Raw genomic sequence first — 41,310 nt, forward strand, 5'->3', positions numbered from 1 at the left:
CGATCTGAGACTGATCTTGGGTGACATCGCGGTGAGACAACAGAGAACCAGCAGGTCACAGAAGATCGACATGTCATCGGCGGCGAGACCCTACATCTCAGGCTCACCTGGATCTGCAGCCCCCGACGCCCCTGACCGATCTGCCGAGCATGGGAGCGCCCCCGCGGCCGGTGCGCGGCAGAAGGGGAATGGTTGTTCCGCTGCGGCTGCGCGCCGGCGGTCAGGCAGGGGTGGGGCGCACTCCGGGTTCACGAACTGCCTTGTGTCGTGCGTCACATGACGTGGCGTGAGGTGTTGCACCGGTGTTTGCGCAAAGCTCCGTTGGGGCGGCACGCCTCGAGTCGGCATGGCAGGTCAGGAGGCGTGGCGTGCGGGGGTGGGTGGGGTGGCGGGGATCGGCGAAAATGACATAAGTCGGTTGCTGCGAACAAGAATGCGTAACCAGAGCGACGCGCTCGGTGAGATTTTCTAGGCTTGCTGTTGCACAAACGGGCGCCCCGGGACGTCATCGGAACGAAGGCGCACACCAGCGCCTTTCCGAGGCCGCCTGGGGGAATCTGGGCCTCGCCTTTCGCACAGGAGGGGCCCGAGGGCTCGTGACGATGGAGCTTGCGGCGGACGTACTCATGGCGGCGCTGGCACTGCGGGTGTTCGGCCGCGACGCCGTGATACTGGCGCGCCGCGCGGCCGTAGCCGGGGTGAAGGCAGGCATCAGCGAGATGCGCCGTACCAGCCGCAGCGAGGGAGCAGAGTGAGCCGCGGACTCCCACACCGGACACCGGGCGCCGCGCCGATGACAAATAAGTTGCCGGTGGACTTCAGCGCATTCCACCAGACGCACCGCCCGGCCTACATCCGCTGGGCCCATACCTACCTCAGCAACCGCGCCGACGCCGAGGAAGCCGTCGACGCCGCCTTCGAACTACTCCTGAAGGCATGGACCGTGGTGCTCTCCAGCGAGAACCCGGCCGGCTACGCCTGGCGAGTCCTGCGCAACAGCACCATCGACGTCGGCCGGGCCCGCGGGCGGCGCCCGGCGCTCCTGGACGCGGCCGCGTTCGAGGTCGTGGCGTTACGCGAGGCGGTGGACCCCATCGGACAGCTGGAGGAGACGCTCAATCTCTTCCAGGCCATCCGGCAGCTTCCCGAACGCCAGATGGACGTGATGGTCCTGCTGTACCTGCACGGCTACACCATCACCCAGGTCGCCGACGAAATGGGCATCACTCCCGCCGGCGTTCGATCCACCGCCCGCCACGCCAAACGCCGCCTGCGCCACACCCTCGGTCTCGACGTCACCGACAAGGAAGAGGGACGCGCTGATGACGTCGCCCATTGACGATCTGCTCTCCCGGGCGCGCCAGATCCACCAGCCCTACACCCAGGCCGACATCGACGCCGCCGAATCCCGTCTCGCCGCCCGGGCCGCTTCGGCCTTCCTCCATGAGCTGGAAGAAGGCGGCCCCCAAACCGCCCGCACGCCGCGGCAGACACCATCGGAACGCAAAGCCCCCAGCGAGGAGAGCACTGCGGCACAGGATCTGCAGACTCTGTGCGAGACCGTCGTCACGCACACCGGGGCACTGGCCGATTTGAAACTCTTCCTGGCCCGGGCCCTGCCCGAGCCGTCCGGCGCACGAGTGCTCGGCTGCATGCTGCAGCTGTCCGAACGCGAGGAATCCGCCCGCTTCTGGTGGCAGTACGCCGCCGGAGCCGGCGACACCGCCGCCACCTACTGCCTCTACCTCCACCACAGAGCACTGGGCGAGTACGGAGAAGCCGACTGGTGGCACACCCAGGCCGACATCGTCACCTCCCAGGACACCGGTGACGACCAAGTCGCCCTCGCCCCCACCACCTCCCTGCGGATCCTGCGCGCCCTGAAAATCGATACCCCGGGCGTGCCGGACTGCGTCAGCGCGGTGCTGGACTACGTACCGGTCGCTGTCACCTACGTCGACGACGACCTCGACCTGCCCCTGCCCGACCCCGACTTCACCGATCACATCCGCACGCTGACCGCCGCCGCACCGGCCGACCCCACGCGCGGGCCCCGGCCCGCGCCCCTGCCCAAGCGCAAGATCCCCCGCAGATCCACCTGCCGCACGCGAGCGGGCTGGCCGTGACACCTCCCGCACGCAGCGGCCCAACTGCCGAGTACGACGGAGGCGCAGCCGTGGCCATCTTCGTCCCGGAAACGGTCGAATCGGAACGCCACGCCGACGACGTGCCGGCGCCCCCGCAATCCGCGTCCAGATAGGCGTCCCGAAACTTCGGCAACGCCCGCCAACGACGAAGGCCCTGACCGCGCCGGGCGGGGTGGTCAGAGCCTTCATCCACACGGAACCATGGGGGGACCTGGTACGCACGTGTCCATCGGATAACGCCCTTCACGGCGAGAGGTCACGCCCGTCCTGTCCGCTGTCCGCTCAGGGGAGCGCCCGGACCTCAATCCCACGCGCGAGACCTCCGTACCGATCACCGATCCGGGTCTCGCTCTCGTCCGTCTGCCACCAGGAAAGTGATACTAGGTCGTAAAATACCCACAGAGGGCAAACCGTGGCGTAGATGCTGTGAATGGAAATCGGGCCAGGCCGGTGCCCTCTGGAGGCGTCAGGTCGGCGACGAAGATCACTAGCCCCTTCCCTGACCAGTTCACCGATCGACAGTGGGCCCGGTACATCAAGCAGGGCCGTGAAATGGTCGAGGAGGAGACCCGTATCCAGTTTCGGCTGGGGGATCTGACCTTGAAGATGGTCCCCGGCGTGCGCGGGGTCGGCGCGGCCGTCCCGTCGCTGTCCGTTCTCGCTGCCGAGCGTCAGGTTGCAGGGGCGGGCAAGCATGCAGCGTCGCTGCGGTTCGCGGAGAACGTTCCCTTCAGCACGGCGCACGCCGTCGATGCGATGGACTGGAGAAACGTGGACTGGCCGGTGGCTCACGCCGCGGCGATCGCCTGGCAGGCGGTCAAGGCGGGTGAGCCGCTCACGGTTTTGTCACTTGAGCCCGAGTTGTACGCGGGAACGGGCATCACCCCGCTGAATCCCACCTGATCGCGTCGCATCCAGACGCCGGCGCACGTCGCGGGAACGGCGGCCGTTTCCACTGGAGACGGCCGCCGCCTTCATTCTCAGCGCGCGTTGCGCAGGTACTCGCGCCGTGCGGTGACCAGCGTCCGCCATCGGCTGCGGGTGGGCTGCTCGCCGTCCAGCCACCGCGCCGCGGAGGCGCCGCTGAGAGAGCGGTCGGCCATGAAGTGGGCGATGTCGTCGTAGTACGTGTAGTCGCCGCCGCGAGTGAGGTTTTGCAGACGTGAGATCGCAGCGCTGAGCTTGTCGTAGTCGTTTTGGACGGCGTGGTGGAAGCACAGGGCCAGTTCCAGCGCGGCTTCCGCAGATGCCAGGCCGGCGTTGCTGATTTCGGCGCGGAGCAGGCGTACGGGCTCGAGGCTGCTGATTGCCCCGGCGTCTCGGACGAGGGCAGCGATCTTTGTGGTGAGGGTGGTGGCGCGGAGGTCGAGCCCGGTCAGCAGCTGTTCGGCAAGGTGGAGTTCGTCGTCGGCGGCGTCGGGGTCGGTGAAGGCGAGGACGAAGGCACGCTGGGCCTGGCTGGTGGCGCGTTCGCCGGCGACATTGTGCTGTTCGGCCTCATCGCGGGCGGCTTCGTATGCGACGGCCGCGCGTTCCATGTCGCCGTGGGGCCAGAGGATGTCGCCTTCGACGCGGTAGTGGCGGCCTTCCCAGCCGAGGGTCTGCACGACGTCGTACGCGGTGGGGAAGTCGCCGGCGAGGCGGGCGAGGTGGGCCAGGCCGCGCCGGGCAGCGGGGGCGAGGCGGCCGCCGCCGTCGGCGACGAGCTGCATTCCTTGCCGGGAGTCGTCGGAGCGACCGATGTCGCGCTGGGCCTTGGCGAGGTAGTAGACGGCCATCTCATGCAGGTCGGTGGGGAGCAGTCCGGCGCCGACGACGGTGGTGAGCCGGTCGGCGGTGACGGTGCGGTGCTCGTGCTGGCGGCGGGCGAGCGCGCTGAGCAGTTCGACCAGGGCGTCGGCCGCGGTCTCCGACCTCTCAGCGTCTGGCCGGGCGGGTGGGGCGATGGGCTCCCATACGGAGTCGCTGACGTAGCTCCATGCCGCGCTGGCGAGCCAGTCCAGGTCGAGCCGGAAGTCGCGGGCAAGGGCGAGGCCTTGGCGCAGACACCCGACCAGCAGCACCCGGTCCCGCCCGGAGCCGGCGGCCCACTGGGTGCCGAGCGCTTCGAGGGCCCGTTCGGCGGCCTGCTGCCAGTCGCGCGGGGACCAGCGGTCGTCGGCCTGGTCGTCAGCGCCTCGGACGGTGGAGCGGATGAGGCCGTGCAGGTGGTACGGCCACAGCCCGAAGGGCTGCTCTCGGACGAAAGGCCGCTCGATGAGCCGCATCGCCGGCGCCTCATGGGTCATGCCTGCAGCCCGAGTTGCCAGGGCGAGGTCGAAGGCGTCCAGCAGCGCGACGGAGCGCAGGACGTGACGCTCATCCGGTGTGAGGTCGGACAAGGTGCGGGCGATCAGGGCCGGGAAGTCGACCTCGAAGTCGGCCGGCTGCGGGTCGCGGCCCGTACGGCGGATTTCCAGGAACCGCATCACCGACAGGTCAAGGTAGAGCGGCAGGCCGTGGGACCGGTCGGTGATGACCCGGCGGATCTCGTCGCCGATGAGGGGCTGTCCGTCGCGTGCGAGCCGGCGGGCGAGGTAGTCGTCGCAGTCCTCGGGGGAGAAGTCGCCGATCAGCACCTGCCGCCTGCGGCCGCGGCCGGCGAGCGCGGATGTGGTGCGGGCAGCTGGCATGTCGTGCGCGACCAGGCCGGGCCAGGCGGCGGGCCCGGTGTAGTCGAGTTGGCCCTGGAGAGCGGAGTCGGCCCACTGCAGGCGGGAGCGGCCGGTGATGACAAAGAAGGCATTGGGCATGAGCCACACCACCCGCTGCAGCAGGCGCTCCATGTCCCGGTGGGTGCGGTCCCCGACGTCCTCGAAGGTGTCCAGCAGGATCACCGGCGTCACCTTCTTGTCCGCCGGGAGCTGCGCCAGTTCCCAGGCCAGCAGGTGCGGGTAGAAGGAGAGCGTCTCCAGATCAGGCTCAGCTTCCAGCAGGTCGGCGAGCCGCGCGCATCCGGCGAGCGCCCGGACGGTCTGCCGGCGCTCGCGCAGCGCCCGTACGAGGGAGCCGGTCACCGCACCGACCGCCGTGCCGACGCTGCCCGGTAGCAGCAGCGCCTGGGCGACGTCCGCGAGCGCGGACTGCATCTGCTGCGGCATCGCCTTGCCGAACCGGCCGGCCAGGCCTCCGCGGCGCAGGTACTCCTCCAAAGGTTCGCCCGGGTGCTGCTGCTCCCAGTAACGCCGTAGCGCCAGGTCGAAAGCGGGCAGCGGCCGGCCGAGCTCCGCGAGCGCGGCCCGGATCGTCAGCACGACCTGCTCGAAGTCGGTGCCGGCGGAGCGGGCCAGGTCGATTCGTACGGGCAGGATCCGCTCACCGGACCAGGTGGGCTCCCCCCACTGGGCAGGCCGGTGCTCAGCACCGGCCAGCGCGGCCTCCAGCTTGCGGGACAGCGTCGTCTTGCCGATGCCGCCGACCCCGTGGAACACCTGCAGGTTGTCACGCGGGGCCTCGAGGTCCTCGGCGTCGAAGGCGGGGTCCGCGGTGCGCCGCAGGTGCTCGGTGAGCGCGGCACCCACCAACTCCCACTGAAACTGGCGGTTCGTGAACGCCTCCGCCGTCGACAGGCCGCGGTCATTCGTACTGAACAACGCCCTGAGATCCCGACCTGCCACGCCCAACCCCCGAGAAACGATGATCACCTGGGCCCAACCTATGCCGGAGCGAGCCCCCTTGAGGGAAGCATCCCCTGGATGCTGTGACGTGCGCAGGAGCTCCGCCCGCCGATCGTGGCGCGTCGCGGCACTGTGCCACCGGAATCGGCCAACGAGACAATGGCCGTTTCACATCAAGATCAACACAAAGGTGGTACTGCCGTGTCCGACACCCCCAACCGCGACTTCTCCCAGCTGGAAGGCGGCGATGAACTGCAGGCGGCGGACATCGTCCGGGACGTGGTGACCTGGTACAACACCCAGCTCGCCACTGAGCGTCGCTCCCCGGTGCCCGACGAGGACCGGATCGAGGAGCTGAAGGTAGGCCGGCAGGCCGCGCTGGACGACCAGCAGCGGCTGGGGACCGCCGACCCGCAGGAGACGGCCCGGATCGCTGCCCTCTACGCCGCGCGGCTGAAGGAACTCAACGAGTCGTAGTCCGTGGCCCTCCTCAGTACGGGGAGCGGCCAGACGGGCGGGTGCGGCCGGTCGATCCGGGCCGGCTGCACCCGCGCGGGCATCAACGGCCGTGCCAGCGCGGCGATCTCGTCCAACTCGCGGCGGTGCTGGGGCAGCGCCAGGCGCAGCGCGTGATGGAGTCGGAGGAACTGGGCGGCCTCCTGGTCGGTGTAGGGCCGCTGCCGCTCCGCCGCCAGCGCCCACGACACCCGCGCGCCGCCGCCGGCCTCGTGGCGCAGCAGGGCCTCCCCATCCCGCCGGATTACCGTCACGGCCGTGATCGCCGGATGCGTCTGAGCGAGCTCCACGACGTTGGCCAGAGCGCGGAAGCACTGGTCGTGCCCCGCTCGCGAGGTGAACCGGCCGTTGCCCCCGATCTGCAGGGAACGGGCATACCGCAGCGCCGTCGCCAGCCGGCTGTCGGCCTCCCTCACGGCCAGGACCACCAGCTCGACCGGATAGCCGCCGGTCGCGAACGGCAGCGCACTGCCCAGGAACTCCTTCACGCTGCCCGGCGCTCCCTCGATGAGCACGTCACCGCGCCGGACCCGCACGTACGCCTCCGCCTCGGCGAACCAGGCCCGGTAGTCCGCCCGGATCGCCGCGCCCGCGTTGCGGGGATCGTCCCTCAGCAGCTGGAAGTAGTCCGGATGCGACGCCTTGAAGTCGTCGCCCACCAGGTGGACCGTCCCCGGCCGCATGGCCCGCCTGACCATCCTGGCCGCCAGCAGCTTCCCCGCCCCCGGCTGGCCCAGTACGTAGACGGCCCGCGGGTCGTCCCGGCGGATGATGCCGTTCAGATAGGACGGGGCGATCAGCTCGTCGAAGACCCAGCGATGTTCGTCGGCCGACAGCCGGTGATAGTCCACCCCCGGCGCCTGGCTGCGGGGCTGCGCTATCCGGCGGACCGGCTCGGCCAGGGCGGCAGCGCGCTCGGCATCCCGCTGGACGGCCAGGCGCCGGTCCTCACAGGCCAGTTCGCGGTGTAGGCGCTGGTCGGTCCGGGCCAGTTCCCGGCGGAAGACGGCCGTCTCCCGCGCGGACCACGGCCGCGACCGCTCGTACGCCACCGCCTTCTCGGCCGCCGGCCGCCGTCGCCACATTCCGTCCACGAGGTCGTTGTCGTACAGCACCGTGCCGTCGCGGCGTACGACGGTGATGCGGTCCGCCAACTGCTCGGCCTCGATGACCGCGAGCGTCGCAAGCATCTGCTTCGCGCACGTGTCGTGGTTCTCCCACGACACGTACCGACCGCCGCCGTCGATCGCCTCGCACAGGAAGCGGTCCAGGATTCCGAGCTGGCTCCACGCCTCCGCTGTCGCCACCGCCACCACCTCGACGCGGGAGCCGGCCTGCCGGTACGCACCAGCAGATGTACGGAACTCGGCGGGATCGGCCAGGGCCGACTCCACCACTGCGTCGAACCCGTGGATGCGGACGTACTCCTCGACGGCGGCCTGCCAGCGGCGCGTGTCTGGCCGGACCTTCACTCCCGCCGTGCGGACATCGACGGCCAGCAGTTCGGCGTAGTGCTGGTGCGCGGCCTTGTACAGGTCACTGCCGATCCGCACTGCGCCGCCGCGACGGTCCAGCACCGCCTGGACGAGGTCAGCGACTTGGGTCTTCCCTGCGCCCGGCTGGCCGCCGACGATCACGACGACCGGCCGGTCCTGGCGGGCAGCGTCTTTCGTCCACGCCGGAAGGATCACCCGGGTCAGAACGTCGCGGCTTTCGTCGTCGGACAGCATGACCGATACGACGTGACTGTCTCTCACCGGTTCTCCTGGGCGGCCACGAGCGTCTCCTTGCTGATCTGCAGGTCGTGCTCTTCGTGCATGTCTTCGTGTGCTGGCCAGCCGCCAGACCCGATGAAACAACTATAACATGCAAACATCACGATCGAACGGCATGGCTGCGGGAGTCTGCCGTGCTGCCAGTTGGCGTGCGACGGGGGCCGCTTGGCGATGCGCGGGCACGCAAAAGGCCGGCGCCCAATCCGCCGAAGCGGGTGGCAAGGGCACCGGCCAACCGAAAACACACACTCCGCGGGAGAACCCGAGAGGTGGTCTCGCTAGCGAGTGTATCGGCCCGACGTCACATTCGACACGCGCTTCCTTGCCGATAGTGATGCAAAGGGGTTATTGTTGTCTCGTTGGCGTGTCGTGGCAGCGCGCCGGCACCGAACACACCTCACGCAAGGAGAAGCTCATGCCCGTCTACCTCGCCCGGCGAGATGCCGACCACCACGTCCAGGAGCTCGAAGCCCCCGCCGTCACCGACGCCGCCGAGCGCGCCGCCGGCGACAGCGCGCACCTGGCCTGGCCGGCCAGCGCCGCGGCCGCGGCCGCCGAACTCGCCGAGCTCGCCCGCGACCTGGCCGACGCCGACGTCACCGTGCAGTGGCACCCCGACGGCCTCCTCCTGCCGAACCTCGCCTCAGGCCCCGGCGACACCGCCGGCATCCGCGTCCACACCACGCGCCGCGCCCCGCACGGCCTCTACGTCATCACCGCCGCCGCCCTGGTTCCGCTCACCCACGCCGCCGGCGCCCTCGCCTTCCTCCAGCCGTTCATCGACGCCGCCGCCCGCAGCTGCGACGGATGCGGCGCCGAGCCCGGCGAGCCGTGCCTGCCGAACTGCCTGCCGGACCCCTCGACCACCTGAATCGCCCGCTCCGGGCGGGGCGCTGACACCGGCGCCCCGCCCGCCCTCTGATGGAGATACGAACAAGATGATTCGCGCCGGACGCCTCAAGTACGCACAGACGATGGCCGACCTGGCTGCCGCGGTCGGCAAGCCGCTGGGCACCTTCCGCAACACCAAGCCGTATGAGCAGGAGGGGCACCCCGCCCCGATCAGCTCGCCCGACGCACGGGCCAAGCTGTGGGACAGCGAGCAGACGAAGGCCTTCTGGGCTGGCGAGCCCGTCCCCGAGCTGCCGGACGTCGATGACGACGAGGACCTGCTGGACCGCCATGAGGCCGCTGCCGAGCTGGGCGTTTCGCCGGCCAGTTGGAACAAGTACAAGAGCGACCCGAAGCTGACTGAGCACGTCGTCCTGGTCCCGAAGGAGAACGGCACCGAGCACTGGCCGCGCCGCGTCGTGCGCGAGTTCAAGGCCTCCCGCCCCGGCCGCGGCGCCGGCGGCGGCCGCCGCACCGGCAGCGGCGACATGATCCCGCGCGACGAGATCCTGCCCCGCATCGCCGAGCTGCTCGACGACAACCCGGCGATCACGCTCACCGAAGTCGCCGACACCCTGGGCATCGCGAAGTTCCCCACCGCCCAGGCCGGACTCGCGCAGGTCCGCGGCCGGCGCATCGCCGACCTGGTCGAGGCCACCCCCCAGCTGACCCCGCTCGAGGCCGCCGAGCGCCTCGGCTACCCCACCGTCACCCACCGCGGCGCCGCGACGATCGCCGAGGCCGAGCTGTGCACCCGCCGTGCACGCCCGTACCTGCAGCAGGTGGCCGACGCCCTGGCCGAGGCCGGCGTCGCCGAGCCGGTCCAGGTGGAGGTGCGCCAGCTCGCCGACGAGCACCTGGCGGCAGCCGTCCCGCTCACCGCGAGCCAGACGTCGCCGGCGCTGGTGTGGGACGAGCGGTACGGATGGCGCACCGCGACCAGCAGGCGCCACCCGAGCGGCAAGGAAACCGGCACCGCTCCGGAAGGCGAGGGCATCCGCTACCTCGGCAGCAGCATCCGGCCGGAGTCGGCCGAGCTGCTCGAGCAGCTCGCCGACGGCCGCAAGGGCTCCAAGCGCCCCAAGGCCTAACCCTGCTGAGAGGTTCAGCCGGCCCGCGGATAGCTCGCCGCAGGCCCCACCGTGCCGGAACCAAAGCGGGCGTTGAGCGCGTCGATGGCCTGCTCGGCGCGCAGCCGGTGCTCCCGGTCGGGGTCGAAGGAGAGCTGCTCGCAGGCCGCGGCCGCATCCACCAGCTGCTCGCAACGCAGGGCGACCGCCCGCACCCGGGCCCGCTGCAGCCCCAAGGCCCGGTACATCTCGTACGCCGCGTCGCGCAGATCGTCGGTGTGCGCGGACGGCCCGCCGGGCAGTTGGCGGCTGCGGTGGATCTGGGTGCGGTCGGCGAAGGTCACCGTCATGGTCACGGCCTTCGCCGCCTGCCGGCGCGTTCGCAGCCGCTCGCCGAGCTCGACCGCCAGCGACAGCAGCGCGGAGCGCACCAGTTCCGGGGCCAGGGTGTCGGTCGGGAAGCGCCGCTGGGCGGCGGCGCTGTGCGGCAGCTCGGCCGGCACCACCCTGCGGCGGTCAACTCCGCGGGCCCGCTCGCGCAGCAGCCGGCCCGTCTTCCCGCCCAGCACCCGCTGCACCGTCGACTCCGGCAGATTCGCCAGCAGCCCGATCGTGTGCACCCCGTACGTCGTCAGCGTCCGCTCCTGGGCGCGCCCGATGCCATGGAGCTCACCAACCGGCCGCGGGTGAAGGAACGCCGCCACCGCCTCCGAACTGGAGCCGACCGCATACACTCCGCCCCGCCCCGGCTCCCGGGACGCCATCGCCGCGACCGTCCAGTTCGGCCCCACCCCGATCGCCACGGGCAAGCCGTACAGCGCCAGGGCCCGCGCCCGGATCATCCGAGCCAGCTCTGCCGGATCGCGATCGAAGAACCGCACGCTGCCGGAGACGTCCGCCACGGCAGCGGATGGCGGCAGGGCCTGCACCATCGGCGTCACGTCCCCCACCAGGCCGAGCAGCAGCCGGTACAGACCGGGATCCACGTCCATCGGGCAGCGCAGATGGAGGATCGGCGAACCGGCCCCCACGGCCTGGTCGTGCTGCTCGTCCATGGCGACACCTCCCACCCTCACCGTACTCGAACAAGAATCGAACACACATCGTCCGGGGCGTCCCGGCCAGGGCTTGCCCACCTACACCCGAGGCTTGCCCAGCACCACGTCCCCAAGGCTTGCCCAGCACCCTGACCAGCAGCAACGCCATCGGGTATGGGACGCCTCCACTGGCCCGCCATCGTCGACCGCGCCCGGGCAATCGTGACCGCGTACGGGGAACTGGGCTGCACGCTGCGCCAGGTCCACTACCGGCTCGTCGCCGAAGGGCTCATCCCCAACACGGCGCCCACCTACCGGCGTCTGTCCTCCCAACTGGCCCAGGCCCGCCGCGACGGCCACTTCCCCGACCTGATCGACACCCTGCGCGAAGTCCACGTCCCTCCGGCCTGGTCCGACGCCCCCGCGTTCCTCGCCGACGTCCCCGGATGGTTCGCCCTGGACCGCACCGCCGGCCAGAGGACCGCGCTGTACCTCGCGGCCGAGAAGGACACGCTGCGCCGCATGTTTACCGACTGGCTGGCCGACCTCGGCATCCCCGTCCTGGTCGTACGCGGCTTCGGTTCCCAGTCGTACGTGGACATCGTGCGGGCCCGCACCGCCCGCGACCCGCGCCCCGCCGTGCTGCTCTACGTCGTTCTCCCGGGCGACCGCGAGTGTGGCGCGACGCTGCGTCTGATCGTGTGAGCTGAGGTTCTTCCTCGCATCTCTGGAGCTGTCGTGATCGTTGCGACACGTTGCAGATGGAGTGGAGAAACCCTTGCGAGCTTTTCGTGTACGGCTGCCTTCGGGGGCCGCGTACTGGACGGTGCTGGACGAGGACCTGGCGGTGGTGCCGGCGGCGGATGCGTTCTTGCGGTATGTGCGGTTCGGCCGGGACCAGGCGGAGTTGACGACGCGTACGTACGCCGGGCACGTCGCGCTGTACCTGCGCTGGTGTGCCCGGACCGGCCGTGACTGGCGGACCGCCGCGGTGGATCTCGGGCTGTTCACGGTGTGGCTGAAGTACGGGACTCCGGCGGCCACGGGGATCGAGCGGCCGGTCGCGGGCCGCGGGGTGGTGATGGCCGGGCCGGGGACGGAGCCGCACCGCCAGCCGGGCCGGATCGGGAACGTGCTGACCGGCGTACGGCAGTTCCTCCTGCACGGCATCACCGCGAAGAGCGTGCCCTCGGAGGTCCTGGTCCAGCTCTACGAGGTGGCCGAGGACTGGGACCTGCCGGAGGAGGCCCGCAGCGAGGGGATGAGCTACCGGCTCAAGGCCCGCCACCGGGTACAGGTGCCGCGCAAGCGCCGGGACCGGGCCACGGACGCCGAAGCGGTGGCACTGTTCATGGCCTGCCGCAACGCCCGCGACCGCTTCATCGTGCTGCTGCTCGCCCGAGCCGGACTGCGCCGCGGCACAGCGGCGGGCCTGCGGCGCGAGGACATGCACTTCATGCCGGACTCCACCGCGCTGGGCTGCCGGGTGGCCGGCTCCCATCTCCACGTGCTGCGGCGGGAGAACGTCAACGGGGCGTGGGCCAAGCGGCAGCCGAGCGCGGGGCCGGGGAAGGCCAAGCCGGTCGACTTTCTGGTGGTCCAGGCCCACGACCAGTACGTGATCGAGCGGATGGCGCTGCCACACGGCGTCGCGAGCGACTTCGTGCTGGTCAACCTGTTCGCCGAGCCGCTGGGCGCCCCGATGAGCCCGGACGGCGTCACCGAGCTGTTGGTGCGGCTGTCGAAGCGGGCTGGGCTGTCGCGGATCGTGACCCCGCACATGCTCCGGCATGCGATGGCCAGCAACGTCGCGGACGCCGGCGGCAACCTGGACGAGGTGGCCGCCCTGCTCGATCACGCACGGCTGTCCAGCGCCGAGCCGTATCTGCACCCGGACCCGGCCCGGCTGCGCCGGGCCGTGGATCGGGTGCCTTCGCCGCGCGAACTGGCGGGAGGAGGCCGATGACTACGGCAATGACTCTGCCGGCGGCGCCGCCGGCTTTGGGCGCCCGCGAGGAGGAGCGGGCCGCGTTCCTGTGGTCGCTGATCGAGCCAGGGTTCTTCACGGAGGTCGGCTGGGACGGCGAGCGACGTGTCCTGAGCGCGCCGGTCGACCATCCCCTGCTGGGCATGCGGGCCTGCCCGGTGCCGGAGTGCGACCTGCCGTCGAAGAGCCGTGGTCTGTGCCGGACCTGCCAGGACCAGCACCGCAAGTCCGGACTGCCGTTCGAGGAGTTCATCAAGCTCCCGCGCACCACTCCCCGCGTGGGTGCGGGCAGGTGCCGGGTTGGCGGATGCGAGAGGACCTGGATCAATTCCGGCAGACAGCCGCTGTGTCGCTCGCACTGGTACCAGCACCGGCAGTCCGGCGGCACGCTGACGGAGTTCCTCGCCGACCCCGCGGCCCTGGCGCTGCCACGCTTTGGCGACTGCGGTGTGCTCGCCTGCACCCGGCAGACCGTGACCGGGGTGGGGCACCGGCTCTGCCATCCGCACGGCAAGCAGCTCAACCGCCTTCGCAATGCGGATGCGGACGTCGACGAGCAGATGTGGCTGCGGACCGTGCCGTCGGGGTGCAGCGGCTCAGAGATCAGCTTTCGGGGCCTTGCTGATCTGGTCGTCGCGCAGCTGCTGTTCGGGTTGCAGCACCGCTGCCGGCGCGGTGCGAAGACCGACATCGGCGGGCTGCGCGCGCTCATCGACCGCACCATCCGCCCCTCGCTGGCGGGCCGCCTGGAGGACGTCCCCGGACCGGAGGCGAACGGCACGGCGAAGGTGCTGCTCAACCGCCTGACCGCCTACGCGCTGCGGGCGTTCAAGTCTCCGGAGGGCGAGTACGGCAAGGACACCTGGGACCTGTCGGTCTTCGGGCATCGCGGATCGGTGGAGTTCACCGAAATCCACCAGCCCTGGCTGAAGGAGACCGCCAAACGCTGGGCCCGCGACTACCTGACCCGTGTGCGCTCGCGCAGCACCTCCTCCCACGCCCGCCAGCACATGATCGGACTGGCCTTCTTGTCGCGGAGTCTTGAGGCCTGCCCGGACCAGGGCATGGACACGGGGGCGCTGGGCCGCGCGGACGTCGAGAACTACTTGAACCGGATGACGTTCCTTGAGGCCAACGGCCGCATCGCTGGCGGCACCCGCACCAGCTATGTCCGGGCTGCCCGTAATGTCCTGCGGCAGGGCCGGGTGATGGCCTGACCAGGTCCGACGGGCCGATGGCCGGGTTGCCGGACGACTTTGTGATCACCCGGCACGACGTCCCGAAACCGCCGGAGCCCTCAGAGGAGGGCCAAGATCTGCCACCGGAGGTGATGCGGCAGCTCTGCGCGCACTTGGATCTGTTCGAGGAGATGACGTGTCGGGAACTGCGCGTCGCGGTGGAGCTGATGATGGACACCGGCCGTCGTCCGGAGGAGATCTGCAAGCTGGAGTTCCACTGCATGAATCGGGACCGGCAAGGCAAACCTGTCCTGGTATACACCAACTGGAAGGAACAGCGGATCCGGCGTGAGCTGCCGGTCCACGAACCCACCGCCCAGCTGATCCGCGAGCAGCAAGAACGCGTGCGGCTCCTCTATCCGGGCCGGCCGCAGTCTCAGCTGGCGCTGCTGCCGTCATCGGTGATGAACCAGTTCGGGGCCAAGGGCATCGACTCCACCCACTTCAGCGGGGTGCACCGTGAATGGGTTACTGCCCTACCGGAGTTCCGGCTCGATGACGGCACGATCTTCGACAAGGAGAAGATCTTCCCCTACGCCTACCGGCACTCCTTTGCCCAGCGCCACTCGGATGCCGGCGTTCCTATCGAGGTCCTCTCGCCCTTGATGGATCATGACTCCTACCAGTCGACCCGCTGCTACTACCGGGTCAAGGAAGTAAGGCTGCGCGAGGCCGTCGACAAGGTCACCGCGATGCAGTTCGACCGCCACGGACAGCGCGTCTGGGGAGCGGTCACCACCTTGCTGGACGCCGAACGCGTCCGACTGGCGATCGGCTCGGTCCAAGTCCCCTTCGGCACCTGCTCCGAGCCGTCCAACGTCTCTGCCGGAGGCGGTGCCTGCCCCCTGAGGTTCCGCTGCATGGGCTGCGACCACTACTCCACCGACGTCTCCCACCTCCCCGAGCTCGCCGCCTACCTCGATGGTCTGCTGCGGCAGCGCGAACGGCTGCGGTCGATGACCGAGGCTGACGAATGGGCCCGCGCGGAGGCCACCCCGTCCGAGGAGGAGATCTCCCGCGTCCGGCGGCTGATCCGCCGCGTCACCGAGGAGGTCGACCAACTCACCGACACCGAACGCGCCGAGATCCATCAGGCCGCGGACATGGTCCGAAAGACCCGCCAGGGCTTCCTCGGCATGCCCCGCGTCCCCCAGCCCCTGCCCGACCTCCGACCGGAGCGACCCGCATGACCTCACCCGAACCGGCCGTCCAGGCCATGCTGGAAGGCCGCCGAGCCGACACCGGCCGGCGCCGGCAGCGCGTCCTCGCGGCCTTGGCCGAAGCCGCTAAGGACGGCTCGCAGACCAGCGTGGCGGCGATCGCCCGCCGCGCGGGCGTCGACCGCACCTTCCTCTACCGCCACCGCGACCTGCTCGGCCAGATCCACGCCCAGGCCGCCGAGCCGCCCACCGTCCCCGGCGGCCGGGGACCGGCCGTCAGTCGGGCCTCGCTCCAGGCCGACCTGGCAGCGGCCGACGCCCGCACGGCCCGCCTTGCCGTACACATCCGACGCCTCGAATCCCGGCTTAGCCAGGTCCTGGGCGAACAGGTCTGGCGCGAGTCCGGCATCGCAGGCCCCAACGACACCGAACAGCTCCAGGCCCGGATCACCACCCTCGAACAGCAGGTCATCGACCTGGAACTCAAGATCCAGGACCGGGACGACGATCTCGCCGCAGCACGCGCGGCCAACCGCGAACTTATGGCCCAGCTCAACCGCGCGGCTCCGGCGAATCCCCTCGCCTCGAATGAAGCCGCAGGTCACCGGCTGCTTGAGTGAAAGAATGCCGTGGTGGACAGCGGTGGCCGGGGCGGAACATGGAGTGAGACCCAGAATTTCAGTTCGTTGAGGTGAGACGTCGCACCTTGGCATCCTCCAGGACCGGCGCGGGCCGCTCGATAGGGTGACCTTGCCGAGGGACGCCTCGGCCCCCTGCACCCAACCGGTACGGCGCGGGTGGTCTGGGACGAGTAGGGGGTTGGGGTGGCGGACGTTTCGCCCGCGCAGGCGCTGGCCCGAGCGACGGCCGTCGGTGGGCGGATGGCCGACCTGGTACGAAGGGAGCCCCGAGGGGACGACCAGACGTGCAGCTGGGAGCTCGTCGTGACTCTCAACGGCAGCCCCGAGGACCGGGCGGCCGCCGGGTGGATCATCGCCGACGAGATCATGCGGGAACGCACCGGCGGGCGCCCGCGGAGCTATGGAAAGTGGCGCGAGGCCACCTTGAACGGGGTAAAGCTGACCGGGAAGGACCACGTCCTGGTGGAGCACTTTGCGAAGCCCGTCTTCGAAGCGGCAGCCGCGAAGAAGAAGCACAACCACGGGCTGGCTGGGTACGTGGGCGAGTGGCTCTGGTACCTCCTGACCCGCGACCTGCCCGAGGATCCAGCGCGCGCCGTGGAGATCCTCGGACCACCGAAGGCCGCCGTCAACGACGGAGGCGGCGACGGACTCATCGTCTACCGGGAAGACGGAACGGCCCGAGGCTTCTCCTTCCGTCTGTGGGAGATGAAGAAGTACACCGGGAAGGACAACCGGCCGGATGGGGCGATCTACAAGGGCTGGACGCAGCTCAGCACCAAGGGAGCGACCTACCTGGGAATGCTCTCCTGGGGCGACAAATTGCTTGCCGACGACACCCGGGAGTTCGTGGGCAGTCTGGCCGAGCAGTGGGTCGATGAGGAGGAGTCGGCCGGCGGCGGCGTCAGTGTCGCGCTGAACACCACGGCGATCCCGGCGAAGGCCTTCCATCTCGCGCACGAGCACTTCACCACCCACAAGCACCCCGGCGCGCTGCAGGGCCTGGTGGTGGCGATCGACGATTTTGAGGGCTTCGCCCATGAGGTGAGGAAGTACGTGTGGACCGCACTCTAGATCCGGCTGTTCTCGCGACCGCCCTCGGCGAACACCGCCCCGACGGGGTCTTGCCCTCGGTGCAGGAACTGCTTGCTGCCATCACCCAACTGGAGATCGCCGCCTTTGGCAGGGACCAGGAGATCCCGGACGACGTGCTGGCCACGGCATGGCTCCTGCACGGACTGGCCGCGGTCGAGCCCGAGACACCCGGGTTCGACCCGATGCGGACCCGGCAGGCCCTTGCGGTCAGCGCGCACGTGATGGACCTGGCCCTGGCCGACGAGCGACACTCGCCCACCGAGCGGCTGAGGATCGCCTTCGCCGCCCAGGCCGGGTACCGCCGGTGCGAGCAGGAGCCCAACGCCACAGCCGTCTATCGCCAGGTCAAGAACCTGGTGAACTTCACCTCCTCGCTCCCGGCGCACATCGACACCCTGGCTCTAGAGGCCGGCGTCGTGTTCCTGGCATTCGACCGGCCCGACCTGAACCGGGCACTGTCCGCTTGGCGCCGGCAGTTCGCGGAACTCCGTGAGCTGATGGACGGCGATCCGCTCGCAGGCACGATGTACGGACCTGCCGAAGCCGTCGTCGAAGCGGTCCACCTCCTGCGCCTGTTCCTCTCGTTCGGCGATCCGGACCGCCTGCAGGACGCACAGGATCTGCTGGGCAGCGTGCTCGACGGCCGGGCCGGCCGCAGCGACCCGCCCGCCCGGTGGGTCGCGGCTCACCTGCTCGGCCTGAGCGGCGAGATGGCCGCCAGCAGCCTGTACACGCTGCTCCCGGAAGGAACTCCGGATGCGGTTGCCCGGACCTTCGCGATGTCCGACCCGCCGGTGATGACTCTGTGGCGCCCGCAGCGCCAGTTGCTGAACCTGGGACGAGGCAACCCGGTCGACCCCGCCACCAGCCGGAGCCTGATCAGCGTGCCCACCAGCGCGGGCAAGACGCTGATGGCCCAGCTGGTGATCTGTTCCCACCTGGCGCAGAAACCCGGCCGCGTGGTCTATGTATCGCCGATGCGCAGTCTGGGCCGGGAGATGCGGGCCGCGCTGCGGGGCCGGCTGCGGCTGCTGGAACGCAAGCTGGTCGCCGAGCAGCCGGACTTCCCGCTCGCCGACGGCAGCGGCTCCCTCGTCGGAGACGTGGACATCGTGACCCCGGAGCGGCTCATGCACATGATCCGCAACAACCCGGGCGCAGCGCTGGACGAGGTCAGCCTCATCGTCGTCGACGAGGCCCACCACCTCGCGCAGGGCCGACGCGGTTTCGTACTGGAGAGTCTGCTCGCCCTTCTGCGGACCCGCTCCGACACCCGGCTGGTGCTGCTGTCCGCCGCTGTCGGTAACCGGGGTGCCCTGGCGTCGTGGCTGGACCCGGCGCGGCCGCCGGAGGAGGTGTACTTCACCGACGACTGGCGCGGCCCGAGGCGCCTGCACGGCCTCATGTACCCGCAGCTGCTCAAGGGTCAGGCCGAGCGCACCCTGCGCAAGCCAAGCAAGAAGCAGCCCTCCACCACCCGGGCCACTGTGCCGGTGGCCCCCCGGCTCGACATTCGGCCGACCGCCACCAGCGGCACCTTCGGCCTGACCATCCCCAGCGTCGGCACCAGGGCGTACGCCTCCCCCAACTCCGGGCAGTGGAAGGCTGCCACCAAACTCACGGGCGGTATCGCGGATTACGAGGTGTTCGCCGCCGGTGCCGCCGCCCTGACCCGGGCCGGCAGTGTCCTGATGGTCGTCGCCAGCAAAGTCATCGCCCGGAACGCCGCACGCGCCATGGCAAAGCACCTGGACGTCCACCCCAAAGCGGCGGCGCTCACCGAGTTCCTGGCCGAGACCCTCGGCGAGCAGCACCCCCTGGTCGACTGCACCCGCCACGGCGTCGCCTTCCACCACGCCGACCTTCCCGACGATGTCCTCCACGCCGTCGAACAAGGACTTCGTGACGGAGACCTGCTGGCCATCGCCAGCACCACCACCCTCACTGACGGCGTCAACCTCCCGGTGCGCACCGTCATCATCAATCACACAGTTGAGGGTGATCCAACACGTGGGAACCAGCACGGCCTCAGTCCCGCGAAACTGCTCAATGCCATCGGCCGGGCCGGCCGGGCTGGGCGCGAGAGCGAGGGGTGGGTCATCCTCACCCGCCCCTACCCGCCCCGAGCCGCGGAGTTCGAGACGCTCACGCCCGACAGCGAGCGGCTCACCGTCACCTCCGAACTGCTCAGCGAAGACGCCCTGCGGTCACTAGCCCATGCCGAGCTGCAGCTGCAGAGCTCGCTCGACGGCCTGTTCGGCGTGATGGGAACGGTCGCGGCCGACTTCGCCGCGTTCGTGTGGCTCGTCCTGCAGTCCCACGCCGAGACCCTCCACGCGCCCGGCGACCGGCTGGACCCGGTGCGGTCGCTGCTCGCGATGGAACAGGCCGACGACCCTTCGGTCCCGGCCCGCTGGATTGCGCTCGCGGAGAAGGTCACTGCGGTCTACGACGCCACCGACCCCGTCTCGACCCGTCGGTGGGCCAGCACCGGAACCAGCATTGGATCCGCCCGCTTCCTCGACCAACTCGCTCTACGCCTTGCGGAACAACTCCTCGCCTACGCGGTCCCCGAGGACACCCCAGACGAGATCAGCGTCTTCTTCGGGCCGCCCGAGTGGCCGCTGGAGCAGACCTTGGACTTCCTGGCCGAGCAGGGCGCCTTCAAGGACCTTCTGCTGACGCCGGAGGCCCACGGGAGCTGGAAGCTCACCAACGAGCAGAGCAAGAGCCTTACATTCGACGTGCCGATCGATAACGCGGTCCGGGACTGGATCTCTGGCACATCCATCCCGGAACTGGCCCGCACCTGGATGCCCGACAGCATCCCGTCCCATCCCCAGATGCTGGAGCTGACCGTCCAGAGCATCAAGCAGGCATTCGAACACGCGATCAGCTGGACAGCCGGTGCCCTAATCAACCTCGTCAACACCCACTCCCTTCTGACACCCACCACGCCCCGTCTCTTCGCGCAAACGGCCTGGCACATCCGTCACGGCGTCGACACCGAGCAGGCCATCACGCTACTGACCTCCGGCATCACCTCCCGCCGCCTGGCCCACCAGATCGGCCGCGCCGCGGCCGAGGCCGGCGTCGGCTCCGGTCAGCTCCGCACCTGGGTCGCCGATCAGCAGATCGACGGCTGGACCACCGCGTACAAGGCCAACACGTACGAGATCGAGGACCTCCTCGACTATGTGAGCAAACCAGCCAACCTGCTAAACGAACTGCTGCGAGGCCGTACCGTGACGATCCCTGTTGCACGGGTAGGCCCGGGCACCGGAGACGGGCCGGTCACCCTGACCCACCCAGGCAAGAAGCCGACGACCATCAGCGTCAACCGCGACGGCAACCAGATTGCCGTCATCCCCGCCGCCCGGCACCACGCCGTCCTCACCCTGATCGACAGCGGCCTCGACCTCACCCATCATCTCGAGGCCGGGCAACTGGTCACCACCCTGGTCATGGCCAGCCTGTAGGGCGCCCAGGGTTGGCTGGCGCCGGCCGGGTTTGGCCTCCCGGTGACCTACTGTTCCGGGTCGTCAGCAGGGCGGTAGACAGCTCGATCGGTGTCCAGGCGCTGGAGGATGCCGTCCGCGGCGAGGTGGGCGTGTGGCGTATCCATGGCCGAGGCCGTGGCGTACAGGTGGGTGAATCGCTCAGCGACACCGTGCACCACAGGTGTTGCACCGGCTATGGTCACGTCGACGGCTTCTGAACTGCGTGGACTCGAACCGCACGCTCGCGGTGCCCCGGAGAATGGTCGGAGACTTCGACTGCTCCGGCGCCGACATCGAACGCGACTGGGTCGCCCGCACCAGCTGCTGGTCGAAGGTCGAGCGCGTCGCCCTCACCAACGAGCAGACTCAGGCCTACGAACTTCCCGCGGCCGCGGGCAAGCGGGATGACCCCCGCTGGCCGGCCTTCGCGCGACGGTACGGCTTCGACGTCGACCGGCCCGTCCAGTGGGAGGTCGAAGCCCTCGAGCCGGCCGAGCTCCAGCGCCTGGTCCTCGAAGCGGTGGAGTCCCACGTCGACCGCTCCCGGCTCGCCCGGCAGCTCGCCGAAGAGCAGCGCCAGCGCCGCCAGCTGGCCGACTTCCTGCGCCAGTTCGACGGCTCGGGCGGTTCGTGAAGACTGGGCAAGCCTGCCGGCGGGCCCTCGAAGAGGGTTGCATCCACAGTTGTCTGCACAGTTGTCTGCACAGGCGGACCCAAAGGTGCACCGGAGGTACTACCGGAGGTGTGAACCCCCCTTTCGTGATCTTGAGCGTTTTGCCTGTTCAGGCCCCCTGGGCAAGCCCTTTTCGTACGCCGACACCTCTTTCTCCGCGATAGCCGGAGGAAGAGGCTTGTTGTTCTGACGGCCCGGCGCGGCCTGCTCGCTCTGTCGTCCCTCCTCTCGTCCCTCCTCCGCTTCCCAGCTCCCGCATCACGCCGGCGCCCTTGTCCGCCGCCGGCCTTGACTGCCTCCCCCCGGCTCCGTTTGTCCGCCGGTCCACCGCTCGCCAGCGCGCGGCGAGCCAGGCGGCAAATCGGGCACGCTCGCAGCGCTCTCCTGCCACACTGAATGCGCCCCGCCGCCTCCCCCGTCGGCGGGGCTCCTGCGCATCTGGCCGCCGCTCATCCCGCGCTGCTGGCGGAACGCGAAACGGCCCCGCCGGGGCGGGGCCGTTTCGTCGGGGCCGACTCAGTGTGCGTCGCGGTCGACGCGACGGCGCTGGGGTCGGGGCGGCTCGCTGCCGGTGCGCAGCGCCCGCTTGACCGCCTCGCGGTCCCGCTTGTGCGCCGCCCGCTGAAGCCACGTCCGGCTGCCGTCCTTCAGGAAGGGGGTCAGCCAGGGCCGCTCCTCGTACTGGAGGTGCGCGGGGCGGTCGTGGAAAGTACGGGCCATCTCGGGGGCTCCTGTCCGCTGTTGACTTGTTTGAGGTGCGTGTTTCTCGGTCGCCGCCCGGCTGCCACTGCCTGGGCGACTGAGATAACTATATCCACTATGGATCACAAGTCAACAGGGTGGCGCGTCGGTGCTGCGGCGGGGGCTCGGAGGAGATCGCCGGGGCCGGTGGGGCTTCCGGGAAAAGTTGAGATGAAGGGTGTTTCCGCTTCCCCTGGTGATGCGTGTGGGATATAGTTGTCTTGTTGGTCGGCGGTGGCAGTCGGCCAACACCGAAGACACACCACGTCGCTGGGAGAGCCCGATGTTCAACACGATGAAGCGCACCGCCCGTCAGACCTCCACCCGCACCCTGGCCGACCTGATCCGCGCGATGGACGGCAAGCGGGCCGTGACCATCACCTACATCGACAGCGACGGCGAAGAGTCGGTGCGCACCATCGAGGTCCACGACATCCGCACCACCAACAAGGGCGGCATCATCGTCCGGGCCATGTGCCGGATGCGCGGCGAGATGCGCACCTTCCACCCGGAGCGGATCGTCTCCTACACGATCCACCGGATGCGCTTCGTGCTGGACGCCCCGACTGGCGAGACCCGCTTCACCCATGCTGCGGAGACCGCGGCGGAGCTGATCTCCCTGGAGATGGACCGCGATTACCCGGACCTGAAGCCGCTGGTGCTGGCCGCGTAGGCCGCGCGGGCCCGTCCCTCACCGGGCGGGCCCACCGCCCCGGCCCACCCCCTTCAGCACTGCGCGGCGGCGCGGCGCACACCTCCCGCGCCGCCGCTCCCCGAACATCCCGGAGTTGCTCGCATGTCCGTCCACGCCCCGGCGTCCCAGCTCGCCCCCGCCCGCACCACTCCCGCGACACCTGCCACGTTCCATCCCAAGCGCCCCACCGTCCTGTCCTACGGACTCGGCGCCGACAGTACGGCCATCCTGCTGATGTTCCTGGCCGATCCGGCCGCGCACGGCCTGGAACCGGACCTGTCGGACCTGATCGTCGTTCACGCCATCACCGGGGATGTTCTCTAGCTGGTCTGTGCGTGTTGCCCTGCCTCTTCTGGGCACCCCGCTGAGATGGCAGAAGTACCTGACCGGGATCGCACTATTCCGGCTTGCGGACCATGAAGCTGACAATCGCTGCCTTCGCCTCTTCCGCGGGAGGCTCCACCAGTCGAGCGGTGACAACGAACCCCGTCTGCTGCAGCAGTTCAGAGATCGTGTCCGCTGGCAGTCGATAGGACTCGAAGGTCGCCGGATTTTCACCATAGGCAAGCATTCGACGCCGGCGCTCACGCTCTCCAACCCGACAGACAAGCATCAGGTATCCACCAGGCGCCAGCGTCCGGTGGAACTCGCCGAACACGGCCGGCAGCAACTCCGGCGGCGTGTGGTGAGTGGAGTAGTAGGCCAGAATGCCGCCAAGATCGTGGTCGTCGATGGCCAACGCGGTCATGGAGCCCACCGCAAACCGAAGGTGCGGATAAGCATCCCGGGCCAGTTCGATCATCCTCGGCGACACGTCGATACCGAACGCCGAGAGCCCCAGGTCAGCCAGGTGCGCTGTCACCTTGCCAGGACCGCACCCCACGTCCGCAACCGGCCCACGTCCGGCCGCCTGCACAAGTTCGGCGAATGCGGCCAGCATCGCGCGCGACAGCGGATCCAGTTCGGCAGGGGCTACGACGCTTGCTGCGTAGTCGGCGGCCACAGTGTCGTACGACTCTCGGACCGCGGCGAGGTAGGTGGTGTCAGTCACCCCGCGAGCCTAGCTGTAGGGGCACCAAGGACATCCGGGGAACCTGCCAATCCTTGATCACGCGCGTCTCCCTATGCCCCCGCCTGGGGCGGGTGGTTGGGATGCCAAGGGAGCGATGGCCCCGGACGGTGCCGATCTATCGTTGGAACGGCGCCAGTTAGAACCGGGTTGCGGGCATTCAGCGGCTCTTCCGCGGTGCCAATGGACGAGGGGTCCGTCCCCCAGAGGGCTCGGTCCGTTGTTGTGGGGCGGTAGGGAGGGCGGTGACGCCCAGGGCGGCGTCCCGCGCGGTGAGGGCCTCGTCCCGTTCGGCCAGGGCCTCGGCCCGTTCCCCCGCCAGCTGTTCGATCATGACCGCGTAGATGCCCACCAGCTCCGTCAGCTGCCGCTTCTCCTTGCGGACCCGGGCCAGCTCCTCGCGGAGCTTGTCGATCTCGGCCTCGGCCTTCTTGACCGGCTCGCTCTTGTGCCGGGCGGCCTTGAACTCCGCCTGGTACTTGGCCATGAGCTTGTTCGGATACTTGTGTGTCAGCAGCCACCGCTTGACCTGGGCTTCCTCGGCCAGGTCAAGGATGGTGAGCTTGCCCGAGGAGTGCAGCGGCGTCCCAGCCAGCAGCCGGTCGGCGGCCGTCCGCAGCTTGACGCACAACTCGTCCGGCGGATCCGGCTCAGGACTCACGACACGCCTCCCTCGGGCCGTCCGCGTTCATGCTCGGCAATGAGGCTCTCCAGATGGGCGAGGCGTCGGCGTTCGCGTCCGTAGCGGATCTTCGGGCTGGCCTCGTCGGCGACGATGAGTGAGTCGGTGATCATCGCGTGACCTTGGACGGCCTGCGTCAAGACCGGATCCTTAACGAGGCATTCGAGAGCGCCGACCCGCTGAAGCTGATGAGCCTGTTCGGCATTACGGAGAAGACCGCGATGCGCTACGTCGGCGTGGCCCACCCAGAGAAGACCTCCCAGCTTCCACGGTGTCGGCCTGTGCGAGAACAGCAGCGGCGGGGCCGCCCGGAGCTTCCGGGCGGCCCCGCCTGCGAGTGCCGCTCAGGCCGACACAACAGCGGTCGCCGGCTCGGTCTCTGCTGCGCCACGGGCGGCGAGATACCGCTCGGCGTCCAGCGCCGCAGCCGCACCAGTGCCGGCGGCCGTGATGGCCTGGCGGTAGGTGTGGTCGACGACGTCTCCGGCGGCGAACACCCCGGGCAGGCTGGTGCGCGTCGTCGGGGCGGCGACGGTGATGTAGCCCTCGGCGTCGAGGTCGAGCTGGCCGGTGAATAGCTCGGTGCGAGGGTCGTGGCCGATGGCGATGAACAGCCCCGTCACGTCGAGGTCGCGGGTGGCGCCGGTGAAGACGTCGCGCAGGACGACGCCGCCGAGCATGCCGCCTGTTTCCTTGATCTCGGCGATCTCACTGTCGAAGGCGAAGGAGATCTTGTCGTCGGCGAACGCGCGGTCCTGCATCACCTTCGAGGCCCGCAGGGTGGAGCGGCGGTGGACGACGGTGACCGACTTGGCGAAGCGGGTGAGGAAGGTGGCTTCCTCCATGGCGGTGTCGCCGCCGCCGACCACGACGATGTCGCGGCCCTTGAAGAAGAACCCGTCGCAGGTCGCGCACCAGGACACCCCGCGGCCGGACAGTTCGTCCTCGTTCGGGAGGCCGAGCTTGCGATAGCCGGAGCCGGTCGCGATGATCACCGTCTTCGCGCGGTGGACGGTGCCCGCGGAGTCGGTGAGCAGCTTGATGTCATCGGTCAGGTCGACGGCCACGATGTCGTCGTCGATCATCTCGGCGCCGAACTTCTCGGCCTGGGCCCGCATGTTCTCCATCAGGACCGGGCCGTCGACCCCTTCGGGGAAGCCGGGGAAGTTTTCCACCTCGGTCGTAGTGGTCAGGGAGCCGCCGACGAAGATGCTGCTGCCGAACAGCAGGGGCTTCAGCTGGGCGCGGGCGGTGTAGAGGGCGGCGGTGTATCCGGCGGGGCCGGAGCCGATGATGACGACGTCGTGTCTCTCGCTCACGCCGTCGCCTCCGGCTTCGCGGGGGCGATCTCGGCGATCAGGTCCTCGACCAGGGTCTTGATCTCGTCGCGGATCGGGCGGACGGCTTCGACGCCCTGGCCGGCCGGGTCCTCGAGCTTCCAGTCGAGGTAGCGCTTGCCGGGGAAGACGGGGCAGGTGTCGCCGCAGCCCATGGTGATGCAGACGTCCGACTCGCGGACCGCGTCGATGGTGAGGATCTTCGGCGTCTCCTTGGAGATGTCGATGTCGACTTCGGCCATGGCCTCGACGGCGGCCGGGTTGACCTGGTCGCCGGGGTTGGAGCCGGCGGAGCGGACCTCGACGCGGTCTCCGGCCAGGTGGGTCAGCCACGCGGCGGCCATCTGGGAGCGGCCGGCGTTGTGGACGCAGACGAACAGGACGGACGGCTTGTCGGCCATGGTGATCGTTCTCTCTCGTCGCATGGCGGAACCCAGCCGCCAATGACTTCAGCCCCCGCTGGTATCAGCGGGTGATGATGTGAGAATATCAGTGCATGCTGACTTCAGTCGATCCTGACGTGATCCGGGTGCTGGGCGATCCGCTCCGCCTTCAGATCGTGACCCTGCTGGCGCGCGAGACGCTCTGCACGACGCACCTGGTCGAGGAGACCGGAGCCAAGCAGACCAACCTGTCCAACCACCTGAAGGTGCTGCGCGAGGCCGGGCTGGTGGAGACCGAGCCGTGCGGCCGCTTCACCTACTACAAGCTCAAGCCCGAGGTCCTGGCCGGGCTGTCCGAGCAGTTCGCCGAGCTGGCCGCCTCCGCCCGTACCGCTGCCGAGAACAAGAGGGCCTGCCCGTGACCTCCACCGAGCCCACCACCGCCCCCGCTCCGGCTGGCAGTGGGGACGACTCGATCGTCAAGAAACTCTCCACCCTCGACCGCTACCTCGCGGTGTGGATCCTCCTGGCCATGGCCGTCGGCCTGGGCCTGGGCCGCCTCATCCCTGGCATGAACGACGCGCTCGCCAAGATCGAGATCGGCGGCATTTCCCTGCCGATCGCGCTCGGCCTGCTCGTGATGATGTACCCGGTCCTGGCCAAGGTCCGCTACGACAAGCTCGACCGCGTGACCAGCGACCGCAAGCTGCTGGTCTCCTCGCTGGTCATCAACTGGATCGTCGGCCCGGCGGTCATGTTCGCACTGGCGTGGATCTTCCTGCCGGACCTGCCCGAGTACCGCACCGGCCTCATCATTGTCGGACTGGCCCGCTGCATCGCCATGGTCATCATCTGGAACGACCTCGCCTGCGGCGACCGCGAAGCCGCCGCCGTCCTCGTCGCCCTGAACTCGGTGTTCCAGGTCCTCGCGTTCGGCCTGCTGGGCTGGCTCTACCTCGACCTACTGCCGCGCTGGATGAACCTCGGCGACGGCCAGGGCCTGGACGTGTCCGTCTGGCACATCGCCCTGAACGTCGTCATCTTCCTCGGCATCCCGCTGCTGGCCGGCTTCCTGACCCGCCGCATCGGCGAGCAGAAGATGGGCCGCACCGACTACGAGGCGAAGTTCCTGCCGAAGATCGGCCCGTGGGCGCTGTACGGGCTGCTGTTCACGATCGTCATCCTCTTCGCCCTGCAGGGCAAGACCATCACCTCCCAGCCGCTGGACGTCGCCCGGATCGCGCTGCCGCTGCTGGTGTACTTCGCGATCATGTTCTTCGGCACCTTCCTCCTCGGCAAGGGCCTGGGGCTCGCCTACGACCGCACCACGACGCTGGCGTTCACGGCTGCGGGCAACAACTTCGAGCTGGCCATCGCGGTCGCCATCGCCACCTTCGGCGTCACCTCCGGCCAGGCCCTGTCCGGAGTCGTCGGCCCGCTCATCGAAGTACCGGTGCTGATCGGCCTGGTGTACGTCGCGCTCGCCTGGCGCAAGAAGTTCGCTGCAGGCGCGGTGACGACGGCCCCGTGACGCAACACGTGGATGTGGTGGTGGTCGGCGGCGGCCAAGCTGGGCTCGCCGCCGGCTACCACCTGCGCCGCCAGAACCTGGACTTCACCATCCTGGACGCCGACCCGGCGCCGGGCGGGTCCTGGCAGCACATGTGGGACTCCCTGCACCTGTTCTCCCCGGCCGAGCACTCCTCGCTGCCCGGACGGCTCATGCCCGCCCAGATCGGTGAGACGTATCCGGACGCCGGGCACGTGGTGGACTACCTCGCCGACTACGAAAAGCGCTACGACCTGCCCGTCCAGCACGGCACCAGCGTGGACGCCGTACGCCATGACGGAGACCGGCTCCTGGTTGAAGCCGACTCCGGCACCTGGCGGGCCCGCGCGGTCATCAGCGCCACCGGCACCTGGTCGCGGCCCTTTCTCCCCGCCGTTCCCGGCCGCAGCGTCTTCACCGGTCGGCAGCTGCACACGGTGAACTACCGCCGTCCGGCCGACTTCGCCGGACAGCGCGTCATCGTGGTCGGTGGCGGGAACTCCGGCGCGCAGATCGCCGCCGACCTCGCCATGGACGGGCACGTCGGTATGACGTGGGTGACCCAGCGCCCGCCGAGGTTCCTGGCCGACGACATCGACGGCCGCGCCTTGTTCGGTGTCGCCACCGCCCGCCGCCGCGCGCTGGATGCGGGCCGCAGTGACACCGGCGGGGTCGCCTCGCTGGGAGACATCGTTGCGGTTCTCTCCGTACGGGCCGCCCGCGACGCCGGACTTCTCTCTGCGAAGCAGATGTTCACCGGGCTCACCGCCACCGGCGTGCAGTGGCCGGACGGAACCTGGGAAGCGGTCGACGCGGTGATCTGGTGCACCGGGTTCAGGCCAGCCCTGGCCCACCTCGCTCCGCTCGGGCTGCGCGGCCGGCGCGGCCACATCGCCACCGACGGCACCCGGGCCATTGGCGAGCCGCGGCTGCACCTGCTCGGCTACGGCGACTGGACCGGACCGGCCTCCGCCACCCTCATCGGCGTCGGCCGCACGGCCCGCGACGCCTCCCAGCAGATCCGTGACCTCCTGCACTGAAATACCGAAGAGCGAAAACCCGGCGCGATGAGGGCTGGTCGGCACGTCTAATGAGCATTTGTGACTGACCAGCTTTCATCCGCCCTGTGGCGCTTCGTTGAAGACGACGACCCCAACGGCCTCACACTCGTCGTCGACACGCCCCAGGGAACACATCTGCGTCGTATCCCGCCTGCCCTGCCCCTGCCGTCTCACGTCGATCACGGAACTGGCGCGGAAGCGGCAGTCCACAAGGCCGCAGCCACCTGGGGCATGCCCGACTTCGTCTTCCAGCAGGCAGCCCACGCGGCCAAGGGCTCGGGCCGGCGGGAGCTGGGCGACCGGCTGCTCCTCGCTGGCGGCCGCGGCGCAGTCGTGCAGGTCAAGGCCCGCACGATCAAACCCAAGCCGGACGATCAGGAAGCGGGCTGGATACAGAAGGTGGCGGCCAAGGCGATGAGCCAGGCCAAAGGAACCGTCCGCCAACTGCGCATGGTGCCCGCGGACATGGTCAACGGCCGCGGCCGGAAACTGAGCGTCGACGGCACCGCCTACGAGTGGATCGCGGTGTTCCTGCTGGACCACCCGCGAGTCCCGGAGAACACCGTGGCCACCTGGCAGCCGGTCGGCATGCCCGCCATAGCGTTGACCCGCCGCGACTGGGACTTCCTCTTCGACCAACTGCGCTCCACCACCGCCGTGCTCGACTACCTCTTCCGCGCCGCCGCCGAACCCGCCATACCGCTCGGCCAAGAGCCGGTGCGGTACTACGAGTTCGCCGCTGCAGACGCCGCCGAACCGCCAGCCGCCGTCAATACCGAGCTGGTGGGGCCGGGCGGCACGCTGTTCTCCGCGCCGCAGCTGCCACAGGCGCCAGCCGGTACCGACGGCACCAACGTCCACCTCATGATCCGCATCATGCTGGAGGACATAGCCCTCAGCCCGCTCAGCGAGACACTGAACGAAGGCAACCGCTTCACGGTCCTCTCCGACCTCGACCGGCTGCCCGTATCAGCCCGCGCAGAGTGGGGCCGCCTGCTGCTGGACATGCTGCGCGACGTGCCGCAGGTACCGGACGAGCACTGCAAGTGGCGCTTTCGGCGCATGCTCGACGAAGACGGCACCCGCCAGCTCATCGTGGGCGCTGCCACTCGCTTCGACCCCGTTATCCAGGCCAGCTTCTCGGCCTACGTACAGCTGCGGCACCACGAGGTGACCTCGCGGACCGGCCGACCGGAAGACTCCTCCACCCTGGGAGTGCTGCTTACCCCGCGCCGCGACGGGAAGCGCCCGTGGGACACCAGCACGGTGCGAGTCCACGGCGACCTCGAATTGTCCGAGGAGGAACTGCAGGTCTACAGCGATGGGTGGAACCGCGCTCTCGAAGAGGGCACTGTCAGCGTGGCCGACTGAGCGCCAGCCGCATCAGGCAGCGGCCGGCAGGGCCAGCAGCTTGCCCATCGCCGCCAGCACGGACGGCTCGACGCGGTAGTAGACCCAGGTGCCGCGCCGCTCGGAGGTGAGAAGCCCGGCTTCCTTGAGCTTCTTCAGGTGGTGGGAGACGGTGGGCTGGGAGACCCCGACGTCGGAGATGTCGCACACGCACGCCTCGCCGCCCTCGTGCGAGGCGACCGCGGAGAACAGCCGAAGGCGGACCGGGTCGCCGAGCGCCTTGAACATCCGCGCCGCGGTTTCGGCCTCCTCGGCGGTCATCGGCCGCTCGGTCAGGGGCGGGCAGCACGGCACCACGCCCTGACTGTCGGCGGGCTCGAGCAGCGGCAGCACCTTGGCATTCGACATACGTCTATGTTGACACACGTCGAACCAGTCGGGGGAGGGGCGCCCGGAAGCCCGGGCACCCCTCCCTCGGATGTTCAGAGTCCGGCGGCTGCCGGTGCCTTGCGGACGTGGGCGGCCAGCGGCGGGATGACGTAGGCGGCATCTCTGGCCACGCCGCGCAGCGTGTTGGAGGCGAAGGACCGCTGGAACTCCAGGCCCAGGTAGACCAGGCCGGGGTGGGTGGTGGAGATGCCGCCGCTGTGCAGGGGCATGCCGTCCGGGGTGAGGGCGCCGAGGGGTCCCAGGTAGTCGAGGCTGGGCCGGTATCCGGTGGCGAGCAGCACCACGTCGACGGTTTCCCGCGTGCCGTCGGCCCACACGACGGTGTCGCCGTCGAGTGCGGTGAACATCGGCTTCCGCTCCACGTGGCCGGCGGTCAGGGCGTCCTGGTACTGGCCGGTGTCCATGACGAGGGTGCCGCCGACGAAGTGGATGAGCCATTCGAGCGGCAGGTGGTCAAAGCCGGTGCTGGTCAGCCAGTGGTGGATGTCCTTGCCGTCGCGCAGTTGCGGCAGGAACCGGATCGGGTGGCGGCTGGCGAGCGTCACGTGCGCGACCTCGGCGAGTTCGTGGCCGACCTGGACGGCGGAGTTTCCGCCGCCCACGACCACGATCCGCTTGCCCGCGTACGGTTTGGGGCTGCGGTAGTCGGCCACGTGCAGCACCTCGCCGGTGAACCCGCCCTGTCCTGGCAGGTCGGGCCGCAGCGGGTTGGCGAAGGCGCCGGTGGCCGCGACGATCCCGGCAGTGGTGAGGCTGCGGCCGTCGGTGGTGCGGATCGCGAAGCCGCTGTCAGCGGCCACAACGGCCTCGACCCGGGTGCGGGTGCGGATTTCGACGTCCAGGCGCTGCGCGTAGCGGGCGAGGTAGTCGACGACCTCTTCCCGGCGCGGATAGCGGTCCGGGTCCCCGCCGAGGGGCAGTCCCGGCAGGGCGCTGAACCGGGCAGGCGAGAAGAGCGTGAGGCTGTCGTAGTAGTGCGGCCACGACCCGCTCGGCCCATCTGATGCATCCAGTACCACCGGACTGAGGCCCAGTTCGCGCAAGGCTCCCGCCGCGGCCAGCCCGGACTGTCCGCCTCCGATCACCACTGCGTCGACGTGCTCCATGAACATCCCCCTCGTTTCGACAGGCGTCTATGTTGACGCTCATCAATACAGGTGCAATGCTGAGTCGCGCAAGCCATCGACAGATGTCGAAACATGCAAGGAGTCGCCGTGAATGCGCCCGCCACCACCGAGCTGCCCGTCGTCGTGATCGGAGCCGGACCCACTGGCCTGGCCGCCGCAGCCCATCTGGTCGACCAGGGCATCGAGCCCCTGGTCCTGGAAGCCGGGCAGAGCGCCGGCGCCGCGGTGCGCGAGTGGTCGCACGTCCGGTTGTTCTCCACCTGGGGCGAGGTCATCGACCCGGCCGCCGAGAAGCTCCTCGCCCCCACCGGCTGGACACCCCCCGACCCGGCCGCCTATCCCTCCGGCGGCGACTGGGCCGACCTCTACCTGCAGCCCCTCGCCGACGTCCTCGGCGACCGCGTCCGTCTCGGTGCAACGGTCACCGGCGTCTCGCGCACCGGCCGGGACCGCATCGTTGACGCAGACCGCGAGCAGCAGCCCTTCGTCGTCCACACCACCCGCGCCGACGGCCGTGAGGAGCGCCTCTTCGCCCGCGCCGTCATCGACGCCTCCGGCACCTGGGCCACGCCCAGCCCGGCTGGCGGCAGCGGCCTGCCGGCCCTCGGCGAGCGCGCCGCCGCGGACCGGATCACCTACCGCGTCCCGGACCTGAAGGACCCGGCCGTTCGCGCCCGGTACGTCGGCAAGCGCACCGCTGTCATCGGTTCCGGAGCCTCCGCCTTCACCGCCCTCGCCTACCTTGCCGACCTCGCCAAGTCCGACGACGGCGCGGGAACGAAGGGCGTGTGGATCCTGCGCCGGGGCATCTCCGGCTCGACCTTCGGCGGCGGCGAAGCCGACCAGCTCCCCGCGCGCGGCGCACTCGGGCTGGCGGCGAAGGCCGCCGTCGACGACGGCCACGCGGACGCGGTCACCGGCTTCCGCACCGAGGCGATCGAACGCGACAACGAAGGCCGCCTGGTTTTGGTCGGTGAAGACGGACGGCGTCTCGACGCGGTCGACGAGGTCATCATCCTGACCGGCTTCCGGCCCGACCTGTCCTTCCTCGACGAGCTGCGCCTGAACCTGGACGAGCGCCTCCAGGCGCCCGTCGAGCTGGCTCCGCTGATCGACCCCAACCAGCACTCCTGCGGCACCGTCTACCCGCACGGCCACCGCGAACTCTCCCACCCCGAGCAGGGCGTGTACCTGGTCGGGATGAAGTCCTACGGCCGCGCCCCGACCTTCCTGGCGATGACCGGATACGAGCAGGTCCGCTCCGTCGCCGCCGCGATCGCCGGCGACCTCGAGTCCGCCGACCGCGTGGAACTCACCCTCCCCGAGACCGGAGTGTGTGGCGGCGCCGGCCTGTTCGACGCCCCCGACGCCGCTCAGGGCGACGGCGGCGGTTGCTGCGCACCCGCACCGCAGCTCGTCCAGCTCGGCGCCCCCGCCGCGGTCGGGGCGGCTTCCGAGCAGGCCCCGGCGGGCGGCTGCTGCGGCTCGTGACCGACCTCAGCACCCGAGGTGACGGGGCCGCGACCGGAACGGGGGACCGGTCGCGGCCCCGCGCCGCCCTGCCCGCCCTCTGCGCCACGCAGATCGTGAGCTGGGGCATCGTCTACTACGCCTTCCCCGTTCTCAACCCCCAGATCACCGCCGCGACGGGCTGGCCGACCGGAGCGACCACCGCGGCGTTCTCCCTCGGTCTCGTCGTCTCCGCCCTCGCCGGAATCCGCGTCGGCCGCATCCTCGACCGGCGCGGCCCGCGCGCCGTCATGACCGTCGGCTCGGTGCTCGGCGTGGTCAGCCTGCTGATCGTGGCTGCGGCCCCGAACGTCCCGGTCTTCATCGCCGGTTGGGCGCTGGCCGGACTCGCGATGGCCGCCACCTTCTACCAGCCTGCGTTCGCCGCCCTCACCCGATGGTGGGCCCCCGACCACGTCCGGGCCCTGACCATCGTCACCCTTGCCGGTGGGCTCGCGTCCACCATCTTCGCGCCCCTGACCGCAGCCCTCGCCGACCATCTGTCCTGGCGCCACACCTACCTCGTGCTCGCCGCGATCCTCGCCGCCGTCACCATCCCGGCCCACGCCCTGGCCCTGCGCGCACCCTGGCCCGACGCCCCAACCGTCCCTGCACACGTGGCCGCAGGCGCTGCGGGTGTCGGACGCAGCCGACCGTTCCTCCTGCTCGCCGCGTCTTTCACCCTGTCCAGCTTCGCGATGTACGCCGTCGTCGTCGCCCTCGTCCCGCTCCTCCTGGAACGCGGCTACACCACCAGCCAGGCCGCCTGGGCCCTCGGCATCGGCGGCGCCGGACAAACCCTCGGCCGCACCCTGTACGCCGCCCTCGCCCGCCGGACCACCGCCACCGCCCGCACAACGATCCTCATCGCCCTCGGCGCACTGACCACCGCCGCCTTCGCCGCCGCCCCCGGCCCGTACGCCCTGATCATCGCCGTGTCGGTCGTGGCCGGCATGGTCCGCGGCAACCTCACCCTGCTGCAGGCCACCGCCATCACCGACCGCTGGGGCACCACCCACTACGGCCGCCTCTCCGGACTCCTCGCAGCGCCCGCCCACACAGCAGCAGCCCTCGCGCCGTTCGCCGGCGCCGCCCTGGCCGTGCCCCTCGGCGGCTACGGGCCCCTTTTCTTCCTCCTGGCCGCCGTCTCCATGGCCGCCGCGCTCATCGCACCGTGGACAGCCACCGGCGCCGTACGCCGCCGATCCCCACGGCTCTGACAACCGCCGCACCCCCGTAGGCACAGACGAACCCGCCCTCGTTACCGGCTCCAATCCGGCAACCACGCGCGGGTTCAGCGGCTGACCCCTCCAGGAATTCGCGAACTCGCGCGCTTTGCCGTGCAGCGCTGCCAAGCTCGCCACGACCATCCCCGTCCCGGCCGCGGACCTCTACGTCGGACCGTTCCACCGGCTGTGCCGACGGGCCGCGCACGCCATCGCCGGCAGCGCCGGCACAGTCCTGGTCCTCTCCGCGGCCCACGGCTTCGTGACGCTCGACGAGCCGCTGGCCCCGTACGAACTGCGCATGGGCGAGCCCGGCAGCGTCCGGCCCGACCAGCTGCACGCCCAGGCCGGCCGCCTCGGCCTCCACCACGCCGCCCAGCTGGTCGCCCTCGGCGGCCGCGCCTACGTCGATGCCGTCGCCGCCATCCGGCCGGACGTCCTGCGCCCCCTGGACGGCTGCCGCGGCATCGGACAGCAGCGCGCCCGGCTGTCCCGCATCGCCGCCGCCGAGCAGCCGCTGTTCCTGGCGCAAGAGTTCGCCGTCGGCCGCACCGGTACACCCGCCCGCCCAACTGCCGCCCGCTAAGCCTGTGGAAGGGCGAGCCGACCGCCCATCCGGCCGACCGGCACGGACGCCACCGGTCCCGCGGGATCTGGCACACGAGCACAAGGCCTCCGCCGACGGCGGGGGCCTCGTTGCATCTCCGGGCGGTGAACGGCCTGCGACCTGCGGAATCAGTGCCGTGAAGACGCCCTGCCTCACCCCAAAATGTGAGTGATATAGGGTATAGTTGTCTTGTTAGTCGGCGGTGGCAGTCGGCCAACACCGGAATCCCACACCCGAATTCACAGGAGAGCTCTGTGTCGACGCAAGTCACCGACCTGTTCGCGGTCCGCACCTTCGTGACCCTCCGCCCGGACCGCCTGGTCCGCGAGCGTGAGCAGGGGCCGGACGGCCACCTGGATCTCGCCGAGCTGTTCTCGGACCCCGGCCCGTACAACACCGTCCGGCTGGCCTGGGGTGCGGAGATGCACCACCACCCCGCCAGCACCGACGCGCCCAACGACATCGCCGCCGCACTCGCCGAACTCTGCGGATATGACCCCATGGACATCCGGGGCACCGTCCACTTCACCGGCAACAGCCGCGAGACCGACAACGCACCGGGCATGGACGACGAGAACCACTTCGCCCTGCTGGAGGCCCTGGCCCAGGTCTGCAACACCCACGGGGTGCGCCTGTGGCGCCAGTACCAGCCGCACCACACCGTCATGGTCCAGGCGACCGACTACGCCCTCGGCGACCCGATCTGGGACCGCACCGGCACCCGGCGCCGCTTCGCCTCGCTGGAGCCGTACCCGGCCACCAGCGACCTCGCCCGGCGCCACCCCAAGGCTCGCCGCTACGTCTGCGCCGACGGCCACTCCATGCCCGCCCCCTCCCACGGCCACGGGATGCGAGCCGACCGCGCCCCGGCTGGCTACTGGCAGCGCACCGGCAACCAGCTCCTGCCCGCCGCCGACTGACCACCCGCCCGCCGCCCGCCCGGGCCGGGCCCGGGCGGGCCCTCCCCGAGGAGCCGCCATGCGCACCACCGTTGACCACTTCACGACCGCCGAGAAAGTCGCCCTCGACCAGGCGTGCGGCCTGGCCCGCACGATCGCCGACACCTTCACCGCCATGTACCCGAGCGCCGCCTACCTGGTCCTGGAGCGCGATGAGGACGATCCCGATGTCCTGTGGCTCCACAGCATCCGGGACGTCACCGGCGGCATCCTGTGCGACTTCGAACCCGCCTCGGCCGCCCTGCCCGGGCTCACCGACGCCGATCTGCGGCAGGCGTGGGGCGAACGGGACCCGCAGCTTCCTGGGGACCTGCTGGACCTGGTCCGCCGCATGGGAGACGTCGGAGGCTGCTTCGACTTCCTGCCGGACTCGGCCGAGCGCGAGGACGACCCGGGCGACTCAGGGCCGAGCCTGCTCTGCCTGCTCCTGAGCGACCAGGCCGAGCCCGGCCTGTGGGACTGGGGCGGGGAGGCGATCCTGCGGCCCTACAGCGCCCCCAGGCCGCCCACCGGCGCACCCGGACACGACTGACCGCCCGCCGCCCGGCCGGAACGCCGGGCGGCCGCCAGCGGCCCCGACCGCACCACGCAGAAAGGCACCGCGATGCATCACGACACCCACCGCCCCGACTACTCCTCCGCCGGCGAACCCGCCGCCCGCGCAGCCGACCTGAAGGCCGGCGACCAGATCCCCGTCCTCGGCGGCGCCGCCGTCCTCACCGTGCTGGAGGCCGTCCACGACACCGCCAGCGGCTCCACCCTCCTGCGCCTGACCCCGGCGGGCGGACCGGACACGGTCCAACTCCCCTCGACCGCCCTGGTCAACGTCAGCCGACCACAGCCCGAGGCGGAGCAGGAAGCCGACGAGGACGACGGGGAGGTCACGGTGACGGTCGCGCTCACCGTCACCGAAGAGGTCACGTACGAATTCGAGGCCGAGCTGGAGCTGCCCGCCCGCGCCGTCGCCGCCCCCGAGACGCTGCGCGACTACCTGGCCGAGAACGAAGAAATCTGGCTCGACCACCTCAACCCCCTCACGCACTGCGCCAGCGTCGACGAGCGCAGCCTGGACAACGCGACACTCGTCCTCGCCGCTTGACCCCCGTTGGCCGACCGACTGCGCCGTCGGCCGACGCCCCCGCCTCGCCTGCCAAGGAGAACCGTGCCCGAGTATCACGTCACCTGGGAGATCGACCTTGACGCGGCCGACCCGGTCGACGCTGCCCGCAAGGCCCTCGCCATTCAGCGCAACGCCGCATCCTGGGCCACCGTCTTCACCGTCCACGGCGACACCCAGACGGCCACCGTCGACCTGGACCCCGACTACTGCGACCCGTCCGGCGGCGGTGTCCCGCACGTCGTCCTCGCTGCCTGACCGCCACTCCCTGCGCCCCGGTACGGCCACGCGGCCGCGCCGGGGCGCACCTGTCTGGCCGGCTGGCCGCCCCGGCCCCTGGCGACCGCTCGTCGATGCGCCGGCGGTGCGCGGCGATGCAGGGCCGGCCATCCCCCAATTGGCCGCTGACCTCGTAAAACGCTGGGAGAGAAGAGCAGCACCGACATCCCCGAATGTGATGCATGGATGGTATAGTTGTCTTGTTGGTTGGCGGTGGCAGTCGGCCAGCACCGAAACCCGCACTCTGATCAAAGGGGGCAGCTATGCCCGCGACTGCAGCGGCCGCCTAGACCTTCGCGCTCTGGGTGTCGCCCACCGGCACGTTCCGCCTGCTCGACTGGGACACCGCCACCGCCCCGCAGTACGCGCTGTGCTGCGACACCGCCCAGCCGGTGAGCCTCACCGGCGAGCTGACCATGTGGAGGGACGAGGTCGCCATCGGGCTGCGCCGCCCGCGCAACCCGCACGCCTCGGCCCTGCTGCTGGCCTTCCAGCCGCACCCGGGCCTGCACTTCGGCGACGTCGTCTTCACCGGCGCCACGGACTCCAGGACCGACACCGTCCACGGGCTCGCCGAGGACCAGGCCCTGACGCTGCTCGACCTCTACCTGCTGCGCATCAACGCCCACGTACCGGGCGCGCGGCGCCACTGACGCCAGGTCACCCCGGGCCACGGACGTGAATTCCGGGCCCGGCCCTCCGGATTAATCGAGAAAGGGAAATCCATGAAATACACGTTTGTCGGCGACTGGTACGACTGCTGGGATCTCGCCTCGGCTTTCGCCGTCGTCGCCGAGGGGGAAACCCTCGACGAGGCCAAATGGAACGCGGCGGAGGCTGTTCTGGAGCACTTTCCGCACCGCGCCGAGGGCGAGGACGGTGAGAGTCCCGAAACCCTGTGGGGTGGCGACAACGGCGCCTACGTCGTCGCGGCGTTCGAGGGAGACCTGAGCGCCCGGGCCATCGAGAGCGCGACGTTCGAGCTGATCGCATGACTGCAGCAGCTGCCCAGATGTTCACCGTCATCGGCCTGGCCCTGGACGTCGACTGCACCGAGCTGCTCATCGCCGCCGTCCTGCCCGGCCCGGTCGCCGACCAGATCGAGCTGCTCGCCACCAGCGAGGCCGACTTCACCCGCTGGGCAGAGGAGTTCGACGCCCCCGACCCCGACGCGGCCGTCGCCCTCGCCTACGAGCACTGCCGCAGGTGGGACGACGAGGTCTGATCCACGGGGCGCAGCCGTCCGGCTGCGCCCCACACTTCTCTGGCCCCCCTTTGGCCGCCGGGCAGGGGGAGGCCGGCCGGAGCCTCGCCGAAGCCGCCGGCCCCGCGTCACCGCCCGCGGGGAGCCTCGGCGCAGCAGTCCGGCCAGGCGCATCACCGTGGGGCGCAGCGCCCGTTCTCTCCCCGGGTGCGGGGCGCTGCGCCGTCCGCGCCGCCCGGTGGGGGCGGTCCGCTTCGCTCCCCGCCCCCACCTCGCTGCGTGCCGGGCACTCCGCTGCGCTCCGGCCCGGACCGAGCGCTGCGCGCTCTCACGCACCGGGGGCCCGGCAGCCGGTCGACGGGGACGCTGCGCGCCCCCGCTCCCTCGCTTCGCGCTGCCGTTCCCCTCGGCCCACGGCGCTGCGCGCCATGGGGCGGCGACACGGCCCGCGCAGTGCCCCGCACCCGGGGTCCAAAACCCGCCCCGACCACGGGAAATGCGGCCGCAAATTGATCCAGAACCCTTGAAATGAATACTCATAGAATGCATAATTGGAGTATGCGGATCGGGAGTGGCAGTCGATCCGCAGCCGAAAGCGCACACTCCGAACCGAGGAGAACCATGCCGAACGAGAACGCCCGCCGTCACCTCTGCGCCGTCCCCGCCCCGGCATCGGCCTCCGAGCCGGAAATGCCCTACACCGAGGCTGAGATGGAGGACGCGATGGGCTATCTTCTGGCCCGTATGGTGCCGCTGACGCAGCGCACCGGCTGGACGATTGAAGAGATCATCGAATCGGACATCTTCGGCCTGCTCGCCCTGGCCTACGTCGCGGCCCTGCGCACCAACCCGCCGCTCCCCAAGACCGGCCCGGCCAAGGAGCTCGACGCGCTCGCGTTCTCCTACTACGTCCGGATGCTCGCCAGCGCCCCCCAGGGCTTCGACGACGTCACCGACTTGATCGTCCTCGACAGCATCCAGTGGTGCACCCCGGCGCTCGACCGGGCCGCCCAGGCCCGTGCCTTGCGACTCGTCCAGGACTGACCCAACTCCGGGGCACAGCCGAGCCGCTGCGCCCCAGCCCTGGCAGCGGGGGAGTGGCACCCCCGCCGCGCCGAGAACGCCCACTCGAAAGCGAGGCAGACCCATGACCTACAGCCTTCCCCCGATGCCCTCCACTCCCGATCCCGAGCGCGCCACCGATCTGCTGATGGGCCTCTTCGGTGCCGTCGGCGACGGGTGCCACACCCTGACTGTCTCGGTCACCGGCCGCGCCGGTGGGGCCGTGTCCGTCCTGCCGTTCCACAACTTCGGTGAGTACACCGATGTTGACGCGGAAGCCGCCCTCGACGTCATCGCGCTGCTGACCCTGACGTCCGGCCGCATCGGCGGCGCGGTCGTACGCACGAACCACGCCGACGACACCTCCCGCGTCCTCGGCTGGCGACTGAGCGACTGCACCGCCCACCCGCTGGGCAGGGCCGAGATCTTCAGCGCCTACTGCACGGACGCCGCCACCGGCGAGCCGATCCCGCCGGAGCCGGGCACGGAGTACGCCGACGCCCCGCCCGTAGAGGCCTGACGCCCGACATCGGGGCGCAGCCTGACCGGCTGCGCCCCGGCCCGGATCGGCCGCTCGGATTTCCCGCCGGTGAGGGGTGGTTCGCTAGACGCGCGTGATCAATATGGGATATAGTTGTCTTGTTGGTCGGCGGTGGCAGTCGGCCAACACCGAGAACACACCTCTGCGAGAGATGGAGTCACCCATGACCCGCACGCCCGACGCCCTGCTCATCACCCCCGAGGCGGACATCGTCCCGGTCAACCTGCCCGCCGACTCCGAGTCCCGACTGACCGTCATGTACTCCGTGATCCGTTGCGAGCGGGTGGACGTCGTGGGGCTCACCAGCCAGCTCGACATGTGGCTGGACGACGAAGGGCTCTACAACCACCCGGTCAACAAGCTCGCAACGGTGCTCGCGGTCCGCTTCGGCTTCACCTACCAGGACTACCACGGGCCCGTCCTGCTGACCGGCGGCGCGGACGCCGAGGGTGACACGGTGCCGCTGAGCAAGGACAAGCTCCTGGCGCTGCTGACCAGCCTCGAAGAAGAGCTCTAAGCCACCGCCGGAGCAGCCGGGAGGCTGTTCCGGCCCCTGGCAGCGGGGGAGTGGCACCCCCGCTGCGCCGAGAACACACAGCCTTTCTGAGAGGAACGCAGATGTCCGACACCCTGCTCCGCGACCTCGACCTCATCGAGCCCGGTGACCTGGTCATCTACCACGGCAGCATCACCGACCGGCACGGCCTGTACGTTGCCAAGCCCTGTGACTGCTTCTACTGCGTCCGCGCCGACTACTTGGGCAGCGATGACGTCCGGTACCGGCTGACCGACCCGTACTCGGACGACCCGAACGCCCTCACGCTGCGGTGCGTGCGCCGCCAGTCCGTCACCCGGTCCACCGCCAACGCCTGACCCAAGAAGCACGGCCGGAGCAGCCGGAAGGGCTGTTCCGGCCCCTTGCGGTGGGGGAGTGGCACCTCCGTCGCGCCGAGAACACCACTCCGAGAAGGGCACCT

At 70.2% G+C, this 41,310-nt stretch carries 47 protein-coding genes; 35 read left to right on the plus strand and 12 right to left on the minus strand.

Annotation, left to right across the window (positions count from 1 at the left end):
• Positions 1-596 precede the first annotated feature (596 nt).
• The 4 genes from AB0M62_RS30935 to AB0M62_RS30950 all read left to right on the plus strand — a co-directional run bounded on the left by AB0M62_RS30935 (position 597) and on the right by AB0M62_RS30950 (position 3,050).
• Complete coding sequence (locus AB0M62_RS30935; protein WP_366077691.1) at positions 597-755, plus strand: hypothetical protein; 159 nt, start codon at positions 597-599, stop codon at positions 753-755.
• 56 nt (positions 756-811) lie between these two features.
• On the plus strand, positions 812-1,339 hold the full coding sequence (locus AB0M62_RS30940) for a sigma-70 family RNA polymerase sigma factor (RefSeq protein WP_366077640.1): 528 nt from the start codon (positions 812-814) through the stop codon (positions 1,337-1,339).
• Positions 1,323-2,126 carry a hypothetical protein gene (locus AB0M62_RS30945; protein WP_366077641.1) on the plus strand — a complete coding sequence of 268 codons (804 nt, stop codon included), beginning with the start codon at positions 1,323-1,325 and terminating at the stop codon, positions 2,124-2,126. The genes AB0M62_RS30940 and AB0M62_RS30945 overlap by 17 nt, the downstream gene beginning before the upstream one ends.
• A gap of 573 nt (positions 2,127-2,699) precedes the next feature.
• Positions 2,700-3,050, plus strand: a complete 351-nt coding sequence (locus AB0M62_RS30950) for a hypothetical protein (RefSeq protein ID WP_366077642.1) — start codon at positions 2,700-2,702, stop codon at positions 3,048-3,050.
• 77 nt (positions 3,051-3,127) lie between these two features.
• Here AB0M62_RS30950 and AB0M62_RS30955 read toward each other — a convergent pair whose 3' ends face one another.
• Positions 3,128-5,803, minus strand: a complete 2,676-nt coding sequence (locus tag AB0M62_RS30955) for an ATP/GTP-binding protein (protein WP_366077643.1) — start codon at positions 5,801-5,803, stop codon at positions 3,128-3,130.
• Positions 5,804-6,004: 201 nt separating this feature from the next.
• Between AB0M62_RS30955 and AB0M62_RS30960 the strand changes: the two genes are divergently transcribed.
• Complete coding sequence (locus AB0M62_RS30960) at positions 6,005-6,280, plus strand: hypothetical protein (protein ID WP_366077644.1); 276 nt, start codon at positions 6,005-6,007, stop codon at positions 6,278-6,280.
• Here the strand turns inward: AB0M62_RS30960 and AB0M62_RS30965 are convergent.
• Positions 6,244-8,076: a zeta toxin family protein gene (locus AB0M62_RS30965; protein WP_366077645.1), complete on the minus strand. Its 1,833-nt coding sequence runs from the start codon at positions 8,074-8,076 to the stop codon at positions 6,244-6,246. The two genes, AB0M62_RS30960 and AB0M62_RS30965, sit on opposite strands and share 37 nt — an antisense overlap.
• Before the next feature lie 382 nt (positions 8,077-8,458).
• On the opposite strand from AB0M62_RS30965, the gene AB0M62_RS30970 reads away from it, so the two are divergent.
• Positions 8,459-8,965: a hypothetical protein gene (locus AB0M62_RS30970; protein ID WP_366077646.1), complete on the plus strand. Its 507-nt coding sequence runs from the start codon at positions 8,459-8,461 to the stop codon at positions 8,963-8,965.
• A 67-nt stretch (positions 8,966-9,032) separates the two neighbouring features.
• Positions 9,033-10,076, plus strand: a complete 1,044-nt coding sequence (locus AB0M62_RS30975; RefSeq protein ID WP_366077647.1) for a DUF6292 family protein — start codon at positions 9,033-9,035, stop codon at positions 10,074-10,076.
• Between the two features lie 14 nt (positions 10,077-10,090).
• On the opposite strand, the gene AB0M62_RS30980 is transcribed toward AB0M62_RS30975, so the two are convergent.
• Positions 10,091-11,110, minus strand: coding sequence for a hypothetical protein (locus tag AB0M62_RS30980; RefSeq protein ID WP_366077648.1), 1,020 nt, complete (start codon positions 11,108-11,110; stop codon positions 10,091-10,093).
• A 156-nt stretch (positions 11,111-11,266) separates the two neighbouring features.
• Here AB0M62_RS30980 and AB0M62_RS30985 point away from each other — a divergent pair, with 156 nt between their 5' ends.
• From AB0M62_RS30985 to AB0M62_RS31015, 7 genes are all read left to right on the plus strand, one after another.
• On the plus strand, positions 11,267-11,797 hold the full coding sequence (locus tag AB0M62_RS30985) for a hypothetical protein (protein WP_366077650.1): 531 nt from the start codon (positions 11,267-11,269) through the stop codon (positions 11,795-11,797).
• 73 nt (positions 11,798-11,870) lie between these two features.
• On the plus strand, positions 11,871-13,058 hold the full coding sequence (locus AB0M62_RS30990) for a tyrosine-type recombinase/integrase (protein WP_366077652.1): 1,188 nt from the start codon (positions 11,871-11,873) through the stop codon (positions 13,056-13,058).
• Positions 13,055-14,296, plus strand: coding sequence for a hypothetical protein (locus tag AB0M62_RS30995; RefSeq protein WP_366077653.1), 1,242 nt, complete (start codon positions 13,055-13,057; stop codon positions 14,294-14,296). The genes AB0M62_RS30990 and AB0M62_RS30995 overlap by 4 nt, the downstream gene beginning before the upstream one ends.
• 17 nt (positions 14,297-14,313) lie before the next feature.
• Complete coding sequence (locus tag AB0M62_RS31000; protein WP_366077655.1) at positions 14,314-15,507, plus strand: site-specific integrase; 1,194 nt, start codon at positions 14,314-14,316, stop codon at positions 15,505-15,507.
• Positions 15,504-16,097, plus strand: coding sequence for a hypothetical protein (locus AB0M62_RS31005; RefSeq protein WP_366077656.1), 594 nt, complete (start codon positions 15,504-15,506; stop codon positions 16,095-16,097). The genes AB0M62_RS31000 and AB0M62_RS31005 overlap by 4 nt, the downstream gene beginning before the upstream one ends.
• Positions 16,098-16,301: 204 nt before the next feature.
• Positions 16,302-17,192 (plus strand): hypothetical protein, encoded by an 891-nt coding sequence (locus AB0M62_RS31010; RefSeq protein WP_366077657.1) that lies wholly within the window; start codon positions 16,302-16,304, stop codon positions 17,190-17,192.
• A complete protein-coding gene (locus tag AB0M62_RS31015; RefSeq protein WP_366077658.1) occupies positions 17,177-20,692 on the plus strand; it encodes a DEAD/DEAH box helicase in 3,516 nt (1,171 codons plus the stop codon). The genes AB0M62_RS31010 and AB0M62_RS31015 overlap by 16 nt, the downstream gene beginning before the upstream one ends.
• Before the next feature lie 47 nt (positions 20,693-20,739).
• Here AB0M62_RS31015 and AB0M62_RS31020 read toward each other — a convergent pair whose 3' ends face one another.
• The gene (locus tag AB0M62_RS31020; protein ID WP_366077659.1) at positions 20,740-20,916 is read right to left on the minus strand and encodes a hypothetical protein; all 177 of its coding nucleotides are present in this window, start codon (positions 20,914-20,916) and stop codon (positions 20,740-20,742) included.
• A gap of 20 nt (positions 20,917-20,936) precedes the next feature.
• Between AB0M62_RS31020 and AB0M62_RS31025 the strand changes: the two genes are divergently transcribed.
• The gene (locus tag AB0M62_RS31025; protein WP_366077660.1) at positions 20,937-21,347 is read left to right on the plus strand and encodes a hypothetical protein; all 411 of its coding nucleotides are present in this window, start codon (positions 20,937-20,939) and stop codon (positions 21,345-21,347) included.
• A 555-nt stretch (positions 21,348-21,902) separates the two neighbouring features.
• Here AB0M62_RS31025 and AB0M62_RS31030 read toward each other — a convergent pair.
• Complete coding sequence (locus AB0M62_RS31030) at positions 21,903-22,106, minus strand: hypothetical protein (RefSeq protein ID WP_366077661.1); 204 nt, start codon at positions 22,104-22,106, stop codon at positions 21,903-21,905.
• Positions 22,107-22,410: 304 nt separating this feature from the next.
• Here AB0M62_RS31030 and AB0M62_RS31035 point away from each other — a divergent pair, with 304 nt between their 5' ends.
• Together AB0M62_RS31035 and AB0M62_RS31040 are read left to right on the plus strand one after the other, a co-directional pair.
• Positions 22,411-22,800, plus strand: coding sequence for a WYL domain-containing protein (locus AB0M62_RS31035; RefSeq protein ID WP_366077662.1), 390 nt, complete (start codon positions 22,411-22,413; stop codon positions 22,798-22,800).
• Positions 22,801-22,923: 123 nt separating this feature from the next.
• Positions 22,924-23,145, plus strand: coding sequence for a hypothetical protein (locus AB0M62_RS31040; RefSeq protein WP_366077663.1), 222 nt, complete (start codon positions 22,924-22,926; stop codon positions 23,143-23,145).
• A gap of 73 nt (positions 23,146-23,218) precedes the next feature.
• Here AB0M62_RS31040 and AB0M62_RS31045 read toward each other — a convergent pair whose 3' ends face one another.
• The 5 genes from AB0M62_RS31045 to AB0M62_RS31065 all read right to left on the minus strand — a co-directional run bounded on the left by AB0M62_RS31045 (position 23,219) and on the right by AB0M62_RS31065 (position 26,310).
• Positions 23,219-23,872, minus strand: coding sequence for a class I SAM-dependent methyltransferase (locus AB0M62_RS31045; protein ID WP_366077666.1), 654 nt, complete (start codon positions 23,870-23,872; stop codon positions 23,219-23,221).
• A 178-nt stretch (positions 23,873-24,050) separates the two neighbouring features.
• The gene (locus AB0M62_RS31050) at positions 24,051-24,551 is read right to left on the minus strand and encodes a hypothetical protein (protein ID WP_366077667.1); all 501 of its coding nucleotides are present in this window, start codon (positions 24,549-24,551) and stop codon (positions 24,051-24,053) included.
• Positions 24,548-24,712, minus strand: coding sequence for a hypothetical protein (locus AB0M62_RS31055; RefSeq protein ID WP_366077692.1), 165 nt, complete (start codon positions 24,710-24,712; stop codon positions 24,548-24,550). Before AB0M62_RS31055 ends, AB0M62_RS31050 begins: the two co-directional genes overlap by 4 nt.
• A 204-nt stretch (positions 24,713-24,916) precedes the next feature.
• Positions 24,917-25,891, minus strand: a complete 975-nt coding sequence (gene trxB, locus AB0M62_RS31060; RefSeq protein WP_366077668.1) for a thioredoxin-disulfide reductase — start codon at positions 25,889-25,891, stop codon at positions 24,917-24,919.
• On the minus strand, positions 25,888-26,310 hold the full coding sequence (locus tag AB0M62_RS31065; protein WP_366077690.1) for an arsenate reductase ArsC: 423 nt from the start codon (positions 26,308-26,310) through the stop codon (positions 25,888-25,890). The genes trxB and AB0M62_RS31065 overlap by 4 nt, the downstream gene beginning before the upstream one ends.
• Positions 26,311-26,405: 95 nt before the next feature.
• On the opposite strand from AB0M62_RS31065, the gene AB0M62_RS31070 reads away from it, so the two are divergent.
• Genes AB0M62_RS31070 through AB0M62_RS31085 form a run of 4 tightly spaced genes read left to right on the plus strand, consistent with a single transcriptional unit; the run spans position 26,406 to position 30,273 of the window.
• A complete protein-coding gene (locus tag AB0M62_RS31070) occupies positions 26,406-26,714 on the plus strand; it encodes a metalloregulator ArsR/SmtB family transcription factor (RefSeq protein ID WP_366077669.1) in 309 nt (102 codons plus the stop codon).
• Positions 26,711-27,823 (plus strand): ACR3 family arsenite efflux transporter, encoded by a 1,113-nt coding sequence (gene arsB, locus AB0M62_RS31075; RefSeq protein WP_366077670.1) that lies wholly within the window; start codon positions 26,711-26,713, stop codon positions 27,821-27,823. Before AB0M62_RS31070 ends, arsB begins: the two co-directional genes overlap by 4 nt.
• Positions 27,820-28,881, plus strand: coding sequence for an ArsO family NAD(P)H-dependent flavin-containing monooxygenase (locus tag AB0M62_RS31080; RefSeq protein ID WP_366077671.1), 1,062 nt, complete (start codon positions 27,820-27,822; stop codon positions 28,879-28,881). Before arsB ends, AB0M62_RS31080 begins: the two co-directional genes overlap by 4 nt.
• A gap of 60 nt (positions 28,882-28,941) precedes the next feature.
• Positions 28,942-30,273 (plus strand): hypothetical protein, encoded by a 1,332-nt coding sequence (locus AB0M62_RS31085; protein WP_366077672.1) that lies wholly within the window; start codon positions 28,942-28,944, stop codon positions 30,271-30,273.
• Positions 30,274-30,285: 12 nt separating this feature from the next.
• Here AB0M62_RS31085 and AB0M62_RS31090 read toward each other — a convergent pair whose 3' ends face one another.
• Positions 30,286-30,660, minus strand: a complete 375-nt coding sequence (locus AB0M62_RS31090; protein ID WP_366077673.1) for a metalloregulator ArsR/SmtB family transcription factor — start codon at positions 30,658-30,660, stop codon at positions 30,286-30,288.
• A 74-nt stretch (positions 30,661-30,734) separates the two neighbouring features.
• On the minus strand, positions 30,735-31,808 hold the full coding sequence (locus AB0M62_RS31095) for an FAD-dependent oxidoreductase (protein ID WP_366077674.1): 1,074 nt from the start codon (positions 31,806-31,808) through the stop codon (positions 30,735-30,737).
• 108 nt (positions 31,809-31,916) lie between these two features.
• Here AB0M62_RS31095 and AB0M62_RS31100 point away from each other — a divergent pair, with 108 nt between their 5' ends.
• The 14 genes from AB0M62_RS31100 to AB0M62_RS31165 all read left to right on the plus strand — a co-directional run bounded on the left by AB0M62_RS31100 (position 31,917) and on the right by AB0M62_RS31165 (position 41,206).
• Positions 31,917-33,320: an NAD(P)-binding domain-containing protein gene (locus tag AB0M62_RS31100; RefSeq protein WP_366077675.1), complete on the plus strand. Its 1,404-nt coding sequence runs from the start codon at positions 31,917-31,919 to the stop codon at positions 33,318-33,320.
• Positions 33,317-34,558, plus strand: coding sequence for an MFS transporter (locus tag AB0M62_RS31105; RefSeq protein WP_366077677.1), 1,242 nt, complete (start codon positions 33,317-33,319; stop codon positions 34,556-34,558). Before AB0M62_RS31100 ends, AB0M62_RS31105 begins: the two co-directional genes overlap by 4 nt.
• A 115-nt stretch (positions 34,559-34,673) precedes the next feature.
• A complete protein-coding gene (locus tag AB0M62_RS31110) occupies positions 34,674-35,150 on the plus strand; it encodes a DUF6884 domain-containing protein (RefSeq protein WP_366077678.1) in 477 nt (158 codons plus the stop codon).
• Positions 35,151-35,425: 275 nt separating this feature from the next.
• The gene (locus AB0M62_RS31115) at positions 35,426-36,091 is read left to right on the plus strand and encodes a hypothetical protein (RefSeq protein WP_366077679.1); all 666 of its coding nucleotides are present in this window, start codon (positions 35,426-35,428) and stop codon (positions 36,089-36,091) included.
• A 58-nt stretch (positions 36,092-36,149) separates the two neighbouring features.
• Positions 36,150-36,662: a hypothetical protein gene (locus tag AB0M62_RS31120; RefSeq protein WP_366077680.1), complete on the plus strand. Its 513-nt coding sequence runs from the start codon at positions 36,150-36,152 to the stop codon at positions 36,660-36,662.
• Positions 36,663-36,734: 72 nt separating this feature from the next.
• Positions 36,735-37,229 (plus strand): hypothetical protein, encoded by a 495-nt coding sequence (locus tag AB0M62_RS31125; RefSeq protein WP_366077681.1) that lies wholly within the window; start codon positions 36,735-36,737, stop codon positions 37,227-37,229.
• Between the two features lie 63 nt (positions 37,230-37,292).
• Entirely contained in the window at positions 37,293-37,505 is a 213-nt protein-coding gene (locus AB0M62_RS31130) for a hypothetical protein (protein WP_366077682.1), read from the plus strand.
• A gap of 326 nt (positions 37,506-37,831) precedes the next feature.
• Entirely contained in the window at positions 37,832-38,179 is a 348-nt protein-coding gene (locus AB0M62_RS31135; protein WP_366077683.1) for a hypothetical protein, read from the plus strand.
• 72 nt (positions 38,180-38,251) lie between these two features.
• A complete protein-coding gene (locus tag AB0M62_RS31140; RefSeq protein WP_366077684.1) occupies positions 38,252-38,521 on the plus strand; it encodes a hypothetical protein in 270 nt (89 codons plus the stop codon).
• Positions 38,518-38,751, plus strand: coding sequence for a hypothetical protein (locus tag AB0M62_RS31145; protein ID WP_366077685.1), 234 nt, complete (start codon positions 38,518-38,520; stop codon positions 38,749-38,751). The genes AB0M62_RS31140 and AB0M62_RS31145 overlap by 4 nt, the downstream gene beginning before the upstream one ends.
• 600 nt (positions 38,752-39,351) lie before the next feature.
• Entirely contained in the window at positions 39,352-39,774 is a 423-nt protein-coding gene (locus AB0M62_RS31150; protein WP_366077686.1) for a hypothetical protein, read from the plus strand.
• Positions 39,775-39,898: 124 nt separating this feature from the next.
• Positions 39,899-40,312 carry a hypothetical protein gene (locus tag AB0M62_RS31155; RefSeq protein WP_366077687.1) on the plus strand — a complete coding sequence of 138 codons (414 nt, stop codon included), beginning with the start codon at positions 39,899-39,901 and terminating at the stop codon, positions 40,310-40,312.
• A gap of 184 nt (positions 40,313-40,496) precedes the next feature.
• Positions 40,497-40,850 (plus strand): DUF3846 domain-containing protein, encoded by a 354-nt coding sequence (locus AB0M62_RS31160; RefSeq protein ID WP_366077688.1) that lies wholly within the window; start codon positions 40,497-40,499, stop codon positions 40,848-40,850.
• A 101-nt stretch (positions 40,851-40,951) separates the two neighbouring features.
• Complete coding sequence (locus AB0M62_RS31165) at positions 40,952-41,206, plus strand: hypothetical protein (protein WP_366077689.1); 255 nt, start codon at positions 40,952-40,954, stop codon at positions 41,204-41,206.
• The last annotated feature ends 104 nt before the right edge of the window (positions 41,207-41,310 follow it).

This window comes from Streptomyces sp. NPDC051219, assembly GCF_040682335.1.
Lineage (GTDB): Bacteria > Actinomycetota > Actinomycetes > Streptomycetales > Streptomycetaceae > Streptomyces.

Coding starts and splice junctions, on each gene's coding strand:
- AB0M62_RS30945 (WP_366077641.1), top strand. CDS start 1,323: ATGACGTCGCCCATTGACGATCTGCTCTCCCGGGCGCGCCAGATCCAC.
- AB0M62_RS30950 (WP_366077642.1), top strand. CDS start 2,700: ATGGTCGAGGAGGAGACCCGTATCCAGTTTCGGCTGGGGGATCTGACC.
- AB0M62_RS30975 (WP_366077647.1), top strand. CDS start 9,033: ATGATTCGCGCCGGACGCCTCAAGTACGCACAGACGATGGCCGACCTG.
- AB0M62_RS30980 (WP_366077648.1), bottom strand. CDS start 11,110: ATGGACGAGCAGCACGACCAGGCCGTGGGGGCCGGTTCGCCGATCCTC.
- AB0M62_RS30985 (WP_366077650.1), top strand. CDS start 11,267: ATGGGACGCCTCCACTGGCCCGCCATCGTCGACCGCGCCCGGGCAATC.
- AB0M62_RS30995 (WP_366077653.1), top strand. CDS start 13,055: ATGACTACGGCAATGACTCTGCCGGCGGCGCCGCCGGCTTTGGGCGCC.
- AB0M62_RS31000 (WP_366077655.1), top strand. CDS start 14,314: ATGGCCGGGTTGCCGGACGACTTTGTGATCACCCGGCACGACGTCCCG.
- AB0M62_RS31005 (WP_366077656.1), top strand. CDS start 15,504: ATGACCTCACCCGAACCGGCCGTCCAGGCCATGCTGGAAGGCCGCCGA.
- AB0M62_RS31030 (WP_366077661.1), bottom strand. CDS start 22,106: ATGGCCCGTACTTTCCACGACCGCCCCGCGCACCTCCAGTACGAGGAG.
- AB0M62_RS31035 (WP_366077662.1), top strand. CDS start 22,411: ATGTTCAACACGATGAAGCGCACCGCCCGTCAGACCTCCACCCGCACC.
- AB0M62_RS31040 (WP_366077663.1), top strand. CDS start 22,924: ATGTCCGTCCACGCCCCGGCGTCCCAGCTCGCCCCCGCCCGCACCACT.
- AB0M62_RS31065 (WP_366077690.1), bottom strand. CDS start 26,310: ATGGCCGACAAGCCGTCCGTCCTGTTCGTCTGCGTCCACAACGCCGGC.
- AB0M62_RS31070 (WP_366077669.1), top strand. CDS start 26,406: ATGCTGACTTCAGTCGATCCTGACGTGATCCGGGTGCTGGGCGATCCG.
- AB0M62_RS31090 (WP_366077673.1), bottom strand. CDS start 30,660: ATGTCGAATGCCAAGGTGCTGCCGCTGCTCGAGCCCGCCGACAGTCAG.
- AB0M62_RS31095 (WP_366077674.1), bottom strand. CDS start 31,808: ATGGAGCACGTCGACGCAGTGGTGATCGGAGGCGGACAGTCCGGGCTG.
- AB0M62_RS31120 (WP_366077680.1), top strand. CDS start 36,150: ATGCGCACCACCGTTGACCACTTCACGACCGCCGAGAAAGTCGCCCTC.
- AB0M62_RS31125 (WP_366077681.1), top strand. CDS start 36,735: ATGCATCACGACACCCACCGCCCCGACTACTCCTCCGCCGGCGAACCC.
- AB0M62_RS31140 (WP_366077684.1), top strand. CDS start 38,252: ATGAAATACACGTTTGTCGGCGACTGGTACGACTGCTGGGATCTCGCC.
- AB0M62_RS31145 (WP_366077685.1), top strand. CDS start 38,518: ATGACTGCAGCAGCTGCCCAGATGTTCACCGTCATCGGCCTGGCCCTG.
- AB0M62_RS31150 (WP_366077686.1), top strand. CDS start 39,352: ATGCCGAACGAGAACGCCCGCCGTCACCTCTGCGCCGTCCCCGCCCCG.
- AB0M62_RS31155 (WP_366077687.1), top strand. CDS start 39,899: ATGCCCTCCACTCCCGATCCCGAGCGCGCCACCGATCTGCTGATGGGC.
- AB0M62_RS31160 (WP_366077688.1), top strand. CDS start 40,497: ATGACCCGCACGCCCGACGCCCTGCTCATCACCCCCGAGGCGGACATC.
- AB0M62_RS31165 (WP_366077689.1), top strand. CDS start 40,952: ATGTCCGACACCCTGCTCCGCGACCTCGACCTCATCGAGCCCGGTGAC.